The following is a 45,813-nucleotide window of genomic DNA, read 5'->3' on the forward strand; positions in this document are numbered from 1 at the left end:
TTCCTTCATCCATTTCACCTGAGGATATACAGGAGCAGTTCCCACACCGCCGGCTACGAATAAATACTTTCTTTTCTTTACTTCTTCTAAATCTTCAGTTACAAATTCCGATGCGTTGCCCAAAGGTCCTACTACATCCTCAAAGCTGTCTCCTGTCTTTAAATCGGCCATCTTTTCCGTGCTGGCACCCACTGTCTGAAATACTATGGTAATGGTTCCCATATCACGATTATAGTCACAGATTGTAAGCGGAATCCGCTCTCCTCTGTCATCCATCTTTACGATAACAAATTCTCCAGGCTGGCAGGCTTTGGCAATCCGGGGTGCTTCCACATCCATCAGATAGATCTTGTCAGCTAACATCTCTGCTTTTAAAATCCTGTACATCTTCTTCCTCCTAATGTCTTCGTGAATAAACTATGCACCGTTCCTGAAAGCCTTCCTGACAATCAGGTGAAATGGTACTCGGTTTATCTTATCATTTTTAAGGGTCAAAGACAATATGAATCGATAAATATCATTACTTTTTTATCGATTGACCCGTTCTTTTGTACATGCGGAACGTATAACACAAATCAAAGTATGTCTGTTCTTCACTTTCTGCAGTCATCTCCCAGCATGGATCCTTATCCAGATCCGGGAATTGGGTATCGGCGCTGTAAGTGTAATCAATAAACGTCACATGAGCTGTATTACAATAAGGAAGAAACTGCTCATAGATACTTTGTCCGCCAATAACGAAACATTCTTTTTCCGGATATTTTTTAAGTTCTTCCATCACCTCTGACATACTGTGGCAGATCACGGCACCCTTTACCTTATAATCGGGATTTCTGGAAAGTACGATGTTGATTCTTCCATATAACGGCTGTTTACCCGGAAGGCTCTCTAATGTCTTGCGGCCCATAATGATGACTTTTAAAAGAGTTTCCTCCCTAAACATTCGTTTATCTTCCGGTATGGATACCAAAAGCTGTCCATGGTTTCCGATGGACCAGTTTTTATCTGCTGCAACAATTAAATTCATAAGCCTGTCCACCTTTTATTCTTCCTCTGCAAGGATCAGTTCTTTTGCGTAGGGTAACTCCTCGATCCAGCTGCATAAGGTATGCCATTCTTTTAATTTGTGCCCTCTTCTTGCAAAATAGATATTGATTAAAGATTCATAATTTAATGTGCAGGTGCGCATCTGGTTGTAACTGGAGGGCAGAAGCTGGATCATATCATACCAGTCTTCTTTATTTTTTGTCTTAATATAGCGCAGACGGATCTTTTCCAGTTCTTCCACAACCGTTCCCATAAAAGCAAGCGTTCCTTCTGTCATATGATCATGGCTGAAGTCCTCAATATCAAATGATTTTGAATGAATCTTATGCATGGTGCTTGTGGAATTGGCTACAGTAGATACTTTATAAGTATCGTATTCCTTCCACCAGTATAAGGGTGCCGTTACATCTACGGAGACAAAAATCTGGCGTATAAACTTTCTATGGTCGCTGCCGGCCTTTCTTAAGCGTCTGGCAAGTCCCAGATCGTTTGGTCCAAGTATGTATTCGCCTTGCTCATTGTATTCACTATCCATACGGTCCCAACTGTTCATGGGGTTTCTTGCACCACGAATGGCATTTTCTATATTCATAACACTGGTTCTTTCACACTTTAACATGGTATCTTCCTTTCTAACTGCGGATTCCCTGTTTCATAGTCCCATCCATTATAAAACAAAACATTTGTTTCGTCCATTCCTTTATTACTGAATTATACAGAGCGGTGGGATTTAGACTTACATAAATTACAATAAAGTAATATTAAGAACTCTTCTACGCATATAATTTAATATCCATGCCACAGGGTTATCAAATAGTAAGATTAAAAATTATTTTTAATATAGGAGATTGTAAAATTGGACCATATAGTAAATGAGAATTATAAAATTTATTTAATAACCATGGATAGAAGTGATCAATTTTGGATGGTTATGGATAATGGTGCCAGAGAAATGGCTGCTATGTTAGGTGTTACATTTGAATGGGACGCCCCCTTAACCAGAGATGTAAATAAACAAATTCAAATATTTAATAATGCCGTAGCAGCAGGAGCAGATGCAATCATGTTAGCGGCAAGTGATCCATTAAAGATTTCAGGATCAGTTGAAGAAGCGAAAGCAAAGGGCGTAAAAATGATTTATGTTGATGCACCAGCGTTTGAAGAGGCAATCACAACTTTAGCTACAGATAATTATTCAGCTGGTAAGATTGCTGGAGAAAATATGTTTTACGAATTAGAGGCAATTGGTGTCACTTATGGTTTAATAGGAATCATTGGGGTAACTCCTGAAAACAGAACGACTGTAAATCGGGAAATTGGATTTCGTGATTATTTTGAATCGTTTGGCAGATACCAGATATTGGATACAATATATACGAATGGTGTCCCTGAGTTAGCAAAACAGGCAACGGAAAAATATATAAGAGACAATCCCAATCTTGTTGGTGTTTTTTCGACGAATGAAGGATCTACCTTAGGGATGGGATACGCTTTGAGAGAATATGAAATAAACATTATCGGTATTGGATTTGATATCACAGAGATAATTCAGCAAATGATAAAAGATAATACAATAAAAGCTGTACTGGTACAAAATCCATTTACAATGGGCTATCTGGGAATGGCTCAGGCAGTTGCAGCATTAAGGGGATTTGATACAGGTCCAAAATTTATAAATACTGGAGTAACTGTAGTTAATACATATACATCAAGTCAAACATTATCATAATTAACTATTTTAAAAGCCAGTTGATGCTGCTTTCTCCTGAACGTCTGAATTTATAAAGGTATGGTTTCAAGAAATCAGGAAAATAAAATAATGTCTTTTATCTATTGAATCATGGCCAATCGTCTTTTATAATTGTAATATTGAGTTTTTGGAAGGAGAACGATACGAATGGATGAAAGTTACATACCAATAAGACTGAAACAGCTTCGGACAAAAAAGGGGATATCCGCCACTGAGATGAGTCTTTTGCTGGGACAGACGGATAATTACATCAGCGATATAGAATCAAAGAACACCACACCATCTATGGAACACGTTCTATTAATCTGTGAATTTTTTGGGATATCGCCGCGGGAGTTTTTTGATGAAGAGAATGCAAATCCCCTCCTGCTTCATAAACTGATTTCAGAACTGACGCCATTAAAAGACCAGGACTTTGACAATCTATTTAACCTTCTTTTAGAGGGTCAGAAAAAGTTAAAAAATTAGCGGCAGAAAAAAGCGGGAAAACGGATCGTTATTGATTCCTGTCTCCCGCTTCCAACACTGATCAAATGGGAATTACGTGATCAAAATCCCACCGGATTGTGCTGCCGCTCTCATTCTTCGTAACCAACAGTTTCTTATCAATCTGTTCTTTCAGTTCACTTACATGAGAGATAATCCCAATCAGTCTGTGTTCTCCCGCCAGTTCCAGAAGGATCCGCACGGCTCTTAATCTGGATTCCTCATCCAAAGATCCGAAACCTTCATCAATGAACATGGCATCCATCCGCACATTCCCTGCCGTTCTCTGAATAATATCCGCCATTCCTAAAGCCATTGCAAGAGCTGCCATAAATGATTCTCCTCCTGACAATGTTTTCACATCCCGTACCTGACCGGTTGCCAGGCTGTACACATCAAGGTCCAGTCCAACCTCCCCCTGCTTTCCTAAAGCGTTTAACTCCCGGCATTGTAAAAGAAACTGACCGTCAGACATGATCTTTAACCGCTTATTGGCAGCATGAACCATCTGATTAAAATACTGACGCTGCACATAAGTCTGAAAATCCAGACTTACGGAAAGCTTTCCATTGGCTGTCTGGTTCAGATTGTGATACAGCTGATATTCCGTCTCAAGTTCCAGCCGTTCCTTCCAAAGCTTCTTTAAATTACCTTCTGCCCGTTCTGCCCGGCTTCGAATCCCTGCAAGTTCAGCCGACTTTAACTGAAGAACCTTTTGCTCCTCCCTTAACGCATATACTTCTTCATCCCAGTGGGATGTATCCACTCGTTCCCTGCCTTTTGTCTGTTCTTTATACTGGTCATAGATTGTCCTGGCAGTGAGACACGCTTCCTCGTATCCCCGTATTTCTTGCTGCCATGCCTTCCTTTGATCAGATGGCATTTTAGCCTGGATGTAATCTGCCTCATCAGAAAAACCCAGCTTTAAAAGCTGCGAGTGGTAAGCCCTTCCTGTGCTCTCCTGTGCTTTGAAAAGTTCTTGTGTGTTTTCTTTTAATGAAGCAAGCCGGCCCCTTTTTTCCCGTTCCTCTTCTGACAGCAGAAGAAACCTCTCATTTGACTTCTTTTCAGCTGTCAGCAGCTGATCTCTTTTGTTTTTTAATCGTTCCTGCTGGAGTTTTGCCTCCTTCTCGTCCGGATAGGGCAGACTTTTTTCCAGTTGCTCCCGTTTTGCAAATAAAGCGGAGTTTTTCACTTTCTTATCCTGCCAGCTTCCACGAAACACTTCCTTTTCCTGTTCCAGTACTGACATACGGCTGATATCATTTAGTCTTTTTTCATTGAGCTCCTTTAAATACGCTTCCGCTTCCCTGGCTCTCTTCTCCTCTTTTTCCGTATTGATTAATAAAAGGCTGGTTTCCTTTTCTTCCGATATAAGACATTCTCCCAGAGAATCCAGATCTGTACAGGGACTAATCCAAAGTCCTGCCTCCTTCTTAATCAATTCTTCCTGGTGACGGCATTCTTCATATTTTTGAACCACAAACAGAGCAGCTTCCGACCGGCGTTCATTGGCTTTATCTCTTGAAATTCTGGCCTCTTCCACCATATTAGCGGTAATGCCGCCTTCTAAAAGCTCTGCCTTTTTAGGATGATGGCAGGAGCCACATACCGGACAGGGTGCTCCCTCTGTCAGTTCCTTTGCAAGTATTCCTGCCTGCTGGGCAAAAAAACTTTGATAATAGATTTGATAATGAGCTTGGGCCTCCTCATAAGCAGCCTGGGAGGCTTTTTCAGACTCCCTTAATTCTGACAGTTCAAGGTGAGCAGAATGAACCTGTTTTAATGCCGCAAACAGCCCCTTAAGTGCCTCTTCCTTTCTCGTAAACTCTTCTTTTAAATATTTCAGTTCCGGAAGTTTTTTCGCGATTTCAGTCAGTGTATCCTGCTGGTTTTCGTATTCTTTTAAGCGCAGACTGACTCGTTCTAACTCATTATCTGCATCCTCAAACTGTTTTTTTGCCTCCTCCTCTTCTCTTTTTTTGGTGCTGCACAATTCCTCCATATTCCTCCAATCCTCATACAGAGGCATGGAGGAATTCAGACGGTCTAAAAGAATCGACAGCTGAGGAACTTCCTTTTCTGACGCTTCCCGGCTTTCAAATGCAGCCTTCTTCACTAAAGCAAGCATTTCCCCTGCATTCTTTAAATCTTCCTCAAGCTGCAGCTCCCGTTTCAAAGCTGCTTCCCAGTCTTTTTTTCTTTCCTTATATTGCATCTCTGCAGTAGAGACCTGCTCCGCCAGTTCCCCTCTTGCAAGCAGCTCCCGTCTTTGCTTCCAGTCTTCATTCTGAAGCTGTAATGCCTCCATACGTTCAGCAGCTTCCTTTCGTTTATCAAACAGGCGGTTTTGCTCCATAGCAAGATTCCTTTTGCTTTCCACGCTGGAGAGACGCTCACTGTTATCTTCCCTTTTATCCGACAGCTTCGTTTCTTTGTCACGGATTTCAGCTAAAATTGCTGACAGGAGGCTGATAATCTCTTCCGTTTTCGTCTCCGGAAATTCCAGCAGATGAACCCACTGATCTTTGTAAACGCTGTCACACAGCAGTTCTAAATTCCCCAGTTCATGAACACAAAGCTTCCGGTTATCCTCCAGACTTCCAGCATAGAAGTTATTTTTTTCCTTTAATTTATACTGAATCCGGCTGTATATCCCTGTGTTAAATATTCTGGAGAAGATCTCTTTTCTCTCTTTGGAGGCAGCATGTAGAAGCTTTAAATAATCTCCCTGGGCTATCATAGCGATTTGTGAGAACTGGCTGGAATCCACACCAATAATTTCTTCAATCTTCTGGTTAATGTCCCGGATACTACCGGCAAATTCCAGACCTGTGGGCAGCAACATGGAAGCTTTTGCAGGAACTGAGATCTGGGTATACTCACCGTCCTTGTTTTTCCTTTTACTGCTTCTTAAATAGGAAGGGCTTCTTGTAATTTCATAGATATCCCCCTGCTCGGAAAAACGAAAGGAAACAAAAGTTTCTATATCCCCGTCTGCATATTGGCTGCGCATCATGGAAGGATCTCTTCGATGTCCGCTTGTTTCTCCAAAAAGCGCAAAGGAAAGCGCATCAAAAATCGTGGTTTTTCCGGAACCGGTGTCTCCGGTAATGAGAAAAATCCCATGCCCGGCTGTTTCAAAATCCACCGTTACCACATCTTTGTAGGAACCAAATGCGGACATCTTCAGTTTCAATGGCTTCATGCACCTTCCTCCTTTGCTTCCTGTACGATTCTCTCCATGGCATGAAAGGCTTCTTCTGTCATCTCTTCCCCTCTCACAGTCCTGTAAAACTGCCGGAATGCTTCCAGAGGATTTAAAACAGGTACACGCTCCTCTTCCTCCATCATTCGTTCCCTGGTGCGCACATTGTCCACCTTCAGTTCCAGCAGATGATCATAGACTTCCTTTAACTGCTCTCTGATCCGGTAAGGCTCGTCCTCATCGGTCAGGGTCACGCTGATAAAATCATGGCAGTTGGCATCATCCGCACGGTTTAGTACCTCCTTTAAGGTTCCTCTTTCACGCCTTACATCCTGAATACCCCGAAGAGGAAGTATCTCATAAGTCAGCGCATCCCCCTTTGCTCCCATATGGATCACAGTGATTCCTTTTTTATGGTGCTCCTCACTGACGGAATATTTAAATGGCGTCCCACTGTAACGGATCCAGTCCTTTGAAACTCTCTGTGGTCCGTGGAGATGTCCAAGAGCCACATAATCGAAGGCCGGAAGCGCGCAAACATCCACACGGTCCAGCCCTCCTGCCATAATGACCGCCTGCTCCGATTCACAGGTTTCAGGATCTGTGCTTCCCCCTGCGTAAAACTGATGGGAAAGCAGGATATTTCGCTCCCCGGTGTCTATATTTTCCCTTGCCAGAACCTCCTTAACCGCATGCTCGTATCCCTGGGGCTGACCGTCCGCAAAGAGATTTCTTACATATCCTGGTTTTAGAAAAGGCAGCAGATAAAAATTAACGGGGCCATTTTCATCAGTAAGTACCACCTTTTTTATGTATTCATTCTGATTCTGGGGCGGCATTACCGACAGATGAATGGAATGCTTTTCCAAAAATGAACCAGCATAGGAGAGTCTTTCAGGAGAATCATGATTCCCGGCAATAATGAGAACAGCCGGCTGGGGGCTGAGCATGGACAGTGCATCTAAAAATCCGCTGAATATGGTATAGGCCTCCGCCGAAGGTGCCGTCTTATCGTAAATATCGCCACAGATTAAGATTGCTTCGGGTTGTTCCGTGACCGCATAATCCACAATCTGCTTTAAAACAGCTTCCTGATTTTCTTTTAAGCTGTAACCATTCAGCTGCTTTCCAATGTGTAAATCGGACAAATGAAAAAATTTCATCGTTCTTCCTCCCCTCTCATTTCCTTCATATGGTTCTGCTGAAAGTATATCATAACTCCTCTGGTTTGTTCTAGATAAATAAAAAATCAGGGTTAAAACAATCCATGTTTTTCAACCCTGATTTTACATTAATACTTATTATAGAAACCAACCCCAACAGCTGATTCAGCCTCATGCAGCTATTTTTTCCTTATTGGAGGATCTGTTTTATATTCTAAACCACAATCTAAAATAATAACTGAGTCAGCAGACTGGCTACAATCAGAATGAGTGCACCGCAGATTCTGGTAGCGATCTGGGCAAACGGCAGAAGTTCCATTCTTCTGGCTGCGGAAAGTACAGCAATATCACCGGTTCCACCCATATTGGTGGTGCAAAGTCCAGCCGTAATTGCAGATTCTACCGGATAGAACCCAACCATATAACCGCCGATTCCGGCACCAATCGATACACTTACAACTACTACAAAAACCAGGAGCAGGTACATGGGAGTGACCGCTTTTGCTACTGCACCTAAATCAATCATAGATATACCGATTCCCACTAAAAGTGCACTGGTCCAGTTCTTCATAACAAACTGGGACCACTGGCGGGCGGAATCCTCGAATTTCACGGGAATAAATCCACACGCCTTGCTGACAGCTACCAGAATAATCATCCAGGCATAAGAATGCACAGCAGGAACAAATTTATTAATAATCACACCCATTAAAAAGAATAACATAGCAGTAATTAATCCAATTCCCAGCTCTTCCAGACTGACAGAAGATTTGTTTTTTTCATTTAAATCAGAATTGTGATTTCTCATAAGACGTCCATTTCCTGTTAATCCTGGCTTTAATTCTCCGAATTTCGCCAGCATACCCGCACCTGCAATTGCCATTACATTACCCAGAGTAGACGCGGGAATCATTCTTGATATTACTGCAGCAGATTCTGTGTGAAGTGCCTCTGCGTACATACCGGACAGCGGAACCACTCCTGCTCCCATACCTCCGCCCATCATGGGAATTGCCACATACATCACTGCATCTATAAAACCATATCCAACCAAAGCTCCCACTACGCCAACGCTTAAGATGGCCACAGTCATTGCACAAAGAGCAACCGGGAGGAACCTGACCGCTGCTTTTAACAGAAGAGACCTGTCCATACCCAGAATACTCCCTGTAATTAATGCTGCTATGTAGAAATTTAAAAATCCGGTTTTGTTCATAAACTGGTCAACATTCTCCACCACATATTCCGGAATCAGCCCCGTATAAACCAGAGCAGCAGACGCAAAAATGCAGACAATCGCACCGCCCCCAAGAAAGGTTTTAACAATGGGAAGATTATTACCAATGATATTAAACAGTCCGCCAAAAATCATCATTACAAGCAGAGCACCGATCATTCCGGACGGAAGCCATTTCATAGCAATAGAAACTGCGGTGACTGCAGTAAAAGCAAGATAAACAGGTAATGAAATTCCCGAAATTTTAATGCTCATAATCTTTTTACCTATAGTGCTTTTTTCATTTTCCATCTTACTTAATAACCCCCTGCTCCACAGCTTTTTTCTTCACCGCTTCTGCAACCTCTTTTGCAACTCGCTCATCAAATGCACCGGGTATAATGTATTCCTCTGTCAGTTCCTCTTCCTTTATAATTCCAGCAATTGCATAAGCAGCCGCAATCTTCATTTCTTCTGTGATATCCGTAGCTTTTGCATCCAGAGCTCCACGGAAAATACCCGGGAATACCAGTACATTATTGATCTGGTTTGGAAAATCAGAACGTCCTGTTGCAATGATCCTTGCTCCGCCTTCCTTTGCCTCATCAGGCATGATTTCAGGAGTTGGATTGGCCATTGCAAATACGATTGGATCCTTTGCCATAGAGCCAACCATTTGGGAAGTAACAATTCCAGGAGCAGAAACGCCAATGAAAACATCTCTTTCTTTCATGATCTCTTTTAAATCACCCCTTTTATTCTCCGGATTGGTGATCTGAGCCATCGCCTTCTGGGCATCGTTCATCCACTCTTCGCCTTCTGCCAGGGCACCTTTTTTGTCAACGAGAATAATATCTTTCATTCCGATGGACAATAAGAGTTTACAGATAGAAATTCCAGCAGACCCGGCTCCATTTATTACAGCCTTAACTTCCTCTATTTTCTTTCCAACAACCTTTAATGCATTGATAATACCGGCGGATACTACAATTGCAGTTCCATGCTGGTCATCATGGAATACTGGAATATTCAGTTCTTCTTTCAAGCGCCGCTCTATTTCAAAACATCTGGGTGCAGAAATATCCTCCAGATTAATTCCACCGAATCCAGGTGCCAGATAGCGGACTGTTTTAATAATTTCCTCTGTATCTTTTGTATCCAGACAAATTGGAAATGCATCCACGCCTCCGAAGGCTTTAAAAAGAATAGATTTGCCTTCCATTACCGGCATTGCTGCTTCCGGACCAATATCTCCCAGCCCCAGTACTGCCGTTCCGTCAGTTACCACAGCCACCAGATTCCCCTTTGCAGTATAGCGGTAAACTTCGGATTTATCATCTCTGATCTTTCTGCACGGTTCTGCAACCCCCGGTGTGTAGGCAGTACTTAGATCCTCTCTGCATTTTACATCCACCTTTGAGATTACTTCGATTTTTCCTTTGTTTTTTTCATGCAGCTCCAGTGCAAGTTTGTTGTAATCCATAACTTTTCACCTTTCCCTTTCGTTGACTTTTTAATATAACCGTATGTTATCACCGGTACCGGCATTTTGAAATCTTGTGAACCTTATTAAAAACTTATGTAAGTAAAGAAAACAGGTTTTAAGATTATCCCGATACTCGTTGATTTTCTTGTTTACATCTACTACAATAGGTTTTGCAGGGGAGGTATGGCATGAGAGAAAAACCATTAGAACACCAGATTTATGTATCCCAGATTTTCAGCATCGTCCTTGCTATTTTACTGGCTTTGGGTGTATCGCTCCATTATAATCTGGTAACCAAACGAAATTCACTGGACATGAACATTAAAAATGCCGGAATCTTTATCTCCGGGATGCCGCAAGTGGCTGACATGTTAAATAAAAAGGAGCCATCCGAAGCATTTAATAATCGTATGGATGAACTGACTAAAGAACTTAATTATATTGATGTAGTCACCATCTGTGATAAAAACAGCATCCGTTTATATCATAATAATAAAGCACTGATTGGAAAAACCTTTGTCGGCGGTGATGAAAGCCCCATCTTACATGGTGCTTCCCCTTATATTACCAATGGAAAAGGGACTCTTGGAAGTCAGCGAAGGGCTTTCTTTTCTGTTAAAAATAAAGAGGGAGAAATCATTGGTTTTGTAATGGTTTCCGTGCTGACCACCAGCATATCCCAGCTTACCAGGAATATTCTTCTTGTCTTTTTTCTCCTGGCACTGGTACTCCTTTCCATAGGCTTTCTTATTTCCGGACTGCTCTATAACCGGCTGAAGAAAATACTTCTTGGATATAAGCCGGAGGAGTTCCGTAAAATACACATTGAAAGAAAAGAAGTGCTGGATGCCCTGGAAGAGGGAATCTTTGCAATTAATACCGAAGGAGAACTGATTCTGATTAACGAATCTGCAAAAAAGATATTGGAACTCCCTTCCATTCCGGAATATGGTACAAAACTGACGGAACTTTATCCGGAAACCAGACTTCCCCACGTCCTTAGGACAGGTACCCCGGAATATAATATCAGTCTGATGATAAAAGGAAAACACATTATATCTAACCGGATTCCCATTATAGATAACGGGAATACCACCGGAGCCGTATCCATCTTCCGCAATAAGACGGAATACACCCGTCTGGCTGAGGAGCTGACCGGAGCAAGATACATGGTAGAGACGCTCCGCGCCTTAAATCACGAGTTCAAAAACAAGCTCCATGTTATTCTTGGTTTTATCGAGATGGGACAGCCTGAAAAAGTAACCGATTTTATTCTTCATACCAGTATGGCCTCCACTGTGGCTGTAAGCGAGGTGACAAAACTGATTCAGGTTTCCAGTATAGCCGCACTTTTAATCGGGAAAATTATCCGTGCAGGCGAACTGGGTATCCGCCTTACCATCAAACCAGACAGCTCCTGTGAAGAGTCAGAGCTTCATCTGCCCGTTGAACTATATATTACCATTCTGGGCAATCTGATTGAAAATGCCATCGAGGAGTTAAATGAACAAAGCAATGGAGTGAAAGAAATTGAAGTCGGGATTAATATATGGAAATCCGGCAGCATCCTTTCCGTTGACGATACTGGCAGAGGAATTCCTGCCAGCATACAGGATAAAATTTTCAACAAAGGCTTTTCCACGAAGGGGAACGGCCGGGGGGCCGGTATGTGCCTGATTAAGGAACTGGTAGATCAGCATCATGGTATCATTGAGATGGAATCTGAAGAAAATACAGGAACTTCATTTACAATCACATTTACAGAGGAGGAGACATCATGTATCAGGTAATCATTATTGAGGACGACCCCATGGTAGCTTCCATTAACAGACAATATGTGGAATTAAACAAATATCTGCGGGTAACCGGTCAGTTTTCCAATGGAAAAGATGCGCTTCATTATTTAAAGGACCATACAGCTGATCTGGCAATTATGGATGTGTATATGCCGGTCATGGATGGTGTGGAACTACTTACCGAGATCCGAAAGCTTCAGAATCATATAGATGTTATTATGGTGACAGCAGCGACCGATGCTTCTCATGTTAAACAGCTTCTGGGACTGGGTGTGATCGATTATCTGGTAAAACCTTTTGAGTACGTCCGGTTTAACCATGCACTGGCCCGGTTTATGGAACATCAGGAGCTTCTTAAACAGGAGACCTTCTCCCAGCAGCAGCTGGATTCCCTTTTTGAAATTTCTTCCGGAACTTCTTCCCAGCAGGACGTCCTTCGCAAGGGCCTCCAGGAAAAGACTCTGGAGATTATTCTATCTTATATGAAGGAGCATCCTGACGATGCGCTCACCAGTGAAACTGTCGCGGAAGAGGTTCATTTATCCCGTGTAACCGTTCGCAGATACATGAATTACCTTCTGGACAAAAAACAGATTGTCAGTGACATTGATTATACCACTGGCGGACGGCCTTCCATTATATACCGGTATGTAAATAGGTAACAGGTGAGAATTCACCTGTTACTCTTTATTTTTGAATGTTTATAATTTCCCGCAGGTATTTTTCAAGCCCTGGAGTAAAGCTGACTCTGACAATTTCTTCATCTTTTCTGGCTTCTTCTTCCTCCCCAGGAGTTAAAGGTATAACGGTTACTCCCCTGTCCACCATTTCTTTTTCCAGTTTCCCTTCTTCTGAAACGATCTCTCTTTTGTTCCATTCAGAAGCCATTCTTCCTGCTTCTCTTAGAATTGCCTGATCTTCTTTACTTAATGAATCCCATAACCGCTCTGATATCATGACAATCCCGGGGCTGAAAACATGGTTGCTTAACAGATAATAGGGAGCTACCTCATAAAAACGGTTGGACAGATAGCCTGGTATGGGATTTTCCGCACCTTCCACATCACCGCTTGCTAATGCATAGTACAGATCCTCATATCGCATGGGAATTGGCTGGGCTCCCAGTGCTGATATGGTGTCCATCATAAGAACAGATTCGGGAACTCTGATTCTTTTATTTTTGATGTCTTCAAGACCTGTGATTGGCTGTGTTGTGAAAATATTTCTGGCACCTTCATCGGTGTAGAACAGACCTACCATATTGGCGCCAATCTCCTGTCCCTCATCTAAAAACGCCCTGCCAAGGTTCTCATGATCCAATACCTTCCACATTCCTTCTCTATCTTCAAAAATATAGGGAAGACCAAATAGATTCAGCTTTTTAAAACCATAGCCAGTCAGTGCATTTGTGTTTGCACGGTATAAATCCAGAAGACCGTTCCCAGTTTTTAAAGAATTTAGAGACGTCTTTTCATCCCCAAGAACCGCACCCGGATAGATATCAACTTTTATTCTTCCTACAGACAGTTCATATACATATTGTGCAAACTTTTCAGCTACCTTTGTATCAATATTGCCCTCAGGGTTTACCTCTCCATATTTCAGGACCAGCTCCGGCTCTGATGGTGTTGCTCTCACTGCCTGGGTTGTTGCCAGTGCCGCTTGTGCAGTCGCCTGTGCTGCTTCTGCTTCTGCCTCCTTTGTCTGTGCGGCCGCTTTGCTGCTTTCTTTTTTTGCACTACCGGAACCACAGCCGTTCAGACATAGTATGATTATGGCAATAAGCATGAAAGCCAGTGGTTTTTTCATATTATTAGCTCCTCCTGATTGCAGAAAATTTCGATCTGTTTTTCTGTTTCATTATGCCCCAAAATATGTATTTCAATTAAAAAAATCTGCCAGGATACCCTAAAGCATATCCTGGCAGAATTTTTCAATCCATTATTTCCAAAAATCTTTCCCCGTATTTTTCATATTTAAAAGCACCTACGCCGGATACAGAAAGCATGTCTTCCCGGGTCCTTGGTTTATGTACGGACATATGGATCAGGGTTTTATCAGAAAAAACAATATAGGGAGGAACTTTTTCCTCTTTTGCGATTTTAAGCCGAAGTGTCCTTAACTTCTCAAACAAGATTTCTTCTTCCGGCGACAGCTTAAGTACCGCTGAACTAGTCTTCTTTCCTTTTTTATTTGCCTTATCAGATGAAACTTTTTCTTCCTCTTTTGCCATTTTCATCCATACAGTCTCTTCTCCATTTAAAACGGCACCTGCCTTTTTCGTCAGCTTTACAATGGCATATTCATCATTGGTAGCAGACAGATATTCATTTAAAAGAAGATGATTCATAACCTGTCTCAGCTTATAGACAGGTACTTTTGACAGAACTGCGTAATGTGGATTCTCATTCATGCGGTAATTCCTGATCTTAGCCGTATTGGCGCCATGCAAAGTATCCATAATCACGGCTGCACCATACCTCTGCCTGCTGGTTTCTGCACACCCGATGATGGCTGCTGCAATATCTGTTACATCCACCGTTTCGAATCCTGTTAAACAATTGGAACAGTTCCCACAGTAATTATCCTTATATTCTCCAAAATAGCGCAGTATATAATCCCTCAGGCAGTCGTTTGTAAAGCAGTAATAGGTCATTTTTTTCAGACGTTCTCTGTCCCGCTCTTCCACAAGCTTACGGGTGACCGGGTCCAGCTCCTGGTTATCCTGATTGCTGTCTATAAACATCTGATTGGTTACCACATCCTTACCGCCATAAAGAAGCAGGCATTCTCCCGGCTCTCCGTCTCTGGAGCATCGCCCCACTTCCTGATAATAGGATTCTAAATTTTTCGGCATATTATAATGAATGACATAGCGGACATTGGACTTATCGATGCCCATACCAAATGCATTGGTTGCCACCATAATAAGACTTTTGTCATAAATAAAATCATCCTGATTCGTTCTCCGTTCTGCATCGCTTAGCCCTGCATGATACCGGGTGGCAGAAAATCCCTCTTTGTTTAATTTCCCACAGACCTCCTCTACCATCTTTCTTGTAAGACAATAGATGATTCCGCACTGTCCCGGATGTCTCTCCACAAAATTTTTCATCGTGGCATACTTATCCTTGGGAGACTGCACACTTAAAAACAGATTGGGCCTGTCATAGCCGGTTGAAACAACAGCAGGGTCCTGCAGCATTAAAATATCAATAATATCCTCTCGTACCGCCTTCGTCGCCGTAGCAGTAAATGCGCTGATGACCGGACGTTTTGGAAGTCTTTCAATAAAATCTACAATCTTTAAATAACTGGGTCTGAAATCCTGTCCCCACTGGGATACGCAATGAGCTTCATCCACTGCCACCATGGAAATCCGGACACTTAAGGAAAATTCCAAAAAATCTTCGGTCAATAACCGTTCCGGTGCAACGTAAATAATGGGATAGCGCCCTTCCCGTGCATAAGCGAGGGCTTTCAGATACTGACTTGGGGACAAAGAACTGTTAAGATATGCAGCGTGAATGCCTGCCTGATTGAGGGAGGCAACCTGATCTTTCATCAGGGAAATCAAAGGGGATATCACTAAAGTAATTCCTTCCGTCATAAGAGCCGGAACCTGAAAGCAGAGAGACTTACCAGAACCTGTCGGCATAATCCCCAGGGCATCTCTCCCTGCCAGAATGCTGTCAATCAGTATTTCCTGCCCTTCCCGGAAACTGTCGTAACCAAAATAGTGCCTGAGTACTTGATATTTATCCATGTAATGTATAATTGTGCTCCTTTTTCTTTATTTTTTTATTATAACATCTTAAGCTGAGTTTTTCCAGATCCCAGGTTCTTAAATTTTGATTCTGGTTATTTATCTGTAATAAAGAAAGAAGCAGGGAAACCACCTCCTCTGCTTCTTTCTTTTGTCGTTATTCCCATCATTTTATAATGATTGAAATCACAGCTTTTCATACATCATTGATTGTTTGAGATTAAATATGAGACCAAAACCAAAAATCAGAAAAAAGCCCCCTATAACTTTTATCGTCTTTTTGATTTGGCTGCCGGGAAAATTTCGAGAAATTTTTCATATGGCATTAACATCATAAACAATCCGATTACTATAAATGCTATGGAAGTAAAAATCTTATCTCCTCCCCTCCTGTTCTATTTAAAAAGATTATACTACAAAAGACTGGGGTTTTTTCGTTCATGTAATATTTAGCACTCTACATGTAATTTTTGGTAAATTCACAAGCTGTTTTCAGCCAGTTTTCAGACTTTTTTTGGTGATTAGGGGAAATTTGGGGTGGAAATTATATTTTTCCAATCAACTCTTTCTGTTTTCCGTCACGAAGGAAAACAGGGATCTGATCGATTTTGGCCGTCTGATAAATGATTTGTCCTCCTTCATATTCCGTTCCATCATAGATCAGGGTCCAGATTGCTCCCTGCGGCAGATAAACCTCCCTTTCATATGTATCCTCATATAAGATGGGCGCAACCAGAATATCTGAACCAAACATATACTGATTGGTCAGATCCCAGCATCTCTCATCGTGAGGGAATTCATAGAACATAGTGCGCATGACAGGCTTGCCGGATTCATGTGCTTCGTTCATCAATGCACGTAAATAGGGACGCATCGCCTCTCTGAAATAAATGTATTTTTCTAAAATAGGTGTGTTTTCATCACCAAAGCTCCATATTTCATTGTCTGCACCGGTTGGCATGGACGGTGTTCCATCTGCATGATTAACTGGTTTTGACGGTGTCCGGTCCCCATGAAGCCGCATAACAGGGCAGAACGTCCCCCACTGGAACCAACGGATAAACAACTGCCTGAAGGAAGAATCTGCAGGATCTCCTCCCATGAACCCTCCGATGTCAGTTGTCCACCAGGCAATCCCTGCTATTCCCATATTCAGACCTGCACAGACCTGCTCTCTTAAGGTCTTCCAATCACTGTGAATATCACCGGACCATACCAGTGCACCATAGCGCTGGCTGCCTGCCCAGGCGCAGCGCAGCAGATTAACCGCTGTATCCATACCCGCAGCAATCTGACCGTCATAAAAGGTTTTGGCATAGAGCTGCGGATAGATGTTTCCAATCTGATTAACCGGTCCCATATAGAATCTGTAATTGTCATACTCATAGGTGGAAAATTCCGGTTCCGCCTCATCAAGCCAGAAGGTTTTAATCCCATAGTCATAATAATTTTTTCTGCATAAATTCCAGACATACTCTCTTGCTTTTGGATTGGTCGCATCAAAGAACGCATTCTCTCCCTGGAACCTCATTGCTATGGGAACTCCCCTCTCTGATTTTACCAGCAGGCCTTTCTGTTTCATTTCTTCATAATTTTCACTGGTTAAATTCACCTGAGGCCAGACGGAAACCATAAGTTCAGTTCCATATCCATTCAATTCCTCAACCATGACCTCTGGATCCGGAAAATCGTTTTCATCAAAACGATAATCGCCGCATTTCGGCCAATGGTAGAAATCAATCACGATCACGTCTATGGGAATTCCTCTTTTATGATATTCTCTGGCAACGTTTAAAAGCTCTTCCTGATTCCAGTATCTTAGCTTGCACTGCCAGAATCCCAGACCATATTCCGGCATGGGAGGAGGTGTCCCTGTAGCTTTTGTATAAGCTTTAAGAATTTCTTTCGGAGTATCACCTGCAGTGATCCAGTAATCCATCTGCTTCGTGTTCTGTGAATACCACTGGGTAACATTTTTCCCAAAAGAAGCCGTTCCGACTGCAGGATTATGCCAGAAAAAGCCATACCCTTTATCCGACAGTACAAACGGAACAGAGGCCTGAGAGTTTCTGTGGGCAAGCTCTAAAATGCAGCTTTTTACATTTAAAACTTCCTGCTGATACTGTCCCATTCCGTACAGCCGTTCTGACTGGTCTGAGGCAAAGGATACTGTCAGCTCATAATCCCCTCCCAGTCTGGGTTTAAAATCTCTGGTTTTTTTATTAAGGGCTCCACCGAATCTTTCTTCCTCCAGCAAAAGTTCCCCTTTCTGGTTAAAAAAGCTTACCAGACACCGTTTGTGCCAGTCATCCACAGATAAAACTGCGGTAATTGATCCGTTAGTAATCTCTCCGTTAAACCCATCTTTAATTACAATCTCAGCTGGCTTAAATGGCGGGGGAAGAAGTGCGTAATCCGTATCTTTGATATCCCCCATCATCACAGCTCTCACCCGCAGGGAATTTTCACCCCACGGTTCAATTCTAAGGGTTTCTCCGTCATTCTCAAAAATAATAGCTTCCTGTTCCTCTCTGATATAGTTCATACTTTGCATGCCCCTTTCTTTTGAACTCATGCTATTATTTTAGATGTATGAACATAAAGTTACCCTGTTTTTCTTGACCTCTTTTATTAAAAAAATAACTTTATAAGCGGGATATGTTCCGGTATTTTGTAGGAATCATATGATAATGCTTTTTAAAGCTGACTGTAAAGTAATTTGAATTAGAAAAACCGGTGCGTATTGCAATCTCTTCCATACCAAGGTGAGTAGTACGCACCAGATTCTCAGCCTCACGCAGCCTTATATTAGTCAGATACTCATGAAATGTCATGTGAAATGCAAGTTTAAAATAGCGGCAGAAATATCCCTTACTCATGGACACGTACCTTGCTGCATCATTAAGTTCGATTCTGTCGGAAAAATTTTCTGATATGTAATGATTTATCTTTTTCATAAACAGGGCCATTCTTGCATTGGTCTGTTCCGGGTTTTGTAATATATTCCCATTTTTTACCACTTCATAGAAGAACTCCAGTATTCTGGCTTTTAAAAGCAGTTCAAATCCCCTTCCGCTATTTTCATAAACACAGTATGCATCATTTAAAAGGTGAAACAGCCATTCACTGCTCTGCTGCTTCGATGACAAAAAGATATAAGGTCCGGTAACTGCGGAAAACAGGGGATCAATGTAGTTCTGCCTGATGACATCATTCTCCATACTTCCCACAAAGTCGTAGCTAAATAATATGGTCCGGTAAATAAGATCTTCTTTTAAGCAGTCATTGGAGCCGTGAATTCTATCTGGCCGGATTAACAAAACATCCCCCTCGCTTACCTGAATCTCTTCATTTTCTATTCCGATTCTGACTGTTCCTTTGCATACCCAAAATAGCTCCAGTTCCCTGTGGCAGTGAAAGTACAGGGGTGCTTCCTGTTCCGCCCCCATAAGACCTCCTATTTTCTCACCATTCATAAAAAAGGTGTGAAAGGTCTTTCCTTCCCGCAGTCTGATGTCTGTTTCATGGATGCTGAAAGGAAAAAATGCGTTTCCGTGCTGGATTGGTTCTTTATATTTTGATCTTCTTGCTGATTCCATTGGTTCCATCTGGCTTATCACACCTTTCTTGTTTTAATGATTTAATTGATATAGAAGTTTTAGTTAATTATAACATAGCTTAATCGAGTAAACTATACTTACCAGATCCCTCCGCGGATCTTATAGGTATTATAAAAAGTTATATCTGCAGGATATTCCACTGTGGTGACTAAATTTCCAGAACCATCATCTTCTGCCCTTACTGTAACTGTTATTGTTTTGCCGTCATAATTCATATACGGGATTGGGTCAGAAGGTTCTATTTCCCGGATCTGATATGTATGCTCACCCGGTTCATCATAGGATTTTAAAAAGCTGACGGTACCATCTGCCTTGTTTACAGATTTTTGTACATCACCGGTTTCCATATCCTTCAGTTCAAATTCAAACAATCCGGCGGTGAGCTGCATCCCGGTAAGAACTTTTTTCACTTCAATAGCAGCCGATTCCGTCTGGTAAGTAAAACTATTTTTAAAAACCTGATCTGGCCAATAAGAAACCTCAGCCTTCAGTTTGCCGCCGCTGTCTGTAACCAGAACTTTCGCAGTGATTGTTTTTAAATCATACGTTATATTGGGATCTGCAGGAATGGGTACAGATTCCCGGATCAGATAGGTGTAAGTACCTTCTTTTGTAAACGTCAGCGTGGAAAAACTTATTTTTCCGGACCCATTATTGGACACAGTCTCCACTCCCTCATTGTTTCCGGTAAGAAGACGGAACTGGAACATTCCATTCTTCAGAGCACGTCCCGAAAGTTTTTTTTGAGCATTCAGACTGACGGATACCGGCTGAGGCTCATAATGGTTGACAAAGGAAACATCCGCTGGATAACGGACCTGAGCTTTCAGCTCATCTCCGGATCTTGCAGCCTCTGCCTCTACCTGAATTGTCTTTGTATCATACACCATCCCTGGTATTTTCTCCTTGGGAATGATCTCTTTTACATGATAGAGAAAAACCCCCGGTTTGTTCAGTTCTACTGCAGGAAACGTAATATTGCCTTCCCCATCATTAAATGCTGTTGCAACAGGAATTTCGTTCCCATCAGTAATTTTGCTGATCTCAAACTGGAAACTTCCGGCTTCCAGCGTCATTCCTGTAAGAATCTTTTTTAACTGGATTTCAGCCTGAACAGGCTCCGGTTCAACAACCTGGATTACTGGCTTATTGTAAGTATACTCAGCCCGGCCGCTATTGCCGTAGGAATATGTAAGTCCGGCCTTTGCATTGGAGTAAAATCCGGGCATCCCCGAACTGGTGCTGTTGCCTTTATAATCCGTGTCAGAATCTCCTGTATGGGGATAACTTTGGTTTGTATCATAGGAATCCAGTGCTTTATCGGAAGCGCGTACATTAAATGACACAACATAACGGCTGGCGGGCAAGGTACCGCTTAGAAGTTTTACATTTATCCCCGCATTTTCGTAACCTGCAAAATAATCGCTGCCATCTGATAAATATTCTGGCTGTGCGCTTCCGGTCTGACGCATCACCTTTAAATCTCCCATATATTCCACGTACTCAGAAAGCTGGTCGCTGATTGTCACATCGTAAAATGAATTGCTGATCTGAGACAAAAACCTGTTAAATGCATTGTTTATTTGTTCCGCACTGGCCGCCTGTACCATATATTTTTCAATACTGGTATTTACCATCTGGGTAATGGTCTGCAGCGTCGATGCACCTCCGGTACTGCTCCCCATGAAAATAGAATAAAACCGGTCAACTCCCTGCATCTGTCTGGCTGCATCAGCAGCATAAATAGTTCCGACCTCTGTATAAACGGAATACCCCAGTGCCTGGGCTGCAGGAGTTGCTGCAGTAGGCTGCCCGTCTGTAATGAAAAATACAACCTGCTCGGCTCCCGGTGAGGAAATCCCCCCGATCAGTTCCGATGCCTGATTCATGGACTGGTAATAATTTGTTCCTCCCTCTGCACCTCCTGGAAGAGCCAGGGAATTTATAGTATGAAGTAAACTGTTTTTGTCTGTACTTCCGGAAACCACAAGATTGGAATTTGTTCCAAAAGTGATAATGGAAAAGCGGTTATCCGGATTCTCTGAAAGAGTCGATACCGCATTGTATACCGTCTGTTTCATGACCTCAAACCTGGATGCACCTCCCATTGATTCTTCCATGGAATTACTCACATCCAAAACAAATATAATATCCGATTTTTTCGCTTCCTCTTCCCTGCTGGTAGTTAAATCCAGATAAATCCGGTAATCATTAACCCCATGGGCATCTGTATCTGGATTCCCGGCACCGTCGCCCAGATAATCAATCACTTTCTTATGATCCGGCTCCGGCACCTCCTTTGGCGGGACCTCATCAATATCCGGATTATATCTAAAATGGAGGGTGACGTTGACGCTTTGAGCATTACCTCCAATAGAAATCCAGTTATATGCCTGGGTCGCAAATGGATCGGATGCTTTTCCTGTTCCGTTATAGGTATAGGCACTTACGTTTTCCCCGTATTCTACGGAGACAAGACTCAAATGCGAATCGGTATATCCATTTGCTCCGAACCATACCGTATTGCAGTTTGTGCCTGAAGATTTTCCAGAGAACTTTACGGTTGATGTGAGGCCGTTTTTCACAGTTACCACTCCTGTTTCATATCCGGATGGATAATAGGCTGGATAGCTGCCGGATTTTGACATCTGGTAGATCCGTTTTGCATCATATCTGGAATACACCTTTCCGGCCTGATCCGGGTAATCCGAGGAATTATCAATTACAGTAGTTACATAGATTGTCAGGGGCTGGACAGAAGCTGCCAGGACTTTCCCTGGATAAAGAAACAGTCCAAAAAGTGCCAGCAGCATAACCGGCAGCCCTTTTCTTATTATTTTAAACATTGCTTTTACCTCCACACACTCCTTCTTAAGCTAATTCTTCAGTTCCCGGATCCAATCTGACAAAAAGCCCTCCGGATCTGCTACTTTGCCTGAAAATATCATATCTAATTTCTCTGCACATAATGTTCTTTCATCCTGAGACATGGCGTGGAAGAATGGATAATACACTTCCTTTTTCCCGCTTATCAGTTCATATGCCTGCCTGATCTCCTTATCATCCGGCTTTAAGCCTCTTACAGCCGGAAGCATCCCAAACTCAGAAGAAAATGCCAGCTGATTCTTTTGGTTAAGAAGATAGGAAAGGAATTTTTTTGCTTCCTTCACTGATTTCCCCTTTTTTGCAGCTCCGAACATGTGATTTGCTTTCCATACTCCTGCATTTGTATAATCCTCTCCAGGCAGTGAGAACCAGCCATAGGAAGTGGACATGCTATTATTTAACCAGGCAATGTCCTCAGTAGTGCCGCAGATCATGGCGTATTTATTCTGAGCAAAATTTTCCAATAAAGCCTGGTGTCCTTTCACACAAAGTTCCTTATCCAGGGATAGCTCCATTGCAATTCCCAGAAGATCATGATAGCCCGTATTTTTAGCCAGCAGCTTTTTAAAATCCTGTTTTTCTGATTTTCCACCATCTAAACTCTTTCCGTTTGCCAGAATCCCTGCCGCAAAATCAAAAGAGTCAAACACCCCCTCCTCTGTCAGCGACATGGCAAATGGCTGGCAGGATGACTGTTTTAATATGGCACAGTTTGTCACAAAATCCGAAAGTGTTTCAGGAACCACTAACTGATTCTGTTCATAAATTTCTTTATTATAAAAAATCACCGGAAGACTGCCTGCTGCTGGAAGTGCATAAGTCTTCTCCCCTTCACTGCCTGCAGGGATAAGATCTGCATAGGTCAGCGCCTCAAGTTTTCTGCTGTTTATAAATTCATTAAGACTTTCAGGAGGAATGGCAAAAACATCCGCAGTTTCACCTTCTGAAGCCGCTTTCAGCCACTCCTCTGTATAAGTTTCATAGGGAACCAGCCTGATATTTATATTTACTCCGTCATTCTCCTTCTCGTAATCCGATGCGATTTTTTCATAAAAATCCTCATGTCCGGTGTCCCAATTCCAAAATGTAAGCGTACACTCCCTGACTTGATTTTTATTTAAAATAAATCCGTTCTTATTGCATGCAGTAAGAAAACAAACCGCTGCAAGCAGAAAAACGGCTGTTGTAAAAGCCTTCTTTTGCATTCTAAGTTACCTCATCTTTAATCCGTCACCAGCCATCCGGCATATCTGCACTGTCATAATCGCAGCTTCCGTCAGGCTGGCTGGTATAAGAACCATTGTAGCTGGAAACCGGTAAAGCAGGATGCCATACGACATCTGAAATCCCTTCTCCGTACGTTTCCCCTCCGTCAAAATAGACGTTAATAGTAGTCGTATCAGCTCCAAAAATCTTTAGAAATGTATAAGAATATTCTTCGCTGAGCTGTGTCCGTATCTTGTAATACCGGTAATTCGTTTCCGGGGTATCTTCTTTAAAATAAACCTTCACCGTTCCATCAAACTGATTCCTTCTCATTGCATCCTCAATTAAGTAAAAACTGTCCAGTCCTGGATTATCGGAATATCGGATGGAATCCTGGAACGTAAACCTGTCTTCCTTCACAAGCTGGCATAGATTCATCAGTGCATTGCGCTTTAAATAAATGAGCCCCAGATCCATCGATATCCCGATAAAAAAAATCAGGACAGTCAGGCTTCCGGCGAAAAGCAGCAGAATATTTCCATCTTCCCGGCCAAAACAGGCTAATTTCTTTTTCCACCTGGTTTTACTTTTCATGCTTTCCTCCTTTTTCTTGCCAAAACTATTCAGATCTGTGCTGGGTGGCAACAGTGCGGCTGCAGCTTAATTTTTTTTTCTTTGTTACTTTGGATCCGAAAACCTGCCTTCCTAAAAAGGTAAGGGGGTATATATCATAGGATAATGTGGCTTTTAAATCCATATAGCGGGTCCGGCTGATCGCTGTTACGGTATCCCCCGGTGTCCGACCTGGCACCGAAAAGGTTACTTCTTTATTTTCCATTACCGCCTGTGCATCACTGACTGTTAAATTCTCCGGTAAAAAGCCCCAGAAACTGGCCTCTTTTATTCGTTCCACCAAAGGGTCCGACACCGTATTTCCGCTGTAGACATCTTTGGCCGGGCAGGTGTCCATCGGATCAGAATCCCCGAAATCCGACGCCTGGACAGACCAGCTGGAATACTGGTAACTCTGATCAAAAACAGTCTGCTGGTATGACATCCAGCCCACTTCAATTATAAAAAGAATAATTAGAATAAAAATAGGAAAGACCAGTGCAAATTCTACCATTCCCTGTCCTTTATCCTGTTTGATAGCCAGAAAATATTTCATAAATCCTCCTCCTCCCGTTCGTACTATGGAGTATAGCCGCTTATATAGATATCACGGGAATAGACAGGTGTTTTCACTTTATATGTATTTCCCAGAAAAAGGGTTCCCCAGAAGGTTACTGCAGAGCGTTCATAAGAGAGCTGCATCTTTACCTCCGTATACTCAAAACTGCCGGGGCGCACTTCGAACTGGCTGCCAAAATCAGATGGATTGGACAGATCGCTGGAGTAAACGTAATAACTGTAATCATTCTTTTGACTGCCTGCTTCACTCAGTTCCTCAATATTAACCTTTGAAGGATCCAGCCGCTCCGTGAAATTCTGCGTAATTATCTGTGTCACCTTATTACTCACCGTCCCTGATGAAATATCAGAATAGTCCAGACGGCTCATGCATTCGCTGGCAGCACTGCTTAATGTCATCTTCGTATTCATGCAGATAAAAAAATCCACAGGAGCAGTAAGGAGCAGCACTATAATAGGAAGAATCAGGGCAAATTCCAGAATCGACTGCCCATTCTCATCATTCCTTTTTAAGTCAGCCAATGTTCTTTACCTCCCTGGTCTTCTCGGCATATTCTCCTTCCATCACAGAGAATAATCCCCTGGCTTTCTGCATGGCTTTGTCACAGGTAAACAGCTCCGGGTCAGAAGAATCCCGTTTTTCTGCACTGACTAAAGGCTCCTTCTCCGGCAATACCGCCCGTTTTTCCCGTTCAACCGGTAAGGAACCTTTTTTCTGTAATTCCATTCCTTTTTCCATCTGCATATTCCTGGACTTTAACTCCTCAATCTGGGCCAGCAGACCTCTTTGGATGTCTAACAGTTCCACATTCTGAAGCTTCAGCGCCGCCTGTTCCCCAATGGCTTTTTTAAGAGTATCCCGTTCCTGGGTTGTACGTTCCATGTAAAGGTTCATACTTTCTGACTGAGTTTCCATCTGTTCCATAATCATCTGAATTGTTTCTTTTAAGGAATCTATGGTATCTTTTAGCTTTTGATTTTCCTGCCTGGTCAGTATGGCTCCCTGCTCCTGTCCCTGGTAATGTTTCAGAAGCATGTCCTTTTCTTCAATCTGCTGCTCCTGCCTTTTTATCTGAGATGAATTTTCCTCATAATTTTTATATAAAACGTCAACCTTCTCTTCCAGCTCTTTTTTGTAATTTTCCTGTTCTTCATACTGTTTCTTTAAATCATAAAGCTTCTTTTCCCATTTTTCCTTTTCAGCTGTTAAAGCCTGCTGCTCCAGTTTTTCCCGTTCAGCAATTAAAGCCTGGTGTTCCAATCTCTCCTTTTCGGCTGACAAAAGCTGTTGTTCCAGCTTTTCCCGCTCAGCGATCAGAGCCTGCTGTTCCCATTTCCCTCTTTCGTTCAACAGGGTCCGCTGCTCCTGCTCTTCTATTCGTGCCTGGCGTTCCTGCTCTAAAGCTTTGGTGTTTTCCTCCAGCTTCACAAGAAGCTTCTCATATTTTTGCTCAGCCTCCTCTTTCTGGCGAAGCAGTTCTTCCATCTCCGGCTGAGGCAGACCACCCAGAGATACTTTCAGCAGGTCTTCCTCCATATCCTTCATTTTTGCCAGCAGAGCTTCATAATCCTGCTGATAATTAGATAATTTTCCATTCAGCCGGATAATGTCCTGTTCTTTTTGGGAAATCTCTTCCTCATACAGCACTTTCTGCTGCTGCATTTCTTCATAACCGGAACGCTGGTTCTCCCATTCTTCTGATTTTGCTGCTGACAGCCTGGCCTCCTGCATCGCCCTTTCCTTTTGCGCGATTGCGTCGGAAAGCTTTTCCTCTGCTGTGTTTAACTGCTCCCGAAGCACCTGGCATTCCTGGGTAACACTGACTTTTTCAGCCGTAAGCTCACGGATCTGCTGCTCCAGCTGCATCTTGATCAGCATCAGATTATTCCTCATTTCCAGAGCATATTCTTCCACACTCTTTTTGGTATACCCTCCGACTACCGTTGTCTGGAGCTTAGAAGCAAGCTCGTTCTGCATGTTCTTACCTGTAAGGCCTTCCATACCGTCAGGGAGCATACCCCCCATCTGTCCGGCGTTTTCTGCATCCTGTCTGAAATCATTTACCTGATTATAATTCATATTACGACCTCCTTTCTTCAACACAGCTGATAAACAGCTGTTTTTCGGTCTTCAACTTTCTTGCAGCACCTTTATTTAATTCTAATATCTTTCTGGTTCCCTTTACAAAGCTTCCCAGCCTCCAGGGATACACGGTTTCCCTTTTTAAAACCTTATTACCATGGTCTAAATATACCACATCAATGGGAAAACGCATGAAGCATGTATGGATGCGGGAACAGGAATCTAAAAGCAGGCCATTCCCCTCATTAAGCCCGGGGCGAAACATCAGCCCCAGCAGTCTTTTTAAGAAGGTGTCGGCAATTTCTGCCTGCACATTGAAGCCATTTTCTTCTTCTATCAGTACTATCATAGCTACATACCTCCAAACATTTCCATAATTGACATGACTGCCGGTCCCAGAAGTACAATAAAGATGACCGGAAATATAAACAGCACCATGGGGAGAAGAATCTTAACAGATAATTTCTGTGCCTTTTCCTCTACATTCTGTTTATGAGTCTGCCGGATTGCAGTCGCCTGAATGGACAGGATATTCTGCATGGAGGATCCCATTTCATCGGCCTGGATCACGGCAGTAACAAATGTACGGATCTCCATATTATCGCATCGGTCCGCAAATCCGATCAGGGCATCCTTTCGCCTGCGGCCCAGGGAAATTTCCCTCTGGGTTATATCAAGTTCATCGATCAGGGCACCGTTTGATTTTTCTACCACATATCCCAGTGCCTGGTCAAAGCCCAGTCCCGCCGAAACACTAACACTTAGTAAATCCATCATTTCTGGAAGCTGATGGTATAGTTCTGCTTTCCGTTTTTTTATTTTGCTCTTTAAATGAAAACGGCTCAACACAACTCCGGCATAGAGACCCAGCACACCATAAAGGACAGACTGTAAAATACCTCCCGACCTTCCATATAAAACGCCCAAACAAATGCAGACTGCCGTAAAGAAGGCAACTGAAGCGCTGTAGTTTTGGGATCTCATATGAATGCCGGCCTGTTTAAGCTGCTGCTCCAATCTCTCCAGAGCCGCTGGATTTTTAGGTGCAAATACGGAAAATATGGTAAGGATACGGTTAAAAACCGGTCTCATGATCCGCTCCGCGATGGAAGCATCCAGTTCCCCTGTTTCCCTCTGCCGTTTTCCCATGTCTTCCACAGATTTTAAGCGTTCATTCAGAGCAAGCGTTTTAGAAAAAGCAGCTGAGAAACATACATCTACAAAAAAATAAGCAAATACTGCGCCTGCTATGGCTGTCAGAAATATCATCTTTTTTTCTCCTGTTTTTATCTCTTATGGTTTCATCAAAATTTTATTTTTACAATTTTATTGATCATTAAGAAGCCAAAAATCTCCATTCCTCCGCCAAGCATCAGTAATAAGCGTCCCATCATAGAAGAAAACAGCGGAGAAATATACCCAGGATTGGCAAAGGAAAGAGCAAAAAGCAGAAGAACCGGAAGTGCTCCAATCACCTGACCTGTGATTCTTCCCTGAGCAGTAAGCGTCTTTATGGAGCGCTTGATTGTCAGTCTGTCCCGAATGGTCTGGGAAATGATATCCAGTATTTCTGCCAGATTTCCCCCCACCCGCTGCTGGATAACAACAGCTGTGGTTAGCAGTTTTAAATCGTCACTTTCCATTCGTTCAGCTACCATCAAAAAAGACTGTTCCAATTCCCCTCCCAGCTTTAGCTCCCTGACGATTGTATTCAGTTCACTGCCAATGGGATTGGCTAAATCTCCGGAAACATTCTCCAGTGCCTGTTCAAAGGAAAAACCGGCTCTCAGACCATTGGAAAGCACCATCAGCGCATCCCCTAACTGAGCCTCAAACAGGGAACGCTGTCTGGCAGCTGCTATTTTGAGAAAGAACGGGGGAGCAACCAGTCCTATAAGGAAAAGTCCCATACACTGAATCAAATCCGGAGCAAATGCAAATAAAAGCATGGCCGGAGCAAAGATAAGAAGAAACCAGATCATGATAAACTCCTCTGGACGCAGCCTGATTCCTGATAAGCTTACCTCTTCCTTCAGTTTTTTTGAAATATGTATGAAGCGCAAAAGCTGTCTTTCCTTTTTTTCTTGTCCGTCAGCCGATACAGCAGTTTCTTTTTTCAACTGGCTTAAATCAGTTAACCGCTGATTGACCTTCAGCTGTTTTTCTAACAGAAATTCCAGAATTAGTTCCATGGCACAATAGATAAATAACGCCGCAGAAACCAGACAAACCATTTTCATTATTACCTCCGTTCCGCGAGAAACCAGTCATCCCTGCAATAACCGCCATTATCCCTGATCTTATCAAGAATCTTCGGATGAATTCCCGTAGGTTCAAACTTCCCTGCAATCTTTCCGTTTCCATCTGTTCCGTTCTGGCGGAAACTGAAAATATCCTGCATGGTTACGGTATCTCCTTCCATTCCCACCACCTCAGATATGTTGACGATCTTTCTGCTTCCATCCCGTAAACGGGACTGGTGAACGATTAAATCAATGGCAGAGGTGATCTGCTCTCTGATGGCTTTTGCAGGCAATTCCATTCCTGACATCAAAACCATTGTTTCCAGACGGGATATTACATCTCTGGAAGAATTAGCATGTACAGTCGTCAGGGAACCATCATGACCTGTGTTCATGGCCTGAAGCATATCAAGAGTCTCTCCAGACCGGACCTCTCCAACTATAATCCGGTCGGGACGCATTCTAAGTGCATTCTTTACCAGATCCCGGATGGAAACAACTCCTTTTCCTTCTATGTTGCTTGGACGTCCTTCCAGGGTTACTACATGATCCTGTTTCAGCTGAAGCTCAGCCGCGTCCTCTATGGTAACAATTCTTTCACTGTCAGGAATATAACCTGATAATACATTTAACAATGTGGTTTTACCTGATCCGGTTCCCCCCGAAACAATTATGTTGCAGCGTCCCTTAACTGCTGCCTCCAGAAAACCTGCCATCTGGGAAGACAGGGAGCCATATCCGATTAAATCTCCGATCTTAAGGGGCGTGGAAGAAAATTTTCTAATTGTGATGGAGGGACCTTTTAAAGCGATGGGCGGAATAATGGCATTAACACGGGAACCATCTGCCAATCGTGCATCCACCATGGGCGTAGCTTCATCACAGCGCCTTCCCACGGATGAAACGATCCGGTTGATTACCTTTAACACATGGGCATCATCCCTAAAGCTTGCAGCTGTCATTTCCAGCCTGCCTCCCCGCTCTATGTAAATCTGCCTTGCACTATTCACCATGATCTCAGAAACAGATTCATCCCTAAGAAGCGGCTCTAAGGGACCCAGTCCCATAACATCATCATAAATTTCCTGAGCAAGTTTTGATTCTTCCAGACGGGTCAGGCTCTCCTCCTGCCTGGCAATGGCCTGATGGATGATTTCCATAACATCAATGAACTTTCCACTGGTGCTGTCCGAAAAACGGTCATTGTATTCCCGTATTACCTCCTGGTGAACCGTCTGCTTCAATTTATCATAATTTTTATCCGTTCTGTTTCCCGTATCAGCGTTTGAAACGCTGAAAGGCTTTGAAACAGTATGGTCTGTTTCCTTTGTCTGACCCAGACGAGCTACCCACTCCATGGCTTACAAAGTCTCCTTTCCTTTTTGAAGGAATGAAATCCGTTTCTTTTTTCTGCTTTTTACACTTCTGTAACCCTCGTTCATTCCTTCCAGTTGTTCTGTTATATTGGAAATTTCCTTACAGATTTTACTTTTCGGATACGACAATACCAGCGGCTGCCCCTGATTTGCTGCAGCCACTGCTGATTTCTCATCATAGGGGATGGACCCCCACACCGGCATGCCCAGCACACGGGATACATCGCTGTCTGATATTCCGTAACCACAGGACTTTCCAACAACCAGTTTAATCTTCTGTTTATCCGTCAGTTCTGCCAGCACCTGCAGACTTTTCTTCGCATTATGCAGCGCAGGCACATCTTTTCCTGTTACAAATAAAACAGTGGAGGCACAGTCAATACAACATGCCGATGTATCATCAAACCCTGAAACCGCATCGACAATTACATAGTCATAATAAACCCGCAGTGCCGCAATAATGCTCTCAACCTGCCGGGCTGTGATGGAAGCCCCATATTCCGGGCTGTGTGGATTGGGAAGGAAGTTCACTCCGGAAAGATGGAGGGACAAAAACTGCCGGATCGTATCCACGTTGGGATTACTCTGTTCCTGGATCAGTTCCAGAATCGTATTTCTCGGATTCATACCAAACAGGTTACCAACGTCTCCGGACTGAAAGTCATAATCCAGAATAACCACTTTATTATTTTTCTGAGCCAGCTTGATTGACATATTTACAGCCAGAGTTGTCTTACCTACTCCAGCCTTTGGTCCGAAGACCATTATAACTTTTGATTTGGAAGACTTGGCTCCTGTATTTTCCAGTGCCAGAATCCGGTTTGATTCATTGCTGTAGATTCCCTTTAATTCTGCAACCAGATTAATGGGTTCTATCTTTTCAGGCAGTATGTAGTGGACTCCGGACTGCAGGATCTTATGCATCAGATCGTTGTCATCCAGATCAGAGAGCACAATCGGTACAGAGCGCGGGCGCAGCAGATAAATCTGCTGGCAGGACCGCAGGGCCATGGGTGAAGTATCTGTAATCAGGATCAGATCCGGCATGGTCCGGTTTATTTCATTCAGTACCTGATTCTCATCCACCACATATCCGACTACGGTCATCTCATCGTCTTTAATCTGTGTTTTTATCTGTGAACATTTCTCCGGTATCCCCAGGAGCAGAATTTTAATTTTCACAAGCTGATTCCCCTTTCCCAAAGAAAACTAATTTCCTTCATAATTCTTAAGTACCGATCCACGGGGTTCATTCACAACAGCAGTGTCCTCCTGTGGTCTGAGTGCCAGCTGTATTTTCCCTTCCCCGCTCTTCATGAGGGCAATCTGGGCTGCCTGGGAGGGAGTTACCTCCAATGTGACACTTACGTATTCCTCGTCTTTATAGTCTTTGTTGCTGTCAAAGGAAAAAGAATTTCCAAGTGCTGCAACCTTAATATTCTGCAGGGCAATGACAGAGAATTCATTGCCTATTGAATCATTTACAATCTGGGCATTGGCCGGATTCTGGGGTCCCATAATCCGTTCCATGGTAAGCCCTGCCGGAATCTCTTCTTCGCTCCCCTGCACAGACGATTTTAATGTTCCTGTAAAAATAACGTCCACATAGTTTCCCACTCTGAGATTATTGGAAACACCCTGTTCTAAATCCGTATTTATGGATACCGCCCTTTTTCCATCCTCCAGCCTTGAAGAAAGTCCCAGAACTTCAGCATTATCTTCTGCAAGCCGCCTGTCTGTCAGCACTTCATCCTGAAAGATATTTGCCACACATACCTTTCCTACAACTTCCTCCGGCTTACTGTAATAGCCCTTTGTATCGTCATCAAGCAGTACCTTTTTAAGCTTTATCATATCCTTCGTCAGTGTTGTGTAGGGGGCGAGATCCTGCGCCGCAACGACTACTTCGATTTTCTGACCGTCAGCCTGGGTTGTGGACTGATGGTTTTCTCTCATTGCAAGCATCCGGTATCCGCCTATGAACACAAGGAATGCAACTGCCAATGCAATCAAACGAATTTTTTTCACCTTAATTCCTCCCTGGTATTACACCTCATTACAATTCAAGACGAGGCACGCAGATGTTCACTGAATATTCGCCTCGTCTTTCTATAAGCAACAGCCGGTTTGATTTTTTTATCACTTTTTATTACGGCATTGAACCATTAATTGTATCAAATGTAGACTGAACCTTACCGCCAAGTGCCTGTAATCCAACAATAACAGCAACAGCAATCAGAGCAAGAATTAATCCATATTCTACCATACCCTGTCCGCTTTCCTCAGAAACAAATTTATCCCAAAGTTTTTTCATATTTTTCACCTCCCCATCTTTTGTATAGTTAGAACCAGCATAAGACTTCATTGTACTAATTCCACATCTCATCACAAATCTTTACTATGTATAAACCAAACCGGCTGGTTACTCCAAATATTATGGAAACATCGGAAGCAGAGTGTTCTGAATCAGATTGTAAATCTTAACTGCTGCCCCTGACATATTTCCGAAGGAAATTGCGGCTATGATTACTACTGTTGCAAACAGAGTTGCATATTCAACCATAGCCTGTCCATTTTCAGATTGAAATCGTTTCATATTCTCCTCATTTCACAAAATAGTGATTGAAATGTACGGCCAAAGCAATGCGATCAGAAAACCTGCCATTATGTGCCCACACATGGGAAAGGTACTTTCCCGGACCAGGAAACCATATTTCATTCCTGCCACACAATAAAATCCGATGACACAGGCCATTCCCGTCAGGAAGTAAAACACTCCGGGGAAGCCGACCGTTATTGCAATGATCATGGCGAGCTTTACATCTCCCATTCCAACTCCGGCAGTTCCTTTCCTTACATAGGTGAATATCATTGTCAGGCCGAAGATAGCAATCACCAGCGCCATTGCTCCGGCTGAACCCAAAAGCCCAATCAAGCCGCCTGAATGTATACGGTATATAAGACCTGCTGCCAGAATCACCCAAAGCATTTCATTGGCGATGATTCTTATTAACCTGTCCACACAAATCCCAAAAGCTGCAATATAGCAGATGAGAATCGTAAATATGGCCTGATCAAACGGTAATAGAAGGCAGGACAAACCTGTGACGCCTGCAGTAAAAATCAGGCTTACAGCTTTCCACTGGAGACCGGGGATTCTTAGCGGCCTCGGATATCCCTTCCGCCTGCATTTATAACAGGCAAAGGAATATGATAATTCCGGTATAAAAAAGCCAACCAGACAGCTCATGCCCGTCAAAACGGCAGTAACTAAAATTCCATTCATCTTCTCCCCCCATGTTCCTAAACTTATAAGGCTTATATACTGTTTCAATGACTGATTTAGAATCGGTTACAACAGAATACCTCTTTTGTTGTAAATATCTTAAAATTTAACCAGATGTGGCCCTTTTATAAAAAAAAGAAGGACACCGCAAACAGGCTGGGGAATTTTTTACAACTCCAGCCTGTTTGTGCTATCCAAAATTAACAAATTTACACATTTAAATTAATTTCTTAAAATAATTGTAGACTTTTAAAGATTTATGTAGTATATTATTCAATAGATTCGACGTATTATTACAACAAAAGAGGTATTCCGTTGTATTGTGCGACTAATAGGTCTAATTGCTCCAATATTTTCAAGTGTGCATGACCACTTTCTTTTGTGTAAATACGGGTAGTATTCACATCACTGTGTCCTAATATATCTGCTAGCCTCGATAAATCTTTCTCCATCGTATAAAAGGTTCTGGCAAACAAATGACGAAGATTATGAGGATATATCTTTTCCTCAGCAACTCGTGCCGGGCATCCCAACGCTTTCATTTCCCTCCAGATATTGCTTCTGTCAACCGCCTTTCCGTTACGTGTAATAAAGATCATACCGGAAACAATGTGACGTTTCTTTGCATACTCTATCAATAATTCGCATAATTGGTGGGTCAGCATAACGGTACGGATCCTGCCCTTGCATTCAACCTCTGCCACACCGTTTCTCACTGCTTCAACGGTAATAAAGGGCAGCTCGGAAATTCGTATACCGCTGGAACAGATTGTCTGCAGGATCATGGCCAGACGTTCATTTTTATTTTCCTGTGCTGCCTTGACCAGTCTTTTATATTCCCCTTTACTTAACTCCTTTTGCTCTGTACAAAACACACTGCTGCTGATCTTAAAAAATCTCACTGTCATATCCAGCCAGCCGCTGTATTTAAAAAATCCATTGACTGCAGCCAATGCTCCGTTAGCAGTTACAGGGGAAAACCTTTTCCGCAGCTGGGCTTTCCATAAGATTACCAGCTCTTTGTTAATGTTTCTCCCTTCCAGAAAATATGAAAATTGTTCCAGATAATACCGGTATTTTTGAATGGTCACCTGGCTCTTTTCCTGGCAGTACAGCCATTTGCAGTATTCTTCGATTAAGCCTTCTGTTATAATTCTGTCTTCACTCTGATTCTTTTTCATAGTACCCTCCATAGTCTGCTATTGACATAATTCAGTTCGAAAATGTTTATGTGGTTCAGTATCTGAAGATTATATCACTTATATTCAATATCGAAATATTTTTATGATTCAGATAGCAGATAATGGGATTTTGTGAAAAATATGTTTCAAAATTGAGATGAAATTTATGACATTTTTATTAGATTATGGCAGAGTCCCCCCTTGTGACCATTAAATATGATAATGGATCAAGTGCCTGTTGGTGTTAACATTGTTGATTCTACCGTTCCTTTAAATCGGAGAATTAGGCATATCAGAGTTTACTATTTATGGGATTAATAGTTTCTGTATATTTCCCGCAGACGGAATATCGTTTTTTGCCAGAAAACTAAAAGGGGAATTCTCAAAGTTGTCCTTACCACTAAATTAATAAAAAAATAAGTCTGAAAGCGATATTTTTTGCTTTCAAACTTATTATATGAGGAAAATAAGGCATGAGAAATTCACTTATTTTATCAGTATATAATCCAATCAATAAGAATAGCTAGTACATCATTTAATAGCACCAGCCCAATAATTTCACATGCAACTACAGCTGTTCCTCGAAATACCAATGTTTTATCGGAAGAAATCAGCCAGGTAATCAGGCTTACTTTTCCCTTTCGATTATTTTTAATTCTCTTTTTAATGTTTCTATAAAGAAATCTGTCCCCCAAACGGCCAAATATAATAAATTTTATTAACCAATAAAATAACCACATCCATATATAGTTTAGAATTGCGCCCTTCATAGAGCCCGTTTGAAACAGCCCCCATATTATTAGAACAAGCTTTAGAATAAACCCTATAAAACATACAATCAACCACTCCTGAAACATAAACTGATATGCCAGCCACAAATGCTGGAAAAAAGCAGCTGAAAAATTAAATCTGTTTTTCCCTTCTTCTATCTGTTCAAAGCGTTCAAGATATTCTTCCAGATTAGCAGACAGCTGATAACTTATTTCCTGTACATCTGCACTGGTTACATCCTGATTCATTTTCTCCATTACTGCCTCCCTTTAGTCTGAAGTAAAATATCTTCAATAGATGGTGCTAATTTTTCAGCAGAATCGAAATCATACTCAATCGACAAGTATTTTATGCCTTTCTCTTCTAGTACCAGCGCTCCCTTCCCTGCCCTTTTGGATTTCCTTAATTATTCCAATCATGGATCGGTAAATAACTTGATTATTAACAGCGTCCCCAATCCTCATTCCACTTCTCTTGCTGATATAAGATGCTAATACATGAACCGGAACTGCCCCGGGCTGGGTCAGGCACAGATAAGCAAATGAACGGTCTTCCGACTGACTGTTTTCACTTTCCAAAACAATCTTCGCAAAGTATTTTACAATGACAGGAGATAGCGTTTTTCCTCCCAGCCCTCCCCATTCTGAATGAATGAGGTTTACCGTGTCATATTCCGTTTCCATATCACCGAAATCCCTGTATTGATCCCTGAGCCGTGCGCCGCTCCGTAAATGAAAGCGGCAGAGTTCGAATTCATTTTCTTCCGTCTTTTCATCTGTTGTCAGATAATATTCCATTTTGTAAGCTATATAATCCTGGGAAGTCTTGTCGACTTCCACTTTCATTCTCAAATACTGCAGCTCCTCCTTAGGTGTATAGGGAACCAGCTCCTCCTCGGTCTGAAGACAGACAAACGTTCCGTATTTAAAGATTCCAGGACCAATAACCAAATCATTTTCCCGGACTTTTATGTCATACCCCCTGAGAATTCCCTGATCATATTCCTGATATTCCAATTGGATATGGGCAAAGGAATAATCTCTTAAAGACCATAATAGTTCTTTCTTCAATATTCGGTTTCGTTCAAATAACGGGTATAAATTCTGCATCTGTTGGTTCCTCCGATCTTTTTTATCTGCTTTCTATTATTATTTCATTCCATCAAAAAAGCTTTGAACCCAGCCGTCATTTTCAAAAGAAAATTTCTCCTCATTCCCCAGATACAGTTTTTTCTCCTTCCGGTAAACCGGCACCACGGTAAAAGCCCCTTCCATAGGGCTGGCCCATACAAAGAACTTTACTTCCTGTTCAATGATATCATCTGTATCCGCCTGCATAATGTGTTCTCCATACAGTTCTTGGATCTCTTCATATTCTTTCTCTTTAAAATCCTGGGGGTTACTATAAGATGTATATTGATACCGTTCCTTTCCTGATAAATCCTTTAAATAAAGCTTGAGGGTTAAATCCTCCATATTTCTTGATATCATTCCGCTGGGACTGTTCCTCTTCAGCGGATGGATTAATACCACCTCATCTCCATTGTGGGTAACTGAGGTGATCTGATAAGGCAGTGCAGGCTCTTCTGTGCGGATTGTCACATCTGCAAAACCGTATTTCTTGTCCTTTAAATATTGCAGCGCTCCATCCACACATGCCATCTTCAGTTCAAAATCTTTGGTCATATCCCCGCTTCTGCGCTTAAACCGTATGGCCTTTCCGGGAACAAACTCCTTTAGAGCATCCCGGAAGAGTTCAATCTTACAGGACTGACCAGTCAGCCTGATGATAGAATAATCCTCCAACACATCTTCCTCATACATTCCCTCTACGAATTTACGGATAACGCCGTAAATATCTGCATTTAATAGCATTTCAATCTCATAGATGCTGAAATAAACTGCCGGAAATTCTTTGATGGTCTCAAGTCCTGACGGCATACGGCAAGACATCTTCCATTTGTCTGCGGCGATCCAGCGGGTGGCACTCTCCCTCACTTCTTTAGAAGACAGGGCAACCCGCAGAATTCCGACATGATTATAAAACTCCTTTTTTACGACCTCTGCTAAATGATATAAAAAGTAGAAATTATTTTTTACCTTGTAATATTCTGAACGGCTCCGGTTCTCATACTCTCTGAAACGGGTAGGCAAAAATTCCTCCGCTTTATTATACTCCTGCTCTAACTCCCGGTATAATTCTGCAGATCCGCTTTGATCCACACAGCGGAACACATCAACATCGTAACCCGCCAGAATTTGTTCTTTTGTAAGCATGGCACCGGGAAATAACTGGTTTACAATTGAAATTTTTAAAAGCTGCATGATTCGGAAGGTTAAATTATTTCCTCCAAAGTCCGTATCTCCATTTTCATAGGAAGTGTCAATTTCAATCCGGTAGGATACCCGGTTGTCCCAAATACGAAAACGGCAGGAGCACAGATCTGTGGTTCCGCCTCCGCAGTCTATAATAAGTGCCTTGTATTGTTCGCCTTCTTTTGCAGTTCCTCTCTGTATCATACCGGATATCGTACTGTATAGAACAGAGACACCTTCATCAATCATATCACCCTTTTCCACTGCATAACCGGAAAGGATTTCGGAAAACAGTTTTTGGAACTGAGCTTTCTGCTTTACCGGGCAGGAGACGTGGACACTCTTAATTTCACATTTAAACCGGTTTTTCACTGCATTTAAAACAAACTCAAAATATTCACGGAGAATTTCTTTTCTGGAAATAAATCCCCGCCTTCCCTGGCGATCCGTTATTTCTTCCAGCTTTTCATAATCTCCAACCCAGCGCTTCATATCATAGAACACGCAAAATCCTTCATCAATATAGCTTGAATCAGCCAGACGGATGGCATCATAGCCAAACAGGAATGCAGGTTTTCCGGATTCAACCGCCTGAACTCCTGCCACACTTGGAAGTAATGTTGTCTCTTCCCAGTCTGATGAGGTGTCGTAGAACAGTGCATAATTGACTGCGTTGGATTTCAGCCCTTTTTCCCCGTCATGAAGACCAGACTTTTCAAAGTAGAAGCTATCTAAATAAACTCCTGCGGTGGTATTGGATGTTCCAAAATCCATGGCGACTGGCATGGATAAAGGAATCGGCTTTCTGATCTCAAAGTCCAGAAGAGGCATCCGGTAAACATTAAGATTTTCTGGTATGTAATCATGTTTTTCACTATAGATCTGATATAGGAGCTCTGACTCTTTACGTCCCACGCAGTATAAGCTGTAATTTTTTATACCTGACTCCCGACAGGAAAGCTCAGCCGCCTTTGTCAGGTATAAACAGTCCTTCCGGGATCCCATAGGTACAACATTTAAAACCGCACACAAGGTCATGTCACCGCCTACCACAAAGGCATTGGTTCCTGCCAGCCTTTCCTCATAGGGTATGGTCAGTCCGTCGTAATAGCCAATCGCCAGCCCTTCATATGCTACAATTTTGGAACCACACTGAAGGTTCATATCCTGCCGTTCCTGAAGTTTGCTTCCTTTCAGTACATTTTCTAAGGATTGGAAACCCGCTTCGTCCGGACTATCTATCAGGAAATATTCTTCCGCTCCTTTAAAGCGCAGAATTACCCGGATGAGTTCTTCCTTATCCATGGGATTAATAATTCCATGAAGGATCTTTTCTTTCCTGCATATTTCACGCAGCTGGAAAGTAGTCATTAATTCCAAATCATTTTTGTGGTATCGATTTTCCGTAATCTTCTCTTCCTGACGCTTTAATACATACCCATACTTGTCCATTTCATTCCCCTTATCTCTCGTTTGATTTATTATAATGTTATAATTTTTTTATAAATCCCTTAAATAAAATAGTTGGTAAATTTCTTTATTTTGAAAATCACAGGTTCTAATTAATAATTTCTGTGAAGCCAGATATAATCCTGAAATCCACATCTTATCTCCCTCTGAATATGCTTTTTGTAAATACTTCTCCATTATGGATACAACATCTTTTTTATCAAAGGACATTAAGGCATGAGCCGCATCCTCATATACCGGCCAATTAACGTCCTTAAGTAATCCGAAAAGCCACGGCAGGCATTTTAATTTCTGCGGATATTTCATTTTGTTAATGATAAGTATCGGATTCAACCAACAAAATTTTGTGGTAAATTTACTGTATGAGAAGTATTTAAGTATATCTATATTTTCATCTGAAAAGCTTTCCGCTAGATGACACAATTTATCTGGATTTATGGATTCATTATTATATATGTCATATTTGTGTAATTTTAACAATTCATCAACTTCCAAGGTCATCACCCACATCATTATGTAGATATTCAGCATTTTTAGCCTTGTTTTTCATAAAAAATATGATTGCACCGATTGGAACAGATAAATATATCCACAAACCAGCGTTTTGATTATTTGCTATATGAGGAAAGCCAAATGTGCGAAGGTAAAACGATAAAATAATATCTCCTTCCAAAGAAAAAGCAATTCCTCCATAAATGCTCAAAATAAATACTAACCATAATCCCCATAACTTAACTTTTTTCTTAACGCATATAAATGCCATGTATAACGAAAATAAAAACTCAGCTACCGCCAAAATTATCATGATTAACTTCTCCTTTATTCCTGTGATCCGTCTGGAAACATTATTTTTATATTACTATTACAACAGGATTGATCCAATTATGTAATTACAAACTTGATTTATGTTTGCCACGTACAATATTGCTGGCATACTACCTAACATTGTTAATGAAAACTTATTAATATCTTGCAAAAGCTAAACATTTTCCTGAAGTTAAGGAAGATTCTTCCCTATCTGTATTACTATCGCATATAATCCGAATAATTATATATTTTACCTGTATCACTATTTTCCCAAGTCTGTTCCTGTTTATTACCATCTGTAAACCAGTCAGTATGTTTATAAGGACCAGACGAATATCTACTATACTTCTGTCCATAAAAAAAAATGTCTAAATTGACCCAGCTCTTATTTTTATAGTTTGAACTACCTTTCAAGTAACTAGACATTGGTTCATTATTAATTTTATATAATATATCAAGGAACATTTTATCAATAATTTTATCATCAGCTCCATCTTTTATATATACATCTATTGATCCAGAACGTGTTCGATAAGACATATCTAATTTTATTGTATCTATCTCTGGATATAAATCACACATTTCTGCTTTAAAATCATGAAACGTATTATTTACAATTCGATTATATATCTTAATGCCTCCCATTATAATAATTAAAATAGTTAATGTCCAAAGCCATCCCCATTTTACCCTTTTTATAACAGAGAATAAGATCAAACATGACGATATTAATACTAAAGATAATATAATAATTATTAAAGGTAATAAATTAAACGATTCCATAGTTTATCCTCTTCTTTTCTATAAAATATTAATTATTCGAACGATAATAATCCCTAATAATAATCACATATAAAAAAATACATATTAACAAAAAACTAATATATAGCTAATATAAATAAAGCAATTGAATTGAAAGATTCCACACGTTATCCTCCAAAATTTTAATATTGTCGTCATTCGGAATATATATGATATTGCAAGATCACTCCTTAATAAATGGATCGACCAGGCTATTAACAGTGGTTCCTTTAAAGAAAAAATAACCGTTCTATAGAAGATGCCTAGCTGCTTAGGCCTCGCCAAAAAACAAGCAGCTTAAGATGGAGAAACGATATTTTAAAGCAAACAGCGCTAATCTAATTCGCCATTTAACAATAAAGGAACAAAATCCAAAGAATTAATAGAATTTCCTTCTAATATTCAATATAATCTGAATAATTGTATTTTTTACCTGTATCACTATTTTTCCAAGTCTGTTCTTGTTGATTTTCATTAGTAAACCAATCTGAATGTTTATATATTTCTGACTCAAACCTTCCATGTTCTACTCCAAAAAAATCAATTAATAAATAATTCCAATGCTTATTACTATTTGAACTACCCTTTAAATAGCTTGACATTGGTTCTTGATTAATTTTCTTTAGCATATCAATAAAAAGATTTTCTAATCTTTCGTACTCTATCTCTTTTTTTAAGTCAACATCTATTGTACAAATACTTCCTCCATTGATAATATTGAATTCTATATCATTTATCTCCGGAAATGTACTGCACATTTCTGTCTTAAAGTCATAAAATACTGAATTTAATATTTGATCATGTATCTTAACACCACCAGTTATTATCATAATAATAGATAAAAGCCAAAGCCATCCAAACTTTATTTTTTTAATAATCATATATAAAAAAATACATATTAACAGAAAAATTAATACTATAGCTAATATTAATAAAGGAATTGAATTGAAAGACTCCACACGTTATCCTCCTAAATTTTAATATTGTCGTCATTCGAAATATAATAGTCCTTGATAAAGCCATTCATTTTGTATATACTCGTCTAAATTTACTTCTCCCCAGCCTCCCCAGGACGATACCTTCACTTTTGCCTTTTCTTCGGTTTCGTCTATTTCTAATTCCGTAATGGTTACCCAGTGTAACTTAAACGAGTTCCCTGATGATACGCTTCCATCTGGATTTGTTATCGTTACATTGCTGCTTCCACCCTCTCCGATCAACATTGCTATAGGCGAATCTTTTTCTAACCCCTCTTTAATATAATCAATAATGTTCTCGCGAGTAAAAGAATCATACTTCTTTACAGCATGAAGTTCTATACCTTTATCACTGGCAAATTCTTCTACCCCCTCCTCTAATAAGCTAACAGGCCACACCCCCAAAGGTTGTTTTCCGATATGACGTGGTGTTACATATTTATACATCTCTTTCATATGTAATTGAAAATTAGCCCTTGTATAATCCGAAAAAGTATAAAGACCTTCATAATTTGAGTTATGACTAGCCAAATATGCCATTATATTAGCAGATGCCACTGTTCCACACCCCCCATTTTTAGCAACATCAGATTTTTTCTTATCATTATCCCATTTAAACCATGATTGATTCCCACCATAATACTTTGTACTACCATCAGTAATTTCGACAAATCTCTTTGAGTCACTTAATGTAATCTTAATAACACCTTTTTTTATCTCTCTACACACTCCATTTTCATCTACTTTATAAGTCTTCTTAGTGGCTGGATCTATAATTGTTTCATTAGCAGCCATAGCGCCATTCTGTTTTAAAAAATATTTCTTGCCTTTCCAATTTACTAATTTTGATGTAGCCATTTCTCCATTAGGATTAAAATAATACCACTTTCCTTTATATTTCAACCATTTATCACTATGCATATATCCATAGTCATTACCATTTGTGGCTTCTGCCTTATTTTTAAAATAGTACCATTTTCCATCAATTTCTCTCCAACCAGTCACCATATTTCCTGCTGATTCTTCTTCATTAAAATAGTACCATAATCCTTTTATTTTCTTCCACCCCAGCGCCATATGGCCGTCTGTCTCATGACCGCCTTCCATATTTGACACAAAATAATACCATTGCTTTTTTATTTCTTTCCAGCCTGTCACCATATATTCATCAGATTCCAAATAATACCAGGCTTTATCTTTGTCTATAAATACCCAGTCTTTTTTTACGTAATGTCCATTTTTGTAATATTTCCACCTGGCACCTTCTGGTGTTCCATATGGTACCCATTGTTTTTGTATTCCCATTTCTACAGGTACTGCGTTATTTATTACTTCAGAGTAATACGGGTAAGCTCCATCTGTAAAATTTTTACTTGCTACATTAAATTGAACAACATAATTACCAGCTGCATCTTTTGTTATTATTGCTTGATTCACACTGGCCATTGATCCTATTATGGAATTCAAAACAGGATTTATGCTTGCCGGATCCAATATCACTGGCATACTGCCTAACATCATTAATGAATACTTACTAAAATCTTGCGAAAGCTGAACATTTTCCTGAGATAACGGAGTATTGATTCCACACTGACTGGCTTTCAAATAAGTCATTCTACCATACCCATTAAATTCATTCCCTAAATGAAAAGAACTTTGATTTTTCCCCATTACTCTTATCTCCCTTCCGTATTCACATGTCCGACTATTCTTAAATTGTCCATATAATCTCCACATAGTAATAATATCTCGTCTGCTAAACGCAGCGAACTATCTAACACTATGCTAAAAGACTGATTTAACAAAGTCCTAAAACACTCCTGAAATAAATTCCAATCATCATTTAGTATTTTTTGCTTGAAAGTTAATAATTCAAACTTCTCCAGACGTACAAATTTATTTCGTAGTAACTTTTCTATTGTATTCATATCCTCAGATATATTTTTATATATCAGTTCTGGATACCAGTAACACTGACTTTTCTTTTCATCAAGGTATAACATAGAATTGCTGAATCCAAATATTGCTTTAAAACTTTCCGTGTATTCACTACTTTTTAAATGACATAGATAGATATAATTTAATTTAGCTTCTTTATCGTCTTCTTGCCTGTTTAGCTGTTCGGATATTAATAGATTGAGCTTTTTGTAAAACAATGGTACCATACTACACATGTTTTTTGTCAGATAGGTTCTTTTTAGCTCCAATCTTTCATTTCTATATTCTTTTAAATATTCTTCTATATCCTTATTTCGATCCACCTTATCATTCCCTCCTGAAGTTAAATCTAATAAGCAAACTTACCATTCATGGCTTATAATGCCATAGAATTTTGCAACCATCCAAAATTGTAATTATTTGGTATAACTGTTTTAATCAACAAAAATATTTAGTTATTTTAGCTTCAGTTCGCTTATTGGCATTTTTATTATTAGAAATCCGTCCAGTGCATCTTCATACATTAAATTTATATAAAGATATTCTTTATCAATACCAAAATTATTAATATTTGCAACACCCCGATCCACACCATATATCCATTCTTTATTGGCATATCTTTTCTTTGATTCCTTATAAGCAGCCAATATTTCTTTATTAAATTCATCTTTTTGCTCTTTCATAAAATTATCTAATTCCGAAGTTTGTCCAGATAGTATTTGATATTTATAATTTTTTATAGCTAATTCAATATACTCCATGTCTACTATATCCTTAAGCTTTTTAATATTTCCTGTATTAATATCTATTGTCATGACATATTCATCATTAAAAATATTTACTCCTTCATAGTAATCTGTATAAACACGAACACTTATTTGCTTATTGTCCATACTTAAAATTTTGTACTTTCCATTGACAGCAAGCATACTCTCATTACTTTTATTTATGTTCCAATCTATAAGTGATTTATACTTTAATGAAATTTCTTCATAATCAGCTGAAATTATATTTAAAGATAACATTTTTAACTTTTTATTTAAATTAGTTTCCACTTCTTTATCTGTTAAACCAGTTACTTGAGGATAATGAACATCTACATCTAAAAAATTTCTGATAGTATAGTTATTCTTCTTATAATTGTCACCATTAAATTGAATAGAATGGTGATAATCATATACTATTAAACCATCTTTTCTAAATGCTTCTTCTGATGTGACTTTTAATTCTTCTAATTCACATTCACCATTTAATTCTTTACTTATATATTTATTTTTATTTTGTTTATTTAAACTTGTAGATTCCTTAATATTGTTACTATTATTATAGCTATTAGTTCTATACAAAAGCAGCAAAAGCATTAATAATATTATTACAAATTTTAAAGAAACTATTTTTTCAAACAAACTATTCATATTAATTCCACCAACTGTTATTTTTGAGTTTAATAAATTAGCTATTTTAACTTATGTAATTGGATTACCATCTAAAATATGCGTACCATCTATAGCTTCTAAATTATTAAAAATTGCAGATATCTAATATGTGATTTCATTTGAAAAATATTAAATAGTTTTCAATTATCATTAACTCGATGTGCCAAAATACCTTCGCCCCATATTCCAAACAATAATGTATCTTTATTTAAAATCATCCCATTCATTCCAACAGGAATAGATATCTCATGATCAATACTTTCAACCACAAAACATTGAATTGGAAGACCAGCCCAAAACTTATCTTC

At 40.7% G+C, this 45,813-nt stretch carries 41 protein-coding genes (1 of these 41 cut by a window edge); 4 read left to right on the forward strand and 37 right to left on the reverse strand.

The genetic code is table 11. The annotated features are described in order from the left end of the window. The 3 genes from RZO55_RS03560 to RZO55_RS03570 all read right to left on the reverse strand — a co-directional run. A protein-coding gene (locus tag RZO55_RS03560; protein ID WP_318062907.1) for a sulfide/dihydroorotate dehydrogenase-like FAD/NAD-binding protein crosses the window boundary here: on the reverse strand, positions 1 to 387 show its 5' end (the start). Its footprint begins 504 nt before the window's first position; only the first 387 of its 891 coding nucleotides appear in the window; the start codon lies at positions 385 to 387; the stop codon falls past the left edge of the window. A 133-nt stretch (positions 388 to 520) separates the two neighbouring features. Beyond that, positions 521 to 1,027: a dihydrofolate reductase gene (locus RZO55_RS03565; RefSeq protein ID WP_318062908.1), complete on the reverse strand. Its 507-nt coding sequence runs from the start codon at positions 1,025 to 1,027 to the stop codon at positions 521 to 523. Between the two features lie 15 nt (positions 1,028 to 1,042). Next, positions 1,043 to 1,666 carry a hypothetical protein gene (locus RZO55_RS03570; RefSeq protein WP_318062909.1) on the reverse strand — a complete coding sequence of 208 codons (624 nt, stop codon included), beginning with the start codon at positions 1,664 to 1,666 and terminating at the stop codon, positions 1,043 to 1,045. 237 nt (positions 1,667 to 1,903) lie between these two features. Between RZO55_RS03570 and RZO55_RS03575 the strand changes: the two genes are divergently transcribed. Together RZO55_RS03575 and RZO55_RS03580 are read left to right on the forward strand one after the other, a co-directional pair. Then, positions 1,904 to 2,776, forward strand: coding sequence for a substrate-binding domain-containing protein (locus RZO55_RS03575; protein WP_318062910.1), 873 nt, complete (start codon positions 1,904 to 1,906; stop codon positions 2,774 to 2,776). 168 nt (positions 2,777 to 2,944) lie between these two features. Then, positions 2,945 to 3,265, forward strand: coding sequence for a helix-turn-helix domain-containing protein (locus tag RZO55_RS03580; RefSeq protein ID WP_318062911.1), 321 nt, complete (start codon positions 2,945 to 2,947; stop codon positions 3,263 to 3,265). Positions 3,266 to 3,326: 61 nt separating this feature from the next. Here the strand turns inward: RZO55_RS03580 and RZO55_RS03585 are convergent, their stop codons facing one another. The 4 genes from RZO55_RS03585 to RZO55_RS03600 form a co-directional block, all read right to left on the reverse strand. Beyond that, positions 3,327 to 6,491 carry an SbcC/MukB-like Walker B domain-containing protein gene (locus tag RZO55_RS03585; RefSeq protein ID WP_318062912.1) on the reverse strand — a complete coding sequence of 1,055 codons (3,165 nt, stop codon included), beginning with the start codon at positions 6,489 to 6,491 and terminating at the stop codon, positions 3,327 to 3,329. Further along, the gene (locus tag RZO55_RS03590) at positions 6,488 to 7,654 is read right to left on the reverse strand and encodes an exonuclease SbcCD subunit D (protein WP_318062913.1); all 1,167 of its coding nucleotides are present in this window, start codon (positions 7,652 to 7,654) and stop codon (positions 6,488 to 6,490) included. Before RZO55_RS03590 ends, RZO55_RS03585 begins: the two co-directional genes overlap by 4 nt. A 226-nt stretch (positions 7,655 to 7,880) precedes the next feature. After that, on the reverse strand, positions 7,881 to 9,182 hold the full coding sequence (locus tag RZO55_RS03595) for a 2-hydroxycarboxylate transporter family protein (RefSeq protein ID WP_318062914.1): 1,302 nt from the start codon (positions 9,180 to 9,182) through the stop codon (positions 7,881 to 7,883). Position 9,183: 1 nt separating this feature from the next. Further along, a complete protein-coding gene (locus RZO55_RS03600; protein WP_318062915.1) occupies positions 9,184 to 10,353 on the reverse strand; it encodes an NAD(P)-dependent malic enzyme in 1,170 nt (389 codons plus the stop codon). A 191-nt stretch (positions 10,354 to 10,544) separates the two neighbouring features. On the opposite strand from RZO55_RS03600, the gene RZO55_RS03605 reads away from it, so the two are divergent. Together RZO55_RS03605 and RZO55_RS03610 are read left to right on the forward strand one after the other, a co-directional pair. Continuing rightward, positions 10,545 to 12,146: an ATP-binding protein gene (locus tag RZO55_RS03605; RefSeq protein ID WP_318062916.1), complete on the forward strand. Its 1,602-nt coding sequence runs from the start codon at positions 10,545 to 10,547 to the stop codon at positions 12,144 to 12,146. Continuing rightward, positions 12,134 to 12,814: a response regulator gene (locus RZO55_RS03610; RefSeq protein WP_318062917.1), complete on the forward strand. Its 681-nt coding sequence runs from the start codon at positions 12,134 to 12,136 to the stop codon at positions 12,812 to 12,814. The genes RZO55_RS03605 and RZO55_RS03610 overlap by 13 nt, the downstream gene beginning before the upstream one ends. Before the next feature lie 25 nt (positions 12,815 to 12,839). Here the strand turns inward: RZO55_RS03610 and RZO55_RS03615 are convergent, their stop codons facing one another. From RZO55_RS03615 to RZO55_RS03760, 30 genes are all read right to left on the reverse strand, one after another. Continuing rightward, a complete protein-coding gene (locus tag RZO55_RS03615) occupies positions 12,840 to 13,961 on the reverse strand; it encodes a TRAP transporter substrate-binding protein (protein ID WP_318062918.1) in 1,122 nt (373 codons plus the stop codon). A gap of 124 nt (positions 13,962 to 14,085) precedes the next feature. After that, on the reverse strand, positions 14,086 to 15,918 hold the full coding sequence (recQ, locus tag RZO55_RS03620) for a DNA helicase RecQ (RefSeq protein ID WP_318062919.1): 1,833 nt from the start codon (positions 15,916 to 15,918) through the stop codon (positions 14,086 to 14,088). Positions 15,919 to 16,462: 544 nt separating this feature from the next. After that, positions 16,463 to 18,463, reverse strand: a complete 2,001-nt coding sequence (locus RZO55_RS03625; protein WP_318062920.1) for a glycoside hydrolase family 31 protein — start codon at positions 18,461 to 18,463, stop codon at positions 16,463 to 16,465. Positions 18,464 to 18,563: 100 nt separating this feature from the next. Then, positions 18,564 to 19,526 carry a helix-turn-helix domain-containing protein gene (locus tag RZO55_RS03630; protein ID WP_318062921.1) on the reverse strand — a complete coding sequence of 321 codons (963 nt, stop codon included), beginning with the start codon at positions 19,524 to 19,526 and terminating at the stop codon, positions 18,564 to 18,566. Between the two features lie 89 nt (positions 19,527 to 19,615). Next, positions 19,616 to 22,384: a Spy0128 family protein gene (locus tag RZO55_RS03635; protein WP_318062922.1), complete on the reverse strand. Its 2,769-nt coding sequence runs from the start codon at positions 22,382 to 22,384 to the stop codon at positions 19,616 to 19,618. A gap of 30 nt (positions 22,385 to 22,414) precedes the next feature. Further along, positions 22,415 to 23,629, reverse strand: coding sequence for an ABC transporter substrate-binding protein (locus RZO55_RS03640; protein ID WP_318062923.1), 1,215 nt, complete (start codon positions 23,627 to 23,629; stop codon positions 22,415 to 22,417). A 25-nt stretch (positions 23,630 to 23,654) separates the two neighbouring features. Continuing rightward, on the reverse strand, positions 23,655 to 24,224 hold the full coding sequence (locus RZO55_RS03645; protein WP_318062924.1) for a TadE/TadG family type IV pilus assembly protein: 570 nt from the start codon (positions 24,222 to 24,224) through the stop codon (positions 23,655 to 23,657). A gap of 25 nt (positions 24,225 to 24,249) precedes the next feature. Continuing rightward, positions 24,250 to 24,798, reverse strand: a complete 549-nt coding sequence (locus RZO55_RS03650; RefSeq protein ID WP_318062925.1) for a TadE/TadG family type IV pilus assembly protein — start codon at positions 24,796 to 24,798, stop codon at positions 24,250 to 24,252. A 23-nt stretch (positions 24,799 to 24,821) separates the two neighbouring features. Beyond that, positions 24,822 to 25,343, reverse strand: coding sequence for a TadE/TadG family type IV pilus assembly protein (locus RZO55_RS03655; RefSeq protein WP_318062926.1), 522 nt, complete (start codon positions 25,341 to 25,343; stop codon positions 24,822 to 24,824). After that, positions 25,336 to 26,901 carry a hypothetical protein gene (locus RZO55_RS03660; RefSeq protein WP_318062927.1) on the reverse strand — a complete coding sequence of 522 codons (1,566 nt, stop codon included), beginning with the start codon at positions 26,899 to 26,901 and terminating at the stop codon, positions 25,336 to 25,338. Before RZO55_RS03660 ends, RZO55_RS03655 begins: the two co-directional genes overlap by 8 nt. A gap of 1 nt (position 26,902) precedes the next feature. Then, positions 26,903 to 27,253, reverse strand: a complete 351-nt coding sequence (locus RZO55_RS03665; protein ID WP_318062928.1) for a DUF192 domain-containing protein — start codon at positions 27,251 to 27,253, stop codon at positions 26,903 to 26,905. 2 nt (positions 27,254 to 27,255) lie between these two features. Beyond that, positions 27,256 to 28,173: a type II secretion system F family protein gene (locus tag RZO55_RS03670; protein ID WP_318062929.1), complete on the reverse strand. Its 918-nt coding sequence runs from the start codon at positions 28,171 to 28,173 to the stop codon at positions 27,256 to 27,258. Positions 28,174 to 28,208: 35 nt separating this feature from the next. Further along, on the reverse strand, positions 28,209 to 29,144 hold the full coding sequence (locus RZO55_RS03675) for a type II secretion system F family protein (protein WP_318062930.1): 936 nt from the start codon (positions 29,142 to 29,144) through the stop codon (positions 28,209 to 28,211). 2 nt (positions 29,145 to 29,146) lie between these two features. Beyond that, the gene (locus RZO55_RS03680) at positions 29,147 to 30,505 is read right to left on the reverse strand and encodes a TadA family conjugal transfer-associated ATPase (RefSeq protein ID WP_318062931.1); all 1,359 of its coding nucleotides are present in this window, start codon (positions 30,503 to 30,505) and stop codon (positions 29,147 to 29,149) included. Between the two features lie 3 nt (positions 30,506 to 30,508). Next, complete coding sequence (locus tag RZO55_RS03685) at positions 30,509 to 31,705, reverse strand: CpaE/TadZ family protein (protein ID WP_318062932.1); 1,197 nt, start codon at positions 31,703 to 31,705, stop codon at positions 30,509 to 30,511. 27 nt (positions 31,706 to 31,732) lie between these two features. Continuing rightward, complete coding sequence (gene cpaB / locus RZO55_RS03690; RefSeq protein ID WP_318062933.1) at positions 31,733 to 32,551, reverse strand: Flp pilus assembly protein CpaB; 819 nt, start codon at positions 32,549 to 32,551, stop codon at positions 31,733 to 31,735. A gap of 121 nt (positions 32,552 to 32,672) precedes the next feature. Beyond that, positions 32,673 to 32,837, reverse strand: coding sequence for a Flp family type IVb pilin (locus RZO55_RS03695; RefSeq protein WP_318062934.1), 165 nt, complete (start codon positions 32,835 to 32,837; stop codon positions 32,673 to 32,675). A gap of 120 nt (positions 32,838 to 32,957) precedes the next feature. After that, a complete protein-coding gene (locus tag RZO55_RS03700) occupies positions 32,958 to 33,119 on the reverse strand; it encodes a hypothetical protein (protein ID WP_318062935.1) in 162 nt (53 codons plus the stop codon). Between the two features lie 12 nt (positions 33,120 to 33,131). Continuing rightward, positions 33,132 to 33,809 carry a prepilin peptidase gene (locus RZO55_RS03705; RefSeq protein ID WP_318062937.1) on the reverse strand — a complete coding sequence of 226 codons (678 nt, stop codon included), beginning with the start codon at positions 33,807 to 33,809 and terminating at the stop codon, positions 33,132 to 33,134. 293 nt (positions 33,810 to 34,102) lie between these two features. Then, on the reverse strand, positions 34,103 to 34,990 hold the full coding sequence (locus RZO55_RS03710; protein ID WP_318062938.1) for a tyrosine-type recombinase/integrase: 888 nt from the start codon (positions 34,988 to 34,990) through the stop codon (positions 34,103 to 34,105). Between the two features lie 494 nt (positions 34,991 to 35,484). After that, positions 35,485 to 36,018: a DUF2628 domain-containing protein gene (locus RZO55_RS03715; protein ID WP_318062939.1), complete on the reverse strand. Its 534-nt coding sequence runs from the start codon at positions 36,016 to 36,018 to the stop codon at positions 35,485 to 35,487. 75 nt (positions 36,019 to 36,093) lie between these two features. Continuing rightward, positions 36,094 to 36,870: a hypothetical protein gene (locus RZO55_RS03720; protein WP_318062940.1), complete on the reverse strand. Its 777-nt coding sequence runs from the start codon at positions 36,868 to 36,870 to the stop codon at positions 36,094 to 36,096. 39 nt (positions 36,871 to 36,909) lie between these two features. After that, positions 36,910 to 39,528: a molecular chaperone gene (locus RZO55_RS03725; RefSeq protein WP_318062941.1), complete on the reverse strand. Its 2,619-nt coding sequence runs from the start codon at positions 39,526 to 39,528 to the stop codon at positions 36,910 to 36,912. Positions 39,529 to 39,576: 48 nt separating this feature from the next. Next, complete coding sequence (locus RZO55_RS03730; RefSeq protein ID WP_318062942.1) at positions 39,577 to 40,041, reverse strand: hypothetical protein; 465 nt, start codon at positions 40,039 to 40,041, stop codon at positions 39,577 to 39,579. Next, positions 40,031 to 40,351: a hypothetical protein gene (locus tag RZO55_RS03735; protein ID WP_318062943.1), complete on the reverse strand. Its 321-nt coding sequence runs from the start codon at positions 40,349 to 40,351 to the stop codon at positions 40,031 to 40,033. The genes RZO55_RS03730 and RZO55_RS03735 overlap by 11 nt, the downstream gene beginning before the upstream one ends. Positions 40,352 to 40,572: 221 nt before the next feature. After that, positions 40,573 to 41,136, reverse strand: coding sequence for a hypothetical protein (locus RZO55_RS03740; RefSeq protein WP_318062944.1), 564 nt, complete (start codon positions 41,134 to 41,136; stop codon positions 40,573 to 40,575). Positions 41,137 to 41,549: 413 nt separating this feature from the next. Next, positions 41,550 to 42,113, reverse strand: coding sequence for a hypothetical protein (locus RZO55_RS03745; RefSeq protein WP_318062945.1), 564 nt, complete (start codon positions 42,111 to 42,113; stop codon positions 41,550 to 41,552). Between the two features lie 30 nt (positions 42,114 to 42,143). Beyond that, a complete protein-coding gene (locus RZO55_RS03750) occupies positions 42,144 to 43,802 on the reverse strand; it encodes an N-acetylmuramoyl-L-alanine amidase family protein (protein WP_318062946.1) in 1,659 nt (552 codons plus the stop codon). A 5-nt stretch (positions 43,803 to 43,807) separates the two neighbouring features. Beyond that, entirely contained in the window at positions 43,808 to 44,392 is a 585-nt protein-coding gene (locus RZO55_RS03755) for a hypothetical protein (protein ID WP_318062947.1), read from the reverse strand. 132 nt (positions 44,393 to 44,524) lie between these two features. Continuing rightward, on the reverse strand, positions 44,525 to 45,484 hold the full coding sequence (locus RZO55_RS03760) for a hypothetical protein (RefSeq protein ID WP_318062948.1): 960 nt from the start codon (positions 45,482 to 45,484) through the stop codon (positions 44,525 to 44,527). Between the last annotated feature and the right edge of the window lie 329 nt (positions 45,485 to 45,813).

The sequence above is a fragment of the Clostridium boliviensis genome, assembly GCF_033342255.1.
GTDB classification, from domain to species: Bacteria; Bacillota; Clostridia; order Lachnospirales; family Lachnospiraceae; genus Lacrimispora; species Lacrimispora boliviensis.

Coding starts and splice junctions, on each gene's coding strand:
- RZO55_RS03565 (WP_318062908.1), bottom strand. CDS start 1,027: ATGAATTTAATTGTTGCAGCAGATAAAAACTGGTCCATCGGAAACCAT.
- RZO55_RS03570 (WP_318062909.1), bottom strand. CDS start 1,666: ATGTTAAAGTGTGAAAGAACCAGTGTTATGAATATAGAAAATGCCATT.
- RZO55_RS03580 (WP_318062911.1), top strand. CDS start 2,945: ATGGATGAAAGTTACATACCAATAAGACTGAAACAGCTTCGGACAAAA.
- RZO55_RS03585 (WP_318062912.1), bottom strand. CDS start 6,491: ATGAAGCCATTGAAACTGAAGATGTCCGCATTTGGTTCCTACAAAGAT.
- RZO55_RS03590 (WP_318062913.1), bottom strand. CDS start 7,654: ATGAAATTTTTTCATTTGTCCGATTTACACATTGGAAAGCAGCTGAAT.
- RZO55_RS03595 (WP_318062914.1), bottom strand. CDS start 9,182: ATGGAAAATGAAAAAAGCACTATAGGTAAAAAGATTATGAGCATTAAA.
- RZO55_RS03600 (WP_318062915.1), bottom strand. CDS start 10,353: ATGGATTACAACAAACTTGCACTGGAGCTGCATGAAAAAAACAAAGGA.
- RZO55_RS03605 (WP_318062916.1), top strand. CDS start 10,545: ATGAGAGAAAAACCATTAGAACACCAGATTTATGTATCCCAGATTTTC.
- RZO55_RS03610 (WP_318062917.1), top strand. CDS start 12,134: ATGTATCAGGTAATCATTATTGAGGACGACCCCATGGTAGCTTCCATT.
- RZO55_RS03615 (WP_318062918.1), bottom strand. CDS start 13,961: ATGAAAAAACCACTGGCTTTCATGCTTATTGCCATAATCATACTATGT.
- recQ (WP_318062919.1), bottom strand. CDS start 15,918: ATGGATAAATATCAAGTACTCAGGCACTATTTTGGTTACGACAGTTTC.
- RZO55_RS03625 (WP_318062920.1), bottom strand. CDS start 18,463: ATGAACTATATCAGAGAGGAACAGGAAGCTATTATTTTTGAGAATGAC.
- RZO55_RS03630 (WP_318062921.1), bottom strand. CDS start 19,526: ATGGAACCAATGGAATCAGCAAGAAGATCAAAATATAAAGAACCAATC.
- RZO55_RS03635 (WP_318062922.1), bottom strand. CDS start 22,384: ATGTTTAAAATAATAAGAAAAGGGCTGCCGGTTATGCTGCTGGCACTT.
- RZO55_RS03640 (WP_318062923.1), bottom strand. CDS start 23,629: ATGCAAAAGAAGGCTTTTACAACAGCCGTTTTTCTGCTTGCAGCGGTT.
- RZO55_RS03645 (WP_318062924.1), bottom strand. CDS start 24,224: ATGAAAAGTAAAACCAGGTGGAAAAAGAAATTAGCCTGTTTTGGCCGG.
- RZO55_RS03650 (WP_318062925.1), bottom strand. CDS start 24,798: ATGAAATATTTTCTGGCTATCAAACAGGATAAAGGACAGGGAATGGTA.
- RZO55_RS03660 (WP_318062927.1), bottom strand. CDS start 26,901: ATGAATTATAATCAGGTAAATGATTTCAGACAGGATGCAGAAAACGCC.
- RZO55_RS03665 (WP_318062928.1), bottom strand. CDS start 27,253: ATGATAGTACTGATAGAAGAAGAAAATGGCTTCAATGTGCAGGCAGAA.
- RZO55_RS03670 (WP_318062929.1), bottom strand. CDS start 28,173: ATGATATTTCTGACAGCCATAGCAGGCGCAGTATTTGCTTATTTTTTT.
- RZO55_RS03675 (WP_318062930.1), bottom strand. CDS start 29,144: ATGAAAATGGTTTGTCTGGTTTCTGCGGCGTTATTTATCTATTGTGCC.
- RZO55_RS03680 (WP_318062931.1), bottom strand. CDS start 30,505: ATGGAGTGGGTAGCTCGTCTGGGTCAGACAAAGGAAACAGACCATACT.
- RZO55_RS03695 (WP_318062934.1), bottom strand. CDS start 32,837: ATGAAAAAACTTTGGGATAAATTTGTTTCTGAGGAAAGCGGACAGGGT.
- RZO55_RS03700 (WP_318062935.1), bottom strand. CDS start 33,119: ATGAAACGATTTCAATCTGAAAATGGACAGGCTATGGTTGAATATGCA.
- RZO55_RS03705 (WP_318062937.1), bottom strand. CDS start 33,809: ATGAATGGAATTTTAGTTACTGCCGTTTTGACGGGCATGAGCTGTCTG.
- RZO55_RS03710 (WP_318062938.1), bottom strand. CDS start 34,990: ATGAAAAAGAATCAGAGTGAAGACAGAATTATAACAGAAGGCTTAATC.
- RZO55_RS03715 (WP_318062939.1), bottom strand. CDS start 36,018: ATGGAGAAAATGAATCAGGATGTAACCAGTGCAGATGTACAGGAAATA.
- RZO55_RS03720 (WP_318062940.1), bottom strand. CDS start 36,870: ATGCAGAATTTATACCCGTTATTTGAACGAAACCGAATATTGAAGAAA.
- RZO55_RS03725 (WP_318062941.1), bottom strand. CDS start 39,528: ATGGACAAGTATGGGTATGTATTAAAGCGTCAGGAAGAGAAGATTACG.
- RZO55_RS03735 (WP_318062943.1), bottom strand. CDS start 40,351: ATGATAATTTTGGCGGTAGCTGAGTTTTTATTTTCGTTATACATGGCA.
- RZO55_RS03740 (WP_318062944.1), bottom strand. CDS start 41,136: ATGGAATCGTTTAATTTATTACCTTTAATAATTATTATATTATCTTTA.
- RZO55_RS03750 (WP_318062946.1), bottom strand. CDS start 43,802: ATGGGGAAAAATCAAAGTTCTTTTCATTTAGGGAATGAATTTAATGGG.
- RZO55_RS03760 (WP_318062948.1), bottom strand. CDS start 45,484: ATGAATAGTTTGTTTGAAAAAATAGTTTCTTTAAAATTTGTAATAATA.